The sequence below is a fragment of the Porphyromonas canoris genome, from assembly GCF_000769115.1.
In the GTDB taxonomy this organism is placed as follows: Bacteria; Bacteroidota; Bacteroidia; order Bacteroidales; family Porphyromonadaceae; genus Porphyromonas_A; species Porphyromonas_A canoris.
The window spans coordinates 403,701-461,371 of record NZ_JQZV01000013.1 but is presented as its reverse complement, the minus strand read 5'-3'; the positions used below and the strand labels follow the sequence as shown (position 1 = coordinate 461,371).

Genomic DNA, 57,671 nt, shown 5'->3' with positions numbered 1-57,671 from the left:
ATGGCATACTCACACGTTGCACACGACTGCGAGTTGGGCAACAACATCATTCTCGGCAATGCAACACAGGTTGCCGGAGAGGTAGAAGTGGCAGACCATGCCATCATAAGCGGCGGTGTACTCGTCCATCAGTTTGTCCGCATCGGATGTCATGTGATGATCCAGGGAGGAAGCCGAGTTACCAAAGACATCCCGCCATACTCACTCATCGGACGAGAGCCGATATGCTACTGCGGCATCAACATTGTGGGACTTCGCAGAAGAGGTTTCACCAACGATCAGATCTTCCTCATCAACGACATCTACCGTACCATTTACAGCAAAGGACTCAATACCACCGATGCTTTGGAGGCGATAGAAAAAGAGTATCCGGAGACACCGGAAAGAGATGCCATATACTACTTCATAAAGGAGTCCAAACGAGGAGTGGTGCGAGGCGCTATGGACTAATGTTTTATTCCCAAGAGATTTTTCAGAGTTATACACAATGATATACAGATTTGTAATAGTTTCCAACGAGGTACCCGGTTTCAGACGAGACATAAAGATTGAAGCCGGAGCAAAGTTCTCGGATCTCTGCAACATCATACAGGAAAGCATCGGCTACGCAAAAGACCAACTCTCCTGCTTCTACATCTGCGATGATGCGTGGCAGAAAGAAAAAGAGGTTCACATCATGGATTTGAGGATGAATCCGGAAGAAGATATCTACCTCATGGACAAGACCACACTGGACGATCTTCTCACTGAAGAGAAGCAAAAGCTGATGTACGTCTTCGACATGATGGGCAATAGGGCATTCTTTGTAGAGCTGAGAGAGATCATCTTCGAGAAAGAAAAAGGTCTGCCCAAGGTGGTACGTTCCGAAGGTGAACCTCCTCGACAAGGCGAAGATATAGAAGCGCTTCTTGCCGAAGAACCCACCAAGAAGGGAGCCAAAGCATCACGAGAAGATGAGTTTGGCTTTAATGATGAGTTCGACGACTTTGAAGGCACCGAGTTTGCATCACTTGACGAGCTGGACGAAGCCGGTTTCGGATTGGATGAAGACTCGCTCTACTGATAAACATTTGCCTGCTCTCATCGTCCTTTTAGGACCGACAGGAGTGGGCAAAACAGCTTTATCCATAGCCCTTGCCAAGTGGTTGGGGAGCGGTGTGGAGATATTCTCGTCCGACTCTCGCCAGATCTACAAAGAGATGGTAATAGGCACGGCAGCTCCCACACCCGAAGAGTTGGCAGCCGTACCGCATCACTTCATCGGGTTCAAGAGCGTAACGGACTATTTCAGTGCCTCTGCATTCGAGGCTTTGGCGATGGAGAAGCTCTCCTCTTATTTCAAGCAGACACCCGTGGCTATCCTTTGCGGAGGTTCCATGATGTACACGGATGCACTCTGTTTCGGGATAGACGAGATCCCCGATGTAGATCCGGACATCCGCCGAGAGCTGTATGAACAATACGACAACGAGGGTATCGGGTTTGCCTTAAAGCAACTCGAAAAAGCAGATCCGGAGTATCTGACCAAAGTGGATCGGAACAACTACAAACGCATCCTCCACGCCTTGGAAGTCTATCTCACCACAGGTCTCCCCTTCTCCTCGTTTCATCGCCGGAGTGCCAAGCAACGCCCTTTCCGAATCATCCGTATAGGGCTCAACCGGGACAGGGCAGAACTCTACGACAGAATCAACCGGAGGGTGGATGAAATGGTTCGGAACGGACTGGTAGACGAGGTCAAGGCTCTTTTGCCCTACCGCACACTCAATGCCCTGAACACGGTCGGGTATAAAGAGATATTCGAGTATCTCGATGGGATATGTACATTGGAAGAGGCTGTGGCAAAGATGAAGAAAAACACCCGAACCTATGCCCGAAAACAGCTGACATGGTACAGAAAAGCAGAAGATATAGTATGGTTTTCTCCGGAAGACTTGGAGGAGATAAAATGTTACCTCTCTTCCCGGCTCGAAATAGAAGTATAAAAGAAAACTGAAAGAGAATATGAAGATTTTGACAGCAGAATTTGTTAAGAGTTGCAGCGCTCCATCACAAACGCCCAACAGCGACGGCAGACCGGAGTATGCTTTCATCGGCAGATCCAATGTGGGAAAGTCCACACTGATCAATATGCTCACCGGTAGAAAAGGGCTTGCCAAGACTTCACAAAAGCCCGGAAAGACACAGCTTCTCAACTATTTCAACATCAACGACAGCTTCTACATCGTAGACCTTCCGGGCTACGGCTATGCCAAGACACCTAAAAACATCCGAGAGGGATTTCGTAAACTGATAGAAGGCTACATCTTAGGCTCGGAAAATCTGACCAATCTATTCATCCTCATAGACTGTCGTCACGAACCGCAGAGTATAGACATCGCTTTCATAGAGCAGATGGGCGAGCACGGTATACCATTCTCCATCGTCTTCACAAAGAGCGACAAACTCTCCGAGACCAAGCTCCGGCAAAACATAGAGAACTACAAAAACGAACTGCTGAAAAGCTGGGAAGACCTCCCTCCCATCTTCATCACATCCGGCGAAAAGCTAAGAGGAGCGGACGAACTTTTGGAGTATATCGAAGAGATCAATCAAAGCATAAAGCAGAGGTAAAAAAGGGCGCTTCGGAGCGCACTTTTATATAAAAACGGACTCCCTGAAAATGCCTCCGAAATCCTCTTCTCCGAACCGGTTTCAGCTCGGAAAAATTTCTCTATTCTCCTAAATCTTTACATCTCAACCGAATACGAGAAATCGCGAATTCGGAAAAAATTTTTTCTCAGTCCGTTTCATGGGCGTTTTTCGCGTTAATTGGTGTAAATTTTAGCACCCAAACCTGTAAACGTTTCCTAATAAAGAAATCTTCCTTTTCAGGTGCTTTTTAGGGTAAAAACAGGTAATCGGTTGACATTTAGCGTTTTGATGATTTCGACTAAACACTTTAATCGAATCCGGTAAACGTATTAAATGCAATCAGTAAACGTGTTCATTGAAAAATTAAACACGTTAAGCCGACAAAATATGCTCGTTTAGCGTTTTGGGTGAATATGTGTCAAAAATAATGTTAATAAAACGGAGTGATTTAACAAATTCGGCACCCCTCTGAAAACACCACCTTCAATCAAAATAGAGAGAGCATTTCGAGAGGGGAAGCGATCGGGATGGAATATATAAAAATGAGCAAGAGGAGGTTGAATGAAAAAGGAAGAAAAGGAGGGGAACAGGATCGTATGGCTAATTGAAAAAAAAGTCGTACATTTGCAAGCCGATTATTATCAACCGGGACCCTATGGGTCTCTTTGTATGAACCGTTAGACCGGAGCAGATTTGCACAATGAGTGTGTCCGCTCGATGGCAAGAGAGCAAAGGTCGAACATTTTATTTACCAACAAAAAAGTTTATAGAAAGTGGATACTTTAAGTTTCAAGACCATTTCTGCAAACAAGGCAACTGTGACAAAAGAGTGGGTCGTTGTAGATGCAACAGGCCAATCTCTCGGAAGACTATGCTCTAAGGTAGCAAAGCTACTGCGTGGCAAGTACAAGCCGAACTTCACTCCACACGTTGATTGTGGTGATAACGTTATCGTTATCAATGCAGACAAAGTAGTTCTGACCGGAAACAAATGGACAGGTAGAGAGTACCTATCACACACCGGATACCCGGGAGGACAGAGAGTAACGACTCCAAAACGCCTCATGGATAAGGGTGCGGACAGACTTTTCAGAAAAGTAGTAAAAGGTATGTTGCCTAAGAACCGTCTTGGCGACAAGATTATTAAGAACCTTTATGTGTATAGCGGAGAGGAGCATGCTCATCAAGCTCAACAACCTAAAAGCATAGACATCAACACTCTTAAGTAATTATGGAACAGATAAATGCTATAGGCCGTAGAAAAGCTGCAGTGGCACGTGTTTACGTAAAAGCAGGCAGTGGAAAGATTGTTATCAACAAGAAAGAGCTGGAACGCTATTTCCCTTCTTCTATACTACAATTCGTAGTAAAGCAGCCATTGGCTAAGTTGGAGGCTCTGGACAAGTACGACATCAAAATCAACCTTAAGGGTGGTGGTTTCAAAGGTCAAAGCGAAGCAGCCCGTCTGGCTATCGCAAGAGCTTTGGTGAAGATCAACCCGGAAGACAAACCAGCACTACGTGCAGAAGGATTCATGACTCGCGACCCACGTTCTGTAGAACGTAAAAAACCGGGACAACCTAAAGCTCGTAAGAAATTCCAGTTCAGCAAGCGTTAATATTACGGTACATTTTCCGAATATCAACCTTGGAGAACGAACTATTCAGTACAAAAATTATTTATTCAACCGTTTAGTATCTAAACTTGCAAGACATCGACCGAAAGGCAATCTACTTGCATGTTGAAAGTGTTAAACACAAAAAGAAAGTAAACGCAATGTCAAGAGTAACATTTGACCAACTATTAGAGGCAGGTTCGCACTTCGGACACCTCACAAGAAAGTGGAATCCTGCTATGGCGCCCTATATCTTTATGGAGCGCAACGGTATTCATATAATCGACCTACACAAAACAGTTGCCAAAATAGACGAGGCTGCTGAAGCCTTGAAAAAGATGGCTGCACAAGGCAAAACAATCCTTTTTGTAGCCACAAAGAAGCAAGCCAAAGAGACCGTAGCTCAATACGCTGAGTCTGTAGAGATGCCATACGTAGTAGAAAGATGGCCGGGCGGTATGCTTACCAACTTCCTTACTATCCGCAAGGCTGTAAAGAAGATGGACTCTATAGATAAGATGACAAAGGACGGTACCTTTGACAACCTTTCTAAGAGAGAAAAGCTCCAAGTGGAAAGACAACGCGCAAAGTTGGAACGCACTTTGGGTTCTATCTCAAACATGAGACGTCTTCCTTCCGCTCTATTTGTAATAGACGTTCTTAAAGAGCACATTGCCATACGTGAAGCTCAACGCTTGGGTATTCCTGTATTTGCAATCGTGGATACTAACTCCAACCCCGGAAACATCGACTACGTAATCCCTGCGAATGACGATGCTAAAGACTCTATCAGTGTTATCCTCAATGCAGTTTGCGAGGCTATCAAGGAAGGAAGTCTTGAGCGTAAGATCGAAAAGGCAGACGAGAAAAACGAAGAAGAAGCAACTCCGGTAAAAAGAGAAAGACGCACTCGTAGCGGAGCTCGTAGAGAGCGCACAAAACAAGAAGATAGCGAAGCACTTAACGCTCGCTTGGTAGATAAGTACGCTAAGAACAACGACGAAGAGTAATTTCAGACCCTTTCGCAGCAAAGCTGCAAGACTTAGACACTAAATAATCTTTATGATAGACGTACCTTTTCTACCGCCAACCGAGCAACAGAAAGGTACGTCTATCTTTTTCAAATAACGCTAAGAGCTTCCCCTATGCTCTTACGCAACAAAAACTTAAACGTATAACCCTTAATAATAAAGAGACAATGGCAGTTACAATGGCAGATATCGCCAAGCTCCGCAAAATGAGCGGTGCTGGTATGATGGACTGTAAGAAGGCACTCGAAGAAGCCAACAACGACTTCGACAAAGCGATGGAAATCATCAGAAAGAAAGGTCAGGCTGTGGCAGCAAAACGTTCGGACAGAGAAGCATCGGAAGGTTGCGTTCTTTCTAAAACAGAAAAAGGCTTTGCCGCTATCGTTGCTCTAAAGTGCGAAACAGACTTCGTGGCTAAGAACGAAGAGTTTATTAAACTGACAGAAGCAATACTCGACTGCGCTATGACCAATAAGCCAAAGACAATGGAAGAACTTGCTGCTCTTCCTATGACCGATGGTAGAAGCGTTGCAGAGCATATAACAGATAGAATCGGTGTTACAGGAGAGAAGATGGAGATCGGTTTCTACGAGTTTGTAGAAGCTACCGGCGTATCTTCTTACATCCACCCGGGTAACATGTTGGCTACCATCGTTGGTTTCAACGAAGAGGTAGAGTACCAGGTTGGACGCAACATCGCTATGCAGGTAGCTGCAATGAACCCTGTGGGTATCACTGCAGAAGATGTTCCTGCTAAGATTGTTGAGACAGAAAAAGAGATTGCTCGTGAAAAGGCAATAGAGTCCGGCAAGCCGGAAAACATCATCGACAAGATCGTTGAAGGTTCTCTGCAAAAGTATTTCAAGGAAAACACTCTTCTTTCTCAAGATAATATCAAGGACAACAAGCAGACTGTAGAGCAGTATCTTAAGTCTGAAAGCGCAACTCTTACGGTAACAAACTTCAAGCGCGTTACTTTGAACGTAGAGTAAGCACAGTCTGACATCATAACATCGGTGGCAATACTTCTTGCTCCGATCCTGAAACAAAAAAATCCTCTGCTCTTTCCGAGCGGAGGATTTTTTTGTTTACTATTCTATGCGAACAGCTTTAGAAGTTATGTTATACAGCTTTACTTCTTGTGTTAAACGTGTATAAAATTGGGAACCAAGATTTGATCCGGACAAATCAAGAGCCGACTGCCACAAATCAAGCCTTAAAGTTCAAGAATCAGACCTCGATTTATAGCAGTGAAAAGGTTTACCAAAACTTCTTACAGTGTATAAATCGTTTTCCAAACAGCTTCAATGAAACTTTCATTCCGGCTTACCTTATAACCATAGAGCAGAGAAAAGGTCTCGTAAACAGAAAACGGGTGTGGCAGAAACCATATCCGCCACACCCGCTAACGTTATTTGCAATCAATTTTACTACCTCACCACGGCAGTGATATGCTTTTCTCTTGCAGGAATATCACCATCTTTTCCATACTCCGGAGAGTATCGTCCGAAAGGCATATCGGCAAGGATAAACCGGTTTGCCTTTCTGGCAGCGACGATCTTATCCGTTACGGCTGTGGAGATAGCACCGGCAAGCAGATCCACCAATCCGTTACCGGAATTGACGCTAAGGTCTACCGTTACATTGGCACTCTTTTGGAAGATGATCTCATCCGTCTTGGCGGACTTCAAGAGATACTCCACCTCCACGTACATCTGAGATATAAGGCTCGCTTTCTCCCACTTTTTTATTCGGGTGAAGAGCACTGCATCCGTTCCGAAAAAGTCAAGAAACGGTTTCATGGAGCCTTCTACAAAAACCTCTGCATCGTTTGCGCTCTCCTGTTGGAGCAGTTCCATGGAGAGAAATGGAGAGAATACGTAATAGCCTCTCTCTGCCAAAGGCTGTGCAAGAGAGGTGAAGAAAAACTCCTTTGCTTCCACATGATTGGTCTCGTTGATAGGAGGCATGATAAGGATGGAAGCAGGTCGCTCTTCGTACATCTTCGGATAAGCGGTGCGTCTGGTAGTGGTGGTAACGCTGCAGGAGAGCATCAGCCAAGCCATCATGAGCAGTGCGGAGGCTCGGAGCATCCGCTTCGGAGAGAGGGTTATATGCTTTTTCATCTCTTCTTATACTGTTCTACGATTCTACTTATATACTTCTTGCTCTCCGGGTATAGCTCCATCTCTTTTTCAAACATCTCTATCCCCTCCTCCACTTTATTCTGCTTGATGAGTACAAGAGCATACTCGGCATATATTCCGGGCGGCACTGTCCGACGAGATCCAAGCTGTCTCTCTATGATCTTTTTGTAGGTTGCGATCAGAGCATTCGTATCTTCTTCGGAGCGTGTCTTCATTGCTCTGTAAGAGGCATCCTCATAAGAGTACCAGCTGTAAAGGGATCTCGATGCCTCGCAAGAGGATAGCAGAAGCACCGTTCCTGCCACGCCTGCCATGAGAGCCGGCATTTTCTTTATCTTCATTTCGTTCGGCGGAGATTAAGGAAGCAATACGGTCTTGGAGCTTTGGGCTGAAACAAAGATTTGAAGCTCTTTGATCACCCTGCCGGAAGAAAGCGTGCGCAACACCAACGTGTGTCTTCCGGGCTTGATGGCTATTCCGGCTTTTTTCTTGCCCACATGTTTCTCTTTGAGAACCTCGACATTGCCCACGTGAACGCCATCCACCTCTACGGCGACCGTCTCTCCCACATAGTTTTGAGCCGCAGCCACCACGACGTATGCCACATCGGCACGTCCGCCATGTATGGAAGAGGTAGAGCCGCAACCCGATAAACCCAATGCTGCCACTGCTACGAAAAGAGTGGCAAAAAGAAGTCTTATACTTTTCATCGTCTTTAATATTTACTCTTTATCCTGTTCCTGAACGTAATATTTGTCGAGAGAGTTGAAGTCGAACGCACCCTCCACGATGGTTACAATGGCAAACTCAGTCATCGGCGTATCTCCTGCCACCATCTCTACCTTTATAACGGCTGTCTTCTTGCCCGGAAGCTCAAACTCCACACCCGTTTGAGGGTTCTTGACTCTCTTGCCACGAGTATAGACATCAAACTTATCGTTCACCTTCAGACCCTGAGAAGCTCCGCCGGCAATAACGATGGCTTCGTTGTCCGCACTGATGAGATAGGTCTTCCAAGGCTTATCGGTACACTTGTTGATGATGTTCTCGACCAGCTGATCTATGGCTCCGGATATTGCTTTGTCGCTAAGAGTGGCATCGTATCCGGCTTTTCCTCCGAATCCGAGCGTGGTCTTGGCTGTGGTTTCTGCGTATCCCTTGCCCTCTTCGGAGTAGATCACCATTCCTGTGGAAACGTCCACAATCCTGATACTTACGCCTGCCTCCACGATCTGACTCTTTTCATTGGAAAACACACCATCTTTACCGGTTACTTTACGACCAAACTCCGTGATGGAACCAAGTATCAGATAGTCCGCCCCAATCTTATGAGAGATGTTTCCCTTCTCTATCTCCGCCTGTACTTTGTCTATATCGGAGCGTTCGAGTAAGATGAACTTCTCGGAAGCGGAGAGCTTTGTGCTGAGGATGTCGAGCGCTTGCTTCGCCATAGGATCGTTCTCACGATTGTAGAAGATGCCCTTGCCGTACTGCGTTTCGTTGGAAAAACGACCGATGGCAACCTTCCACTTGAGGCTTCTTTCCGGCTTTTCCATACTCTTTTCACGGGTTGTCTCCTGCACTTGTGCGGCAAGAGGCGTCATACTGCTCCCGAACATGGGGATCAACATCAGTGATGCTCCCAAAACTAATTTCTTCATGATATTATCGGTATAAAAGTTAAGCGGGAATACACAGCGGTCTGCATATTCCCTGCTTGGTAAAAAACTTAAACGTTTACTGTTTCAACATCAATAGATATGAGCGTCTTTGTCTTTCATCTCATCCTTTGTGATCTTGTGGAAGTCCAGCTGTCTCCATGCGTAGAAGATGTACGCAAAGACAAAAGGAACCGCTATGGAAACATAAGCCATCACTTTCAGAGTGAACTCCGATGACGAACTATTACCCAAATGAAGCGAGCTTTGAGGGTCCGCCAAAGAGGGATAATAGGCTGTATTGTTCCATCCGGCAAGCAAGAAAAGAACGAGCACCGTCAGCACCACACCCACTCCCTGATACCAGATACCCTTGTTGAAGCTCTTATCAAGTGCAGAACGACCGATGCCGTAAAGCACCAAGACCACTCCGATAAGGAGAACAACGATCAAGGCAGGTATGTCCAACAGGTTGTGAAGATACTTATACTCTTCGAGTTTAACAACTCCTGTCGTCGGATCCACCGCCCATCCTGTCGTTGTAAGAAGGAATGCAAGAAATGCAAGGAACGTGGCAAGGAAGATGACTGCATTGGGCAAGATGCTCTTGCGAGCACGAGCACGGAGAGCGTCGTCGTCGATATTGTTGATGAAATAAAGCAATCCCGTAACGCGTGAAAGGAACAGCACCGCAATACCAAGGATGATATTCCATGGGGTACTCCAGATCGCCTCTATTCCATGAAAGCTATTGGTCCAGTAGGAAATGGTCGAGTTACCTATATTAACGAGATTACCCTTTTCCACTATAAAGTTTGCTCCGGTAAAGAATGTACCCACAGCAGTACCGATAAGCAATGGACCCATAACGCCATTGATGAACAGGAAGATCTGGAAAGTCTTAGATCCCCAGACATTACCCCGCTTGTTCTGATACTCATACGATACCGCCTGAATCACAAAACAGAATAAGAGTGGGATCCAAACCCAGTACGCACTAAAACTTGTGGAATAGAACAGAGGGAAAGAAGCAAAAAACGCTCCTCCGAAAGTTACCAACGTAGTAAATGTAAACTCCCACTTGCGTCCGACAGAGTTAATCAGCATACGTCTGTTGATAGGTTCTTTGCCTATCGTGAATATGAACGACTGCCCACCTTGAACGAACATAAGGAAGACAAGAAGTGCTGCAAGAAGCGAGATTACAAGCCACCAATAGTGTTGAAGAAATATATAAGAATCCATATTAGTCCTTTTTTCTGAATGATACGATAGGGTTTACTTGTTCTCTTGCTTATCTTCCAAGTTTGGTCCTTGCTTTATCGCCTTGAACATGATACCGAGTTCGGCAATGAGCAAGATACTGAAAAGGACAAGGAAGAGCGTAAACGTAACCTGAACAGATGTGGTAGAGAGTTTGGATACAGCGGCTTTCACCGGCAAAATATCCTGTATCGCCCAAGGCTGTCTTCCCAGTTCGGCTACGATCCATCCCGCTTGAGAGCAGAGATAAACCAAAGGAACGGAGATGATGGCAGCGTATCCGTACCACTTCACATGCTGCAAACGATTCTTCCGAATCATCCACAAAGAGAATGCAAACAGCAACAGGAACACAAATCCGAGTGTTACCATCACACGGAAGCTGTAATACAACAATGGAACGTGAGGGATAAGCTCACTCGGAGAGTCGAAATAGCCATATCCGAAATGCTTGAAGTTCTCTTCCAAAACAGCTCTATGCTCTGCCGCAGCGGCATCATCACGCTTTGCTTTTGCCTCTTTGTAGTGAGCCAAAGCGGTGATAGCCATCTTGCCTCTCTCTATACGTTCTGCCGCGGACGGGATCACCTCTCCGATGTTGGAGGTATATCCTTCTATAATATCCTTAATGCCCGGAACATAGCCGGAAGCAGTATGTGTACCGAGAATGGAGAGTCCGTAAGGTATCTCTATATTAAAAAGGAACGGATCCACATTATCGTTATAAGCTTTCTTGTTCGGATTTACGATTCCAACGGCACTGAGAGGAGCTTCGGTACGACCTTCGTAGTAGTTTTCCATGGCTGCCAACTTCATCGGCTGGTATGTTCCGACCTGAACAGCGGATGTATGACCGGTGATAACGGTAAGAATCACAGCCAATGAACCGAACCACGAAGCGATGCGGATGCTCTCTATCGCAAAACGTTGCTGACGCTTGCGAAGAAGATACCAGCCCGAGATACCCACTACAACGATAGCACCCAATATCCAGGAAGATATAACGGTGTGCAAGAACTTGAACACTGCAACAGGCGAAAGTGCCACAGCCCAGAAGTCGAGCATCTCATTGCGGAAAGTATCGGGGTTGAAGTGCATCCCCACAGGGTATTGCATCCAGGCATTAGCCACCAAAATCCAGTAGGCGGAGAGCGTTGCTCCTATGATGGTAAGCCATGTGGAAGCGAGATGAAACCGCTTGGAGACCTTGTCCCAACCGAAGAACATAACGGCAATAAAGGTAGCTTCCATGAAGAAAGCAAAGATCCCTTCAATAGCCAAAGGCGCTCCGAAGATGTCTCCTACGAGCCAAGAATAGTTGCTCCAGTTTGTACCGAACTGAAATTCCAGGATAAGCCCGGTAGCGACCCCGATAGCGAAATTGATTCCAAAGATTTTTTGCCAAAACTTGGCGGTTTCTTTCCAAAAGTTGTCTCCGCTTCTGTAATACTTCGTCTCGGCAATAGCCATGACAACACCCATACCCAAAGTGAGCGGAACAAACAACCAGTGATAAATGGCAGTAAGAGCAAACTGAGCCCTTGACCAGTCTATCAATGATGTGTCTATCATTTCCATAAATTAAAATATATTAAGTTGATTACTATTAGTCCTTCTGATTCCGTGTCATCATCACCGTCTGTTGATAACCTCTTCGGTTACAAACTTGGCTTTTTCCTCAGGAGTCTCTGCTTTTCCGGATAGATAATTGGGGAAGAAAAACAGTTTAAGCACAAAAAACATGATGAACAGCTTGATTCCGATAATCATCCACAGGGTCTTGCCTAAGGTCATGTTTCGGAACCCATCCACATAAAACCGATACACGCGAGTGAAAATATTTCTTTGCTTTGCCTCTCTCTCTTTTTTCATTCTTTGTTTAAGCTATTGTTAGAACACAAGTGCTAATTTATAAATACTCCACCATTCCTCCAAATATTAGTGCCCTGATATTCTGCTTTTTCGCTATTATTTGACCTTCCATCCCTGCCATCGGATGCTTTAGTTGTTGCCACTCTCTATTTCAGCCCCAATGGTTAAAGGCAAAAATGCTTTTTTCGGCACACCCAGACCACCATATTTTCTCTCCGAATCTACTCCTTTTTCCGGCAAAAAGGATGGGAGTAGGGATGGGATGTTTTATATAAAAATGGAGTCCGGGAAAGTTGCCGGATGATGCCGCTAGTCAAATCCGTTTTCAAGCCATCCCGACAAGAGAAAAGAGCAACACACTAACAATCAGCAGGATATAAAAATATCGTTTTCGGGCACAACTCTCCTCTCGATCGGTTTCAGAGCCGTTTTTCGAGTTAATATAGCTGAAAATATCGCCCCTCTCATGCAAACAATTCTTAACGACAAAATCCCCCTCAAACAGCCCCGAAAAGGGGCAAAAAAGCTAAACCATTTACAAACAACGGATTAGCTAAAAATCCTAAACACTTTAATTGAATCCGGTAAACGTATTCAATGAAATCGGTAAATACGTTTACCGATTTCGTTGAATACTTTAAGCCGACAAAATATACTGCTTTATCGTTTTGAGTAAACCTGCATCGAAAATGGTGTTAATAAAACAGCCCGAATTTAACAGTTCGGTCGCGCTCTGAAAACACCCCTTCCGAGCAAAATAGAGAGCGAGAAAAAAGTGAGCATTTTTCGGGATGGAATATATAAAAATAAGATCCCCGAAAAGGAGAAATCACACTCACTTTTCGGGGATCCGTATTGCCTTAAATCTTTCGGCTCGTAGGGTTACTCCTGTGCATATTCTGCCATTCCCTGCTCGTAGCTGTTGTTGCCACGAGAGTCTATTGCCACTATCACGGGAAGCTCTTCCACGTAAAGTTCTCTAATGGCTTCCGGTCCTAGATCTTCAAAGGCAATCACTTTGGCACTCTTTACACTCTTTCCCATCAGTGCTGCCGCACCGCCTATTGCAGCGAAATAGACACCGGTATGCTTCTTCATGGCATCCACCACGGAGTGATGACGAGATCCTTTGCCTATCATCACCTTGAGACCTTTGGAGATCAGGAGTGGAGAGTAAGCATCCATACGTCCGCCGGTGGTAGGGCCTACCGAACCGATCGGCTGCCCCGGTTTGGCAGGACATGGACCTGCATAGTAGACGGCTTGCCCGTTAAAGTCGAACGGCATATCTTCTCCCCGCTCTATCATCTCGCATAAACGCTGATGAGCAGCATCGCGTGCCGTGTAAATAGTCCCTGTAATGTAGTACATCTCTCCTGCTTTCAGGGATGCCAGAAGAGCGTCCGTAAACGGAGGTTCTATAATCTTCTTCATCGCTTTGATATATTGCCGGGTGCGTCGTACACCCTTTGGTTTCCATATATAACCCATTGCGCCCCGGAGCTATCTCACGATATCTCGCAGCCAATGTCTTATCGCAGGAACAAAGGTACAATTTATCCCTCAGAGGATAACCGTAGGAGGAGACACTTTTTTTTCCTACTTTTGTGGTTGCATCTTTATACGGCAGCACAAGGTTACCCATGAACAAAGGCACACCATATATCATCTTGGTAGGTTGTATAGTCCTCGCTCTTACGCTTCTCTCCATTCCGGCAAGAGGAGCAAAGGGAAAAGAGGGCAGGTCTTATACGTCCTATCGCAGGGGAGATAGTGTAAAGCAAGAGGACACAATGGCAAAGATCACGGCTCGCAAAGCGGACTCTCTGCCCGTCAAAGCCATAGAAGGCGACTCCTCTGCACGGCAGACCGCTCCGAAAGACAGCCTTCTGAAAGAAACCGTGGCGAAAGACAGCACGGGATCATCGGCGAAAGAGAAAAAAGATAGCGTTGCAGCCGGGAAAGCTGTCTCTACCCGAAAGAAGCGAGGACCTCGTCCGCAGAGTGCGCCATCCGATACTACCGAGCAGTCCGAAGAGACATTCACGGCTCCGATAGAGTTTGAAGCATCGGACTCCACGATAGTATTTCCTAAAAAGAACATGGCTCGTCTGTACGGTAACGCGCAGGTGAAATACACCGAACAGGAGCTAACCGGAGACTATATCCGTATGCTCATGGACAGTGCCTCGGTCTACGCCACGTACAGAGACGTTCCCGACTCCGTGAAAACCAATACGGAGATCAACTATCCTAAGTTCAAAGACGGCGAACAGAACTATGAAGCCAAGACGATGAACTACAACTTCCGTAGCAAAAAAGGATATACCACAGACATCGTAACCCAACAAGGAGAAGGCTTTATCATCGCAAAGAAAACCAAGAAACGAGAAGACGGCAGTATGTTCATGCAGGGAGCAGAGTACACCACCTGCGACAATCATGACCATCCTCACTTCTACGTCTCCATCACAAACTCTAAAGTGAGACCTCAGAAGAACCTCATCTCCGGACCGTTGTACCTTGTCATCGCAGACGTTCCGCTTCCGCTGTTTCTTCCGTTCGGGTTCTTCCCGTTCTCCAAATCGTATGCAAGCGGTATCATCATGCCCTCTCCGGGAGAAGACTCAGAGCTTGGATTCTATATGCGAAACGGGGGATACTATTGGGCTATCAACGATTACGTGGATCTCCAAGTAACGGGAGACATCTACTCGTTAGGCTCTTGGGCGGTGAATGCACAGTCCAACTACGCCAAGCGATACAGATACTCCGGCAGCTTCGACGCCAGCTATCTCAACACCGTACGTGGAGACAAGCTCTCCGGAGACTATAACAAGATCAACAACTTCCGTATATCTTGGCAGCACAGACAGGATGCCAAAGCGAATCCATACCGTACACTGAGTGCAAACGTCAACTTCTCGACCTCCACCTATAACCATAACAATCTGGATGCGCTGTATAATCAGGCAAGAATGGGAGAGAATACGAAAAGCTCCAGTATCAGTTTCACGCAACGTTTTCCCAATAGTCCCATCACCATAAGCGGGTCTATGGATATTGCTCAACGCTCGCAGGACAGTACCATATCTCTTACACTGCCCAACATATCCATAAGTATGAGCCGCATCTATCCGTTCAAGCGCAAAAAGCCGATAGGGAAGGAACGTTGGTACGAAAAGATTCAGCTCTCTTACGATGGTCGCATACGCAACTCGATCACCACGAAGGAGAATAAGCTGTTCCAGTCCAGCCTGGTGAAGGATTGGAACAATAGCTTCGAGCATTCCATTCCGATAAGTGCATCATTCGACTTGTTCGATTACATTAAGATCAGTCCCTCTTTCAGCTATAAGGAGCGTTGGTTTACAAGAAGGATAGAAAAAGCATTCGATCCGGCTAAACAACGTGTCGTGGTATCCGATACAACGTATGGTTTCAATCGTGTTTACGACTTCAACACTTCGATATCCGCCTCCACAACGATATACGGATTTTGGAAGCCTCTTCCGTTCTTGGGCAAAAAGCTGGATATGATACGGCACAGGCTCGAACCCTCTATCTCTTTCTCCTGGCACCCGGATTTCGGAGATCCGTTCTTTGGATTTTGGAAACCTATACGCTATCAGACTCCGGATGGTAAGCAGATGGAGGAGTTTTATTCGCCATTTGAAGGACAGGGTGTTCCCAATAGAGGAAAGTTCGGAGGCATAAGTTTCAATCTCTCTCAAAATATTGAAGCGAAACTGCGAGACAGCAAAGACTCCACCTCTTTCTATAAACGAAGCATCATAGATAACCTGTCTACCGGAATAAGTTATAATATGGCAGCGGATTCGCTAAACTGGAGCGATATCAATGCCTCAATAGCTTTAAGGTTTACAAATACCATAGCTCTCCGTCTCGGTGGTAGCTTTGAGACTTATCTCTACGACTATGAAAAGAATGGAGATAATATCCGTCCGTACAAGACGAATAAGCTACGTATCCTCAATGGTAAAGGCTTTGGGCGTTTCAGGGGAACCAGTACTTCGTTCTCTTACAACCTGAATCAGGATACGTTCAAAAGTATTGCCGACTTCTTCTCCGGCAAGAAAAAGGACAAAGATGACGGAGATAAAAAGGGAGAGAGCGGCAGTTCGAGCTCCCGTGAAAGCGGTATGGACAGTATGGGATCGGGTATGGGTCGAGGTCAGGAACAGGATGGTTCTCTCAAGCGATCACGCTCCAATGATCTGGGTGAATACGATTCCAACGGCTATCTGAAGAGTGATATGAAGTGGAATCTCGGCTTCAACTACTCCATCAGCCTCGGTTACAGCAACGAGTTCGACACTCGGATCAAAGAGTATAGGTATCAACTCCGGCACGATCTCTCGCTTAACGGACAGTTTAACCCGACCAAGAACTGGAACTTCAACTTCTCGGCAAACTACAATTTCGAGTTGAAGAAGATCACCAACATGTCTTGCAACATCACGAGAGACCTTCACTGTTGGTCGCTTACAGCAAGTTTCATTCCGATAGGGCCGTATAAATCGTACAACTTTACCATTCAAGTAAAATCAAGTCTATTACAAGATCTAAAATATAAACAGAGTGACACCCCAAAATTCAACACCGCAGAATCCTGGTATTAACCCGGATGAACAACTTCCTATTCAGCAAGAAGAACATCTTTATACCATTTATCCTCCCACTCCTTACCCGAAAAACAAAAACCTTGCACCCGTATGGGTGGCATTGGTTACACTTGTAGGAGTTTATCTGATACTTACTTTCCTCGCTGCTCCACTCATAGTCGGGCTGGATTTTATACTCATGGCGAGTATAACCTCAACCCTGTTGGACAATATCATTGTAGCTATCGGTTCTTTCCTTTTGCCCGCAATTGCCCTGAACTATCTTCACCTTAAAGGCTATGGCAATAAGATATTCACCGCCAAGCATGAACAGAAAAAGGGGATGCTTGGGATAGTAATCGCCGCCATAGCCTTAACCATTATTATATCCACTCTTCTGGCTCAAACGATAGGGAAAATCCCTATTCCCGAATCGCTTAAAGCCATACAAGAGTTTTTATCGGAGCCGAATAAGCTGATCTCCGAAATGGCATCAGCGGCCAAGAAGAGCCCTTTTGCCGTGGATCATATTATGTTTTTTGTACTCATTGTAGTACTGGCAGCAGTGGGAGAAGAGTTCTTCTTCAGAGGGATATTGCAGGGTTACTTATATAAAAAGAGCGGAAGAGTACACATGGCTGTCTGGGTTACGGCTGTCATTTTCAGCATCGGGCATCTCGAATATGTAGGTTTCCTCTCTCGTATATTACTCGGAGCCGTTGCGGGCTATACGGCTGTGTACGGTTCTCTGCTCCTTGCCATTCTGGTGCATGCCATCAATAACTTTATCGCATGGATGGCTCTCTATACTTTACCGGAAGATTTCGACTTCTCACCTCTACCGGAACAGCCTCTCCTCTACTACTCTCTACTGGTCGTGGCGGCTATAATATTGATGTTCCCTCTATACCGAGTGATCAAGCGAATGCAAAGAATATCGCATGATTCTTGCATTTCCGGGAAAGAAAAAGTAATTTTGTAGTACAAAGAGGTCATAGATAAACCCTTAGGGGTAAAATATAAGCTGCGTCGGGCGATCGGGAAACTCATCAATTATTACAAATTCCGAGATAAGCAGTATATCGTAATGGCGGGCCGCACCTTCGGGCATTGCTTGCAATGATAACAGCGGATTACAAAGCGTTTACTGCCCTCAAATCCTATCTTTCGGAGTTTTTACGTTATCCTCCGGCGTGGCTTTTTTATATACCAAAGGGGTGTACCGAGTCTCGGACTTGGTACACCCCTTTGTTGTATTGCGTGCGAAGGTTCGCCCACCTACTATATGTGATCTCCGTACATTCGTCGGATATAGTTCTGATACTCTCCGGATGTTATGTTGCGTAGCCATTCGGTCTGCTCCAGATACCACTCCACCGTATAGGCGATGGCTTCCTCGAAAGAGACGGAAGCACTCCACCCCAGCTCTCTTTGCAGCTTTGAGGAGTCTATTGCATATCTGGTATCGTGCCCCAACCTGTCGGGGACGTGAGTAATCAAGCCGAGCGACTCACCCTCTGCTCTTCCGAGCTTACGATCGACCAGAGCAACAAGAAGCCGAACCAGCTCTATGTTGGTCTTTTCATTCCCTCCGCCGATGTTGTATGTACTTCCGGGTTTTGCGCTGTGCAGTATCAAGTCCAACGCCTTGACATGATCCACCACAAAGAGCCAATCCCTTATCTGCTGTCCGTCACCATAGACAGGGATCTTCTTCTGCTCGACAATGTTATTGATCACAAGGGGGATAAGCTTTTCCGGAAACTGGTATGGTCCGTAGTTGTTACTGCAATTGGATATTGCCACAGGCAGACCATAAGTGTCTGCATAAGCACGGACGAAATGGTCGGAAGAGGCTTTGCTGGCAGAGTAAGGAGAGTGAGGCTCATACCTGTTCTCCTCCGAAAAAGCAGGATCCGACGGCAACAACGAGCCGTAAACCTCATCCGTGGAGACGTGCAGAAAGAGACGGGAAGCATCCTTAATATCTTTCCACGCTTTGCGAGCGGCGTTCAGAAGCGTTACCGTTCCCAGAACATTTGTCCGGACGAATGCCAACGGGTCATGAATACTTCTGTCTACATGGCTTTCGGCAGCCATATTCACCACATGAGTGATGCCGTACCGGTCAAACAAGCTGTCAAGCAGCGAAGCATCCTCTATACTTCCATGTACGAAAGTGAGATTGGGCTGCTGCAACAGCGGCTCTATGTTCTGTAAATTTCCTGCATAGGTGAGAAGATCCAAACATACAAAATGATACTCCGGATATTTGGGTATCATGTAGTGCAGAAAATTGGATCCGATAAATCCGGCTCCACCCGTAAGGAGAATAGTCTTCTTGTCCATATTCCAAAGTTAAGCATTATCTTTGCATCCGCATATAGAACGAGCTATTTGGCAAAGCCCTTTTGCCGTGATGCTTTTCCGGCTCCGATGATCAGAGCCGTCTGTTCTACAGTTATTCCTAACATTGCAAGAGAGGATGTCTGGTCCGAGCAAGCTAAAAGAGAAAGATCTCACAACCGGAGACAATATCGCTTCACAAATCGTACGTTTGGCTCTACCCATACTGGGTACATCTTTCGTACAGATGCTCTACAACTTTACGGACATGGCTTGGCTGGGGCGTCTCAGCAGCGAAGCCGTATCTGCTGTCGGGGCTGTGGCTCTCTATGGTTGGCTGGCAGGCTCTTTGGGACTGCTGACAAAGGTCGGAAGCGAAATCACGATAGCTTACTTCCTTGGCAAAAAGGAGTTCAAAACCGCCTCTCACTACGCCTCTACGAACAGCACCATAGCTTTCTTGTCGGGAGCGTTGGTAACGATTCTCTTCCTTCTCTTCACTCCCACCCTTCTATCCATATACACTCTCGGAGACAGCATAGCCCGGACGGCTGCCGAGTACATGAGGATATACTCTCTCGGATTTCCGTTTTTCTTCATGACGTATGCCTTTACCGGTGCTTACAACGCTTGCGGACACAGCAAACGTCCGTTCATGATCAACTCCATAGGGCTTATAGCGAACATCATTTTAGACCCGATATTCATCTTTGTACTCGATCTCAAGACCGATGGAGCGGCTTATGCCACCATCATTTCCGAGATCTTGGTTTGGGTTCTCTTCTACTACTTCCTCCGCGAGCGGGATCACTTGCTCGGACGCTTCCCTTTCGTCACCAAGCTGAAGTGGGAAACCTGCCGGCGCATCATTAAGATAGGAGCTCCTCCATCGGCTCAGAGTGCGCTGTTTGCCTTCATCAACATGTATATGGGTCGCATTGCCTCTCTTACGGCAGGGCATATAGGGGTTCTCTCCATCACTTCCGGCGGACAGATCGAGGGTATCACTTGGAACACGGCACAAGGCTTCTCTACCGCTTTGGGGGCATTTATCTCCCAAAATTATGCGGCTCAGGCGATGGATAGAGTGAAAAAAGCGTTCCGCTCCACACTGATCATAACCTCCCTGTTCGGGGTGTTCACCACCATTCTGTACGTCTTCTTCGGAGAAGAGATCTTTGCGATAATAGTCCCCGACCCTGTTGCGTACATTGCCGGAGGGGTCTATCTGAGGATCAACGGCTTCTCGCAGCTCTTCATGATGCTGGAAATCACAACGCAGGGATTCTTTCACGGCATCGGGCGAAGCACTATACCTGCCGCCGTGAGTATCTTTGGCAATCTTGTCCGTATCCCGTTGGCATATACCATTCTCTACTTCTATCCGAGCATAGAGGGCTTATGGTACGCCATAGCGATCTCCACTACACTCAAAGGGCTAACCCTCTTCTACATCCATCTCAGAGTGCAACGCTCTCTTGTTGCACCCGAATAAACGCTCCTTTTCCCTGCTTCCCGGAGGGACTCTAACGCCATGACATCTGACGTGTTGTGTGGAAAGAAATGCGTCCGAATGCTTTTACAACATCTCCTGAACGGGATAAAAAGCTTCTCTGATGCTTTATGAAATGAGAAATCGAGGCTTGATTGGTGTGGTTCAAGATTTGATTTGTACGGTTCAGGGCTTGATTTATAAAAATCAAGAGTCGGTTTTCACCAATCGCGCTTTGAATGAAAGTTGTCGATAGGTTTAGCGGAACTATTTAACAGGTATAGCCACTCTTTTATACCGCTTTATCCTCTGTTCCAAACAGCCTTTCGAGATCCGGACTATATATAAAAACCCCATCTTACGCTTCTCTGTCGGATGTACACAAGGTACAAGAAGTATAAGATGGGGCTTTTTGTATCGAGCTTCTAAAAGCTCATCGGAAAGCAGCATTAGGTTCTCTCCGATAAGCTCTACAAAGCCTTGTATCAGTCTTCAAGAGGTCTGAAGTCGCTCTTTTCGGCTCCACAGATAGGACATACCCAATCATCGGGAATATCTTCAAAAGGAGTGCCTGGAGCGATACCTCCATCAGGATCACCTATCTCCGGATCATAAACCCAGTCGCAAGGCTCGCAAACATACTTTTTCATTTTCATTTTTGTTATAAAAGATTCAACATAGATGCACCGATGGTGCACTTTAGTAATACAATCAACTTTCGGCAAAGATATAGAAAATCTATTGCTTGTACAATATACAAAGAGAGACGACACTGTCGCCTCTCTCTGTAAAAATCTTTACCAAACCAATACCCTCTTCTCAGGGGCAAGATACATGGCGTCGCCCTCTTTGATTCCGAAGGCTTCGTAGAATGCCGGAATGTTTTTGAGTGTTTGGTTCACTCTCCATTTACCAAGGCTGTGAACATCGAGCTTGGTGAGCCTCAAGATCTCTTCCTTTCTGATGTTTTGTCCCCACAGACGAGCGTAAGCAATGAAGAAGCGTTGATCCGCGGTTTGTCCTTCTATGAGAGGATCTTTTTCGGGCATATTGTTCTTCATTGCCATGTGTGCCACCAAAAGTCCTCCCTGATCCGCGATGTTTTCTCCGAGGGTCAGCTGACCATTTGCACGCACATCGTCCGCAACGACAATCTCATCAAACTGCTTCACAAGCTCTACGGATGCTTCCTTGAACTTCGCTTCATCTTCCGGCTGCCACCAGTTGGAAACATTTCCATCCTTATCGAAGTTGCGTCCCTGATCGTCAAATCCGTGAGTCATTTCATGGCCGATCACAACGCCTATTGCACCATAATTCACCGCATCATCCGCTTCAAGACTGAAGAATGGAGGTTGAAGAATACCTGCCGGGAAGCATATCTCGTTCGTTGCGGGGTTGTAATAAGCGTTCACTTCATGCGGATTCATCAACCAGCGCTCCTTATCTACAGGAGTACCGAAGTCTTGATCGTTCTTTCCCTTTTCAAACATAGCTATATTCTTGATATAGCCATAAAGAGAGCCGGTATCTTCTTTTATCCCCTCATAAGTGTCCCACTTTTCGGGATAGCCTATCTTCACACGGAAGGTGCTTAGCTTTTCCAAACCCTTTTGCTTGGTCTCTTCGGTCATCCATTCGAGGTTTTGGATGCGTTGTGCAAGCGATTCTTTCAAGTCTTCCACGAGGTTAAGCATACGCTCTTTTGCCTTCGGAGGGAAGTAGGTCTTGGTGTACTCTTGAGCCACAACATGTCCGAATGAAGAGTTTACCAGCTGAACAGCACTCTTCCAACGAGGCTGCATCTCTGTACGTCCCCCCAAGATGCGTCCGTGAAACTCAAAAGAGGCTTTGCGGAAATCGTTGCTCAAGAACGAAGCAGCGTCATCCAAAAGAATCCCTTTGAGGTAAGTGATCGCTCTATCCAAAGAAAGCTCTTGGAACCACTTGTCGAAGCTGTTGAAGTAACCCTCTTGAGCAACATTGATGGTCTCGAATCCGGCAACGGCTTCACGAGGAGCAAAGTAACGCTCGAAAGGGAATTGGAAAGAAGAGATGAGCTTCTTTCTGGTGTACTTGTTGTAGTTCTTGTGAGTGTCTCTAAGCTCTATGCTGCTGTAATGCATACGTGCAAGCTCTGTCTCTACCTCCAATACCGTTTTGGCTTTCTCCTTTGCAGCTTCCGGCTCTATGCCTTCTGCCAACACGAAAAGAGAAGAGAGATAGTCTATATAAGAGTTTTGAAATTTATCCAAACTCTCTTGTTCGAGGTAGTAGTCCCTATCCCCCATTATGAGTCCGCCTTGAGTAAGATGCAGGATATTGGTGTTGCTGTCTTCATTATCCGCATAGACATAGTCCGAGAAGAACGGATTGTCGCCATGAAGATTGGCTTCTGCAAGATATTCAACAAGATCCTCCTTGGAAGAGAGAGCATTGATCTTTTCAAGATCCTGCTGTATGGGAGCGGCACCATCGGCATTGAGCTTTGCGCTATCCATAGCCATATTGTAAAGGAGTGCCGCTTTATAAGCGTCCGTTCCGGGCTGAATATCTCCACTGCTCATACTTGTGATGATGCGGCGGACAATATTTTGCGCACTGTCTCTGAGTACATCAAACGTGCCGTAGCGACCATATTCGGGTTTAAGCGGATTTGCCTCCATCCACTCCGTATTCACGAAGGCATAAAAGTCCTCTTGAGGTTCCGGCGTGACTTTCTTCTTGGTGCATCCTGTGAGGATAAAAGATGCAACCACTCCTGTAAAAAGAATCTGTTTAAGGTTCATGATTTTTCTGTTTAAGTTATCTGAATGTAGAAAATATATTTGTGCTCTTTTCAATATAAGCAATTTACGTTTCAAAAGTACAAAAAATAGTCGCAGGCTATAACTGGTATCTTTAAGAATAACAACCCTTTTTCAGTAATAAAATGCCATTTAAGAGAACATTTATATTTAATTACGATATTCTTTGTTAATCAAATATCTTTTTGTATATTAGGGGCATCACCAAGAGTTATCTGCTATGAAAGTGCATGAGACATCGTATAGAGAAGAGTTTCTATTGAATCATGTTTCTGTAAAAAGCTTATGGAATCAAATCTCTACATCTAAAGGATTAGCAGATTGGTTTGCGTACAATGTGGAGAGGAATGCGGATCAGTTTATATTCTTTTGGGATAAGAAGAACATGTCAACAGCATTGCTCATAGTCTCCGATCCCGAAAGATTTATCTCCTTTCAGTGGGAAGACGAAGCTCCGAACAGTCAAGAAGCGCGTTATCTGTCCTTTGAGATCATTAAGGCAGAAATATCCGGAGCGGTCTCTCTACTCGTAAGAGATGATGCTCTTTCCACAGAAGATCCAAGTGCCGATGCTATCTGGAGCAAGCACATATCACAGTTGAAGAAAAGCCTTGGCTTGATGTGATTACTCTTCGAAAGTATCTCTACCGGAGATAAAAAAGAAACAAACAAACGGCTGATAAGAGCCAAAACAGACCGCCGAGACTTTTACGAAAAAACAATGATCTTATGCAAAAAAACCGATACAGATGCAACCACATCCGTATCGGTTTTCCTATTATTCTCCGAGAAGCTTTCGCTTCCGGTCCGAATTACTTGCGAACTACTCTCTTGTAGCCATACTGAGCAAGTTCACCAAGCTCTTCTTCTATGCGAAGAAGCTGGTTGTACTTAGCCATACGGTCCGAACGGCTGAGAGATCCGGTCTTAATCTGTCCGGAGTTTGTAGCCACTGCGATGTCTGCAATGGTTGAGTCTTCAGTTTCGCCCGAACGGTGAGAAGTAACGGTAGTATAGCCGTGACGGTGTGCAAGCTCTATGGTATCCAATGTTTCGGATAGCGTTCCGATCTGGTTCACCTTAACAAGAACAGAGTTAGCGCATCCCAACTCGATACCCTTGCGTAGGAACTCTACGTTGGTAACGAACAAGTCATCACCCACAAGCTGTACCTTATCACCTATTTCGGCTGTAAGCTTAGCCCATCCGCTCCAGTCGCCTTCGTCCATACCGTCTTCGATAGAGTCGATAGGATACTTAGCCACAAGCTCTTTAAGGTATGCCACTTGTTCGTCAGAGTTACGCTTGGCGCCTTGAGGGCCTTCAAACTTAGAATAGTCATATACACCATCTTTGTAAAACTCTGAAGCCGCACAGTCCAAAGCGATACGAACATCTTCCCCCGGCTTGTAACCTGCCTTGCGGATAGCTTCCATGATAGACTCGAGAGCATCTTCCGTACCGGAAAGAGCAGGAGCAAAACCACCCTCATCACCTACTGCGGTAGAGAGGTTACGGTCATGAAGCACTTTCTTAAGGGCATGAAAGATCTCGGCACCCATACGCAAACCTTCACGGAAAGAAGGTGCGCCCACAGGGCGAATCATAAACTCTTGGAATGCGATAGGCGCATCGGAGTGAGAGCCACCATTGATGATGTTCATCATAGGTACAGGCAATACATAAGTGTTAGTACCACCGATGTAGCGGTACAACGGCATACCGAGATACTCTGCTGCTGCTCTGGCCACTGCAAGAGACACACCAAGCATGGCGTTTGCTCCGAGTTTAGACTTGGTCTTAGTGCCATCGAGCTCCAGCATTACGCGGTCTATCTTTCTTTGTTCAAGTACAGAGTAGCCTATAATTTCCGGTGCAATCACAGTATTGATATTCTCTACTGCCTTAAGTACACCCTTTCCGAGATAGCGGTTCTTGTCTCCGTCTCTAAGCTCAAGAGCTTCATTCTCACCTGTGGATGCTCCCGATGGAACAGCTGCACGTCCCATTACGCCGCATGCCAAGTGTACATCTACCTCTACTGTTGGGTTACCTCGCGAGTCTAACACTTCGCGTCCGATTACTTTGATTATTTCCATAAAAATGTTTTTAGTTTGAACTACGACATTTATCTCTTTTATATCTGTTCAAAGATAGTAATATTTGTCGAGACTCTCCCTATTATTTACTTTATTACACCCATCTCTTTGCCCACTTTGATGAAAGCGGCGATGGCTCTGTCCAGTTGCTCTTGAGTATGAGCAGCAGAAAGTTGCACACGGATACGTGCTTCGCCTTTCGGCACTACCGGATAGTAGAATCCTGTTACGTAGATACCCTCCTCCAACAGACGGGCTGCGTAGTCTTGCGAAAGCTTGGCATCGTACAGCATGATGGCGCATATCGCACTCTGTGTAGGCTTGATGTCGAAGCCGGCATCCACCATTCTTGTGCGGAAATACTCTACATTGGACATCAGAGTGGTGTGTAGCTCATCGCTTTCGTTCAGCATCTTGAACACTTCCAAAGATGCTCCCACCACTGCGGGAGGTATAGAGTTGGAGAAGAGATAAGGACGGCTTCTCTGGCGAAGCATGTCTATGATCTCTTTAGGACCGGTTGTAAACCCTCCGATAGCACCTCCGAATGCCTTTCCGAGCGTACCGGTGTGGATGTCTATACGTCCGTAGCAGTCGTACTTCTCTGCCACACCTCTACCGGTGGCACCTACCACTCCGGCGGAATGACACTCATCCACCATCACAAGAGCATCGTACTTCTCTGCAAGATCGCATATCTTGTCCATAGGGGCTACGTTTCCATCCATCGAGAAGACACCGTCCGTAACGATGATGCGATGGCGTTGGGCTTGAGCCTGTTTGAGACACTCTTCCAGCTCTTCCATGTTTGCATTGGCAAAGCGATACCTTTTGGCTTTACACAAGCGCACTCCGTCGATGATGGAAGCGTGGTTGAGAGAGTCGGATATGATGGCATCCTCTTCTCCGAAAAGCGGTTCAAAGACACCGCCGTTGGCATCGAAGCAGGCAGCATAAAGGATTGTGTCTTCTGTCTTGAAGTAGCGAGCGATCTCCTGTTCCAGCTCTTTGTGAAGATCTTGCGTACCGCAAATAAAACGTACGGAGCTCATACCGTAACCGTGGCTTTGGATAGCCTTGATGGCTGCATCCTCTACTCTTTTGTTGTTACTGAGTCCGAGATAGTTGTTTGCACAGAAGTTGAGTACGCTCTTTTCTGTTCCGTCCGCGCCTTGAACCTTAATTTCAGAATACTGAGGAGTGGTGATGATTCTTTCATTCTTGTACAGACCTGCAGCTTTAATCTCTGAAAGCTCACCTTGCAAGTGCTGTTTCATTTTTCCAAACATAAATCTTAGGTTATTTTAGGTAAATATTATTTTGCATCAAACTTATTTCCCGCCTCCTGCACCTCTGCATAAGAGGGAATGGAGCGCAGCATCTCAAACGGATCTTCCGGCGTAAGACGGCGAAAGCAGGCTATCCTCTTCCCATTGGTAATGATGATGTAGAGTACGCCCAACGTGGCATTGTACCGCAATGCCTGCTCCAAAACCTCCGGCGTAAGGGCTACGCTCTCCGCCTTATACTCTATCAAAAGAAGCGGACGAAGGGAGTTATGATACACCACCGTATCTGCCCGGCGAGAGAGTTTTCCCACCTGCAACGACACCTCATTCGCCATGAGAGCGGGCATATAGCCATAGGAGGAGATGAGCAGATGCACAAACCTCTGCCGGACATACTCTTCCGGGGTGAGAGCAACGTATCTGCCACGAAGGCGGTCAAAGATCTCTCTTTTTCCATCCCCGACCGGCCGGATTCTCGGCATTGTCTCTTCACTTCGGCTCATCTTCTTATTCTACGCTCCGCAGTTGGTAAAAAATACTCCGTTACGAGTACGAAGTTAGGAAAAAACATTGTAACAGACTTGCTTTGAAGGCGCAGATTCTTCTCTCTTGAAAGGAAAGAAAAAGAGCCGAACCCGAATACTCCGAAATGGAGCAAAATAAGACCGATCAGGGTCGGGATGTTTTATATAAAAACAGAGCTTCGGAACGGAGCCGGAAACCTCTTCTCTTTTTCCGCTCTGGAGGCTCATCTGTTCTGACAAAATACATAACAACCTATCAATGAAAGAAATAGAGAAAATCTCAAATTCGGAAAAAATTTTTTCTCAGTCCATTTCATGGGGCTTTTTCGCGTTAATAGCTGTGAATTTTAACACCCCTACCTGTAAAGAAAATCTAATAAAGAAATTTGCATTTTCAGGTGCTTTTTAAGGCAAAAACAGGTAAATGACTGATTATTAGCGTTTTGATGTTTTTGGCTAAACACGTTAATCGAATCCGGTAAACGTGTTAAGTGAAATCAGTAAACGTGTTCGTTGAAAAATTAAACACGTTAAGCCGACAAAATATGCTCGTTTACTGTTTTTGACGAACAGGTATCGAAATTTGTGTTAATAAAAAAGCCCAAATTTAACAGTTCGGTTGTGCTCTGAAAACGACCCCTCCGATCAAAATAGAGAGCGAGAAAAAAGTGAGCATTTTTCGGGATGGAATATATAAAAAACAGCCCTCCGAAAAGAGAGCCGAAAGAGGATACTTTTCCCCGTAAAAGGAGAAAGGGATAAAGCACAAAAGGGTAAAACGAATACGAGGTAAAGAATTTTCATCCTCTACCTCGTATCGGGGGAGCGGGGGGATTACTCCCTCCCTCTCCAAGTTTTAACTTTAATCTTGATGCAAAGATAGAAATATTTTTTTACAAACACAAAATCCACAACAAAATGAATGCGCAAGATATAGACCTTTCGCACAGAGAGAAGCGGAGGTTTTCACTATATTTGTTGGGGAATAAAAGATTTATCTCAAACCTCAAGAGATATGCCATATATTGAAGATTACGAAAAAGTGATGGCTCTTATCTCCCCCGAAAAGAGTCCGAACCTCTACATACTCGGAGGAGAAGAGGTCTATCTGACATCGAGAATAGAGAAAGCGATCCTGAACAATCTGCTGGACGAAGCGGAGAAGGACTTCAATCTCTCTATCCTTTATGGTGCAGACACTTCGCCGGGCGAGATTCTGAGCCATGCCCTTCGCTATCCGATGATGGCGAAACATCAGCTCGTGGTGGTGAAAGATGCCGGTAAAATGCACAGCCTTGATGGTATGGAGAGCGTGATAGAGCGACTCCCTGCAACCACGATACTGGCAATGAATTTCGAGGGAAAGAATCTGGACAGACGAAAGGCTTGGATAAAGGTGGCGGAGAAGAGCGAAAAGAGCGTGGTGTTCAACTCTCCGAAGCTGACACCATACAAGATTCGAAAACCGCTGGAGTGGCTTATGAAAGAGGCAGGAGTGCTCCTCAGCGAGCCGGGAAAAGAGTTGCTGCTGGAGAATAGCGGTACAGACCTCACTCGCCTGTACCAAGAGCTGCAGAAGCTATCCCTGACATCGTATGCGAAAGAGGGCGTGGTGATTCCGCCCACTGCGGTAATGGAGTACATCGGTCTCTCCAGAGAGTTTACCATATTCGAGTTCCAAAAAGCTCTTGCCTCTAAAGATGCCGCAAAAGCACTTAAAATAGCCAGAGCGTATGCAGCTGATCCGAAAAATCATCCCGTACAGATGATTCTCTCAATGCTGTTCAACTTCTTTTCCAACCTGCTCATCGCTTTCGATGCGCCCTCCAAAAGGGAGGAAGACCTGGCTAAGTTTTTGGGACTCAACTCCGCTTTTCAGTCGAAAGACTACCAGTACGCCCTGCATCATTTCCGAAGACCCAAGGTGATGAACATCATCTCCCTCATCAGAAGATGCGATGCACGCAGCAAAGGGCTCTATACAAACGATACGGATCCGGCGCCGATACTTACGGATCTGGTATTCTATATTACCTCTTGAGATCTTGAGAAGCATTATGACACACGTTTTGTCTCACTTCCGGTTCTGTCCTCACTGTGGCAGCGACCGGTTTTTCCCAAATAACATCAAGAGCAAACGCTGCGATCATTGCGGATTTGTCTACTACCTGAACCCCTCTGCGGCTTGCGCTGCAATCATACGGGAGAAAGGGTCGGGGCGTATCTTGGTGGCAATAAGAGCGAACGAGCCGGCAAAAGGTATGTATGACCTGCCGGGCGGATTCTCTGACCTGAATGAGTGTTCGGAGGAGAGCATCCTGCGTGAAGTGGCAGAAGAGATCTCCCCTAAGCTGGTAGAGGATGCAGCCGACACGCTTCGCTTTCTCTTTTCACGCCCTAACCTCTACCTCTATTCCGGCATGACCATCCCGACAATGGACATGATCTATCTTCTTGAAGTGGAAGATCTCTCTCCTTATGTCGGAGAAGGAAGAGACGATGTGGAGTCCCTCATCGCTCTGCATCCCGATGAGATAGATCCGAACAAGTTTGGCTTCGACTCCATACGCCGGGCATTCGTCAAGTATCGGGATATGGAGAGACATTCATAGCAGAATGATCTCCAGGCAAAAGACTCTTACAGTAGTATAAAAGGTTCGTCAAAAGGGAAATCCTTTGACGAACCTTTTTTTCGTAGCAGAGAAGCTTCAATTAAGAGCATAAAAAGTCGCAGGACAAACCCGACTAATGTCCGAGCTGTCCTGCGAAAAATATATGCCTGACTATTCTCTATAAATATTTTACAGAATATTAGTCATTGGTTTCCGAGTAGGTTATAGTTACCGGTGGGTGTCCACTTTCAAGGTCTATTCTATAAGTTCCGTCAGAATTTCTTCTGATTATACCCACTCCGTAGTCTCCTTGACGTGACCAATGTCTTGTCCTTGAGGTAATTCTACTTCCCAAATAAACTGTATTCATGAAGAAGCCCGGTGTTGATGGTCCGGAAGGATTCAAGTCACTCCGAGAAATAACCTCTCCGATACCCGGTATATTGATAGTTGCCATTGCAAAGCCATAAGTAATCTTCAAGGCTTCTTCTTTTGAATAAAGCTTCGGATAGACATACTCTAACTGCTTTCCGCCATGACCAACAAGAGTTCCCACCAGCATGACTTCTTCCGGCATACGTGTAAAGTCCATCTTAGAATAATCCCATTCACCTTTCACACCTAAGAACAGATCCGGGATGTTAGGATTTGAATTTTTCTGAACTTTGATCAGTTTGAGACTCTTTAATGTAGGTCCGATTTGGAAAGGTTCCATAAATGCAACGCCTTCCCAAGTTACCTTTGCACCATAATAAGAAGTATGCTGTGTCACAGTGAAATAGTCTTTCTGACCCGGTTGCCAATTTGTAGCATATCCAGCTTTTCTCCCAGTATGGTGGGGCATGATATATCTATTGGCACGAATCTCGAAGATTCTATCCGTACGGAAGCCCTGAGTGCTATTCCCCATGTCTATGGCTTTATTGATAGTTCCCACAGGATCCAAATGGTCGGTTACCGGATAGGGAATAAACTTTATCTCTGTTACCTTAGGCAGATAGTTCGGCAGGTCTTCCCATTGTTTACCCGGATCTACTTGTCTAAGTATTCTAAAGAACAGCCTAACATGATCATAGATTAGAGGTCTGTGAGGTGCCACACTCTCTGCCAATACGAGCTTCATCTGCATCTGATTAGGAACGTATGTATTGGTAGCAGACTGCTTTGTCATTCCACCTATAGTAACCTCTTTAACATATCCCCAACGCTTTTCAACTTCAGGAATTAGAGGAAGGTCTTCACGAGGGATCATGAATTCTCCCTTATCATTTGCTTGGAAGGTCTTGTCCGCAGGAAGACCCGGCATACCTTTCACAGTAGCAAAAGGAGCCAGGTTTCCATTATCATCATAAACCTTATAAAGCACTCCTCCATCTTCTGTACGTACATATTCACCGAAATCTTTTTGAGAATACTGTGCAATAACGTTTGGAATACCTTTGATGATCTTAACAATCGCTCCCGGTTGTCCCGGTTCTCCCGGTTTACCATCGGACCCATCATCACCATCACGTCCACGCAAGTATTCAAAGAAGTGATCTATGGTATCGTCCCCTTCGGGCCACTCTTCGCCTGTTCTATGGTTGCGCAAAGGATCTGCCGTACCGGCACGAGCCTTAAGTTCATCGTACCAAAGCTTATAGGCAGAGATACCAGACTTTCCATTTGGACCTGTGAGGTATCTGAAGAAGTCATGTTCACTCACTTCACTGGCAGGCCAATTTTCTCCAGGTTTATTAGGATTTTTGATCTTACCATCAAGCACGTCTCTCTTCCAAATCTCATAAGCAGAAAGACCATCTTTGCCATCGTCTCCCTGATCTCCTTTCTTTCCCTTAGCTCCACGAAGATATCTCCAGAAGTCTGCAATAGTATCTTCATTCTCAGGCCATGGATTACCAGTCTTATGATCTATGATCTTTCCCGCTTTAAGATCATCAAACCAAAGCTCGTATGCAGATTTTGCATCGCTTCCGTCCGCTCCCTTCTTACCACGTGCAGGAATGCTGGTATCAACATCTCCAATCCACCAATTGCCATTCTCTCCAATGCGTGGAGAAAGCCCATCTTTGCCATTTTTACCATCCTGTCCTCTGGCTGGCACTCCGGTATCTTTATCGCCAAACCACCAGTTGCCATTCTCGCCAATGCGTGGAGAACGGCCATCAATACCGTCCTTGCCATCTTGACCTGCCGCAGGAACACCGGTGTCTTTACCGTCAAACCACCAGTTACCATTCTCTCCTATTTCCGGAGAGATACCATCTTTACCATCGGCTCCATCTTTACCATCCTGACCTTTGGCCGGTATGCCGGTGTCTTTATCACCAATCCACCAATTGCCATTCTCGCCAATGTGTGGGGTAGTACCGGCAACACCGTCCTTACCATCTTGACCTCTGGCAGGTATTCCCGTATCTTTATCACCAAACCACCAGTTGCCATTCTCACCAATATGCGGAGTGACTCCGTCTCTACCATCTTTACCATCTTTACCTTTGAGGTATTGGAAGTAGTCGACCAGTTCCACTTTATCTTTTGGCCAATCTATGGTTCCGTCAAGGACTTCTTTCTTCCATATTTCATAAGCAGAGACACCGTTCTTACCGTCTTTACCTATCGTACCATAAGCATATACTCCAGTGTCCTTGCTACCGATCCACCAATTGCCATTCTCGCCAATATGTGGAGTCTTACCATCTCGACCGATAATAAAATCCCAAAAGTCTGCTTCTGTATTTCTTTCTGCAGGCCACATCTCTTTTGGATTGTGAGGATTAGGAGTCTTACCATCCGCTATCATCTCTTTCCAAAGCTCATAGGAAGACTTACCATTTTCTCCCTTATCTCCTTTCTGACCCTTGATGTAAACAAGAAAATCTGTTACATCAATTTTATCTTTAGGCCAGTTGATTTCTCCGGCATTCACTTGTTCGACCCAGACTTCATATGCAGATCTACCGGTAGGACCTTGAGGTCCGTCGGGAAGACCAAAGTTCATATTCCCGCAAGATGATACCGATAAAGTGAACAAGAATACCCAGAAACCGAATATTGCTTTCTTGGTCATAAGCATCATTGTTATTGTTGTTTCTTTAATTATACACCAAGCACTCTCGAAGTAAACTCTTCCGAAAGAGTGCTAATACCTGTGTTTGAGATTCCAAACCTCAAAGTAAAGACCGGAGCACTTGAGAGAAGCACTCCAAGTGCTCCGTATCTTGTAATATGTCTGTTATCTCAAAACATCACTTTGTTTTCAGAGGATAGTATTACTTAAGGTAGTTCCAATAGTCCATATTGATAACTCTCTCGATAGTAACCTTACGATCACCTCTACGAGTGTTATCCGGAGCACTTTCCTTAACGTAAGCAACCTTCTTACCCACTCCTCTGAACTTAAGCATCTCACGAGGAATATTTCTCTGAATAAGAGCATCTACAACAGCTTTAGCGCGACGCTCAGATAGACCGAGATTATAGTTTGAAGAACCAACAGCATCTGTATAACCAATAATAAGATACTTGCGGTTAAGATCTCCTCTCAATATATCTGCAATTCTATCTATAACTTCCTGAGAGTCTTGTGTAATAGTAGCCTTATCAAACTCAAAGAATACATAGTTAAAGAGTTCGCAAAGAGTTTCGTCACGCTCGATTACCGGAGTAGGAACAATCTTCTCTATAATGGTAGGTTTTTCTACAATGCGCTCAATAACTCTTTCGGTATGTCTGATTTCAGGAGCAGGTTTCTTAGACTTGCCTCCGATACGCCACATCAGTCTTGCAGTTCCCTGCCAAACATTTGCAACATTTTTATGAGGCATGTAGAGATAGTCAGCCTGCAAACCTATACCAAATCCATTGGAAAGCCACATATTGATACCGGTACCAAAAGATACAGGAAAGAGTTGCTTTTGGTCTGCACCACTCTTGTTGTGGTCAAGATCAAAACCCCAATTCATTTGGGATCCGTCGTAGTTCTCAACACCATTGTACAACTGAGTAAATGTCTTATACATATAATTGGCTCCCACACGGAAGAAAGGATCAATGTATTTGGATTCAAAATATTCACCCAAGCGCCATTGAAGTCCAAGGCCTCCCATATACAAGAAACGATCTTCTGTTTTACCTTTTCCGATCGGATCCTTTGCGTATCCTACCGTCCCTTGCAAATCCAAATAGAAGTAAGGATTAAGTTCTCGGGCAATGTAAAGATTTCCTCCAAAAAGAAGATCTCTTTTATTTACCTTGATCTCATGACCTACGGGAGCCTTTTGGAAATCCAAAACGCTCATGCGAGTCATGTGCATACCTGTCCCGCCAATTCCTATTTCCCATGCTCTCTTATGCTTCTTCTCTTGTTCGGGGCGAACTTCAGACTCCGTGTATGTTTGAGCCACTACTTGAGGAGCCAAAAGCACAAACGACAACCCAAGAATATATTTAGAAAATTTATGTATCATAATTTTATTCATATCTGATTGATTCAAACAAGAAATTAGTTTTCGTAAGTGACAGTCACTTTAGGCAAACTAGCCTTTGCATTCTGTACATGGTATCCGGCAGAACCCTTCAACAAGACTCCCAACTTTGTCTCAGTTGGATGCAAATGCAAAAAGTCTTTGTCAATATCCTTGGAGTTACGAAGAGTCTTCACAAATATTGTAGAGCCTAAATATACTGTACTAGAAGTATACGATGTTTGATTTGGACCCGCAGGATTCTTGTCACTACTACTTGTTTGTTTTCCCGGTATAGCCTCATAGTAGAAATATGCAAAAGACGGGGTTAGTGCCTGAGCTTCAGCTTTTGGCATTTTGTCCGGAGTAACATAATCCACACCACCAACTGCATTGTACAAAAGATTTCTTCTGTAGAAGCTATCCAACTTAATATCGTCATAATTAAATTGTCCACGTACACTTGAGAAGAATACCTCATTGTGAAGATTCTTATTTTCGGTCTTCAATGTCAAACACTTAATTGTAGGAGGAGCTTGGTATGGAGCCATTTCACAAACACCATTCCACTGAGGATTCTCTCCGTAGTAGGATGTCTTTTGCTTTACCGAGAAGTACTTCTTTGTTCCATCCCAATAATCCGAGTAGTTATTCTTAAACTCATACTTGTTGGTCATCACATAACGCTTTGTTGGAAGCAACACAACATCTGTAGCACGAGCAATAGAAGCCAATTCTTGATTTGTAATGGTATTCGGATCATTTCCATTTGTTAAATAAGATGCAATGACGATATTAGTCAAATCAGGCAAATAACTTGGAAGATCCACCCAAGCTCCATTAGGATCGACTTTTCTTTGAATACGGAATCCTAAAATATGGCTATCCGACAAGATTGGTTTATTAGCCTCAGAGGCAACATTCGGATTTTCAAATATTATTCTTGTTCTAATTCTGTTAGGAACATAAGTATTAGGAGCAGATTCTGCTGCCGGTTGTCCTTGTATTGTAACGGACTTAACTTTACCCCAACGTGCTTGGACATCTTGGATCTCCGGAAGATCTTCTTTTTCTACGGTAAAGTAACCTTCATGATCGGCTGTATAGCTCTTGGTCTCAGCCATACCAGGAAGACCTGTAACGACAGCCCCTGGAGCTGGTTTCCCTTCCTTATCATATACTCTATACTGAACACTGCCATCCTTAACACTGACATATTCACTATAATTGATCTGAGTGTATTGAGCAATAACGTTAGGAGCTCCTGCCAAAATAGTTATTTCAGCACCTGGTTTACCCGGCTCACCCGGCTTACCATCTTTACCGTCTTTACCATCTTTACCACGTAGATAGTCAAAGAAGTCATCCATGCTGTTCTTTTCTTTTGGCCATTTTTCTCCTGTTCTGTAGTTCATCAATGGCTTAGGACCATCAAATCTTTCTTCCAATTCTTTCTTCCAAAGAGCGTATGCAGAAAGACCATCCACTCCGTTCTTACCTGTAAGGAATTCCCAGAAGTGATTTTCGTCCACCTTTGTCTTTGGCCAATTTTGAGTAGGATTATTAGGATCTTTTATCTGATCCTTAAGAACCATTTGCTTCCAGATTTCATAAGCAGACAATCCATCTTTTCCATCATTACCTTTCTCTCCCTTGTCTCCCTTAGCACCGCGAAGGTATTTCCAGAAGTCCGTAAGAGTAATTTTATCAACCGGCCATGGATTCCCTGTTTCAGGATCTGTTATTTTACCTGCCTTAACATCTTTAACCCACAACTGATATGCACTTAGACCATCGGCTCCATCTTTACCCTTTTCTCCTTGGGCAGGCACTCCGGTGTCTTTGTCTCCAATCCACCAATTACCGTTATGACCAATATGTGGAGACGTTCCATCTTTTCCATCCTTTCCATCTTTACCCTTGGCAGGTACGCCGGTATCTTTGTCGCCAATCCACCAGTTACCATTCTCGCCAATGTGTGGAGTAACCCCGTCTTGACCATCTTGACCATCTTTACCCTTGGCAGGTACACCGGTATCTTTGTCGCCAATCCACCAGTTACCATTTTCTCCAATATGTGGAGTAACACCATCTTGACCATCTTGGCCATCTTTACCATCTTTACCCTTGGCAGGTACACCGGTATCTTTATCACCAATCCACCAGTTACCATTCTCTCCAATATGTGGAGTAACGCCGGCAACTCCGTCTTTACCATCTTTACCCTTAGCAGGTACACCGGTATCTTCGTCTCCAAACCACCAGTTACCATTAGGACCGATATGTGGAGTAACGCCATCCTTTCCATCTTTACCATCTTTACCTTTCAGGTATTGGAAAAAATGGGAGATTTCTACTTTATCTTTTGGCCAATCTATTCTTCCTGCCAAGACCTCTTGTTTCCAAAGTTCATAAGCAGAGAGACCATTCTTGCCATCGATTCCATCCTTACCTCTTGCAAGCACTCCCGTATCTTTACCGCCGATCCACCAGTTGCCATTTTCGCCAACATACGGTGTATTACCGTCTCTACCGGTGATAAAGTCCCAAAAGTCTGCCTCTGTATTCCTTTCTACAGGCCACATTTCAGAAGGATTGTGTGGATTTGGGGTATTTCCTTTTGCTATAAGCTCTTTCCAAAGCTCGTATGCAGATTTTCCATTTTCCCCTTTATCTCCCTTTTCTCCTTTTATATAGATAAGGAAGTCAGCCATAGAAACTCTGTCCTTTGGCCACTTAACTTTTCCAAGTTCAACTTGTTCTTTCCAGATTTCATAAACAGACTTACCATCTCCTCCCTTAGGACCCGGAGGCAGATGGAAGTTCAGGTCGCTACAAGAATACACAGTCAGTGTAAGCAGCAACGCAAAGAAACCAAATAATGTTTTTCTTACCATAAATGTTTGTAAATTAAGTCGTAAAAGCTACGAGGTGTCTTGCGGAACAACCCTTTCCGCAAGATGACAGAAAAATACCTCGAAAACTCTCTACATTGAATTTATACTCTAAAATCTTATATACCCTCGAAACTATTTATAATCTTATTCTAAATCTCTACTGACGAGTGAAATAAAATAAACAATCCGGTTGCACAAAGATACGACCTTTTATAATAAACATAACAAGAAAGGGTGCTTTTAACTACCATTAAAAATAAATATACAAATCAAACAAAATACACACAAAAGAGATAAGATGCCGGAGTTATTTGAACAGCCGATTATCAGAATAATATTACCTAAACTCAGAAACAAAATAAGAAATTGATTTTATGAAAAATAAATCTCAACCATCAGACTAAAGATTCTGCTTTGATGACCTTACCATCTATTGTTTATTCTTTTTCACTTCCAATGTGGGAAGATCCCTAAAACTTATCATAAAGAAAACACTTTTAGAAAGTAAAGAACTTCTAAAGTTTGAAAACAACAATCTTTTCTAAGTAATATCAGCCCGTAGGGCATTTTCATTTTCAAGGTAAAATAAAGGAAGAAAACCTTTTCAGGGGTGCTTGATTTTACCAATACAATCAGAAGAGAGATATCCTCGAAAAGATTGCAAAAAAAGAAAGTAAAAGCCCTATCCCCGGAATAAACTTTCTGTTTACACTCTCTAAAAGTGTGCAGAATACTTTTACTTCTCCTTCTTGATATGGTTAAAACCGGAAACAAGGAGATAATTCCCTAAAAGCAAATGTTGGTTTGCAAAAAACAAAACGTGAATCCCTAAAAGCAAATCTTGGCTTACAAAAACAAAAACATGAACTCCGAAAAGCAAACCTCGATTTCAAACATTCTTAGGTATCAGCTTACTTTCGCAACAGGTTAAAAGGACTTTTTCAACAGGTTCTTTCTAAAAAATGTCTTCCTTCCGGTCGTATGTTTCAATATCACAGCTTTGTCTTATCTCCGAAAGAAAAAAGACTCCTCCCGAATAGTTCCGCAAGGGCTACCGGGAGGAGTCTCAAGTTAAACACTAACACTTATCGCTTATTTCTTTTCTTGCTGTGCCGATTTTATCTTGGCAGTAAGGATAGGTACGACCTTATGAAGATCTCCTACAACGCCTAAGTCTGCCACTTGGAATATCGGAGCATATTTGTCTTTGTTTATGGCTATGATGTATTCGCTCTCTTCCATTCCGGCCAAGTGCTGTATAGCTCCGGAAACACCTATTGCCATGTAGACATCGGGGCGAACAGTCTTTCCGGTCTGCCCTACTTGTCTTTCGTGTCCGACAAGACCGGCATCTACCATAGCGCGTGAAGAAGCGATCTCTCCATTGATAGTCTTAGCAAGTTCCGAGAGCTTGGAGAAGCCATCGTGAGTTCCCACTCCACGACCACCACAGACGATAAAGTGCGCCTCGGTAATGTCTATCATGTTCTTCTCCTCTTTTTCTCTCTTAAGTAAACGCACACGGAATTTGGATGTATCGAATGGTACGGAGATTTTTTCCACCTCCCCTGTACGATCATACTCCATGGCTTTGCGTCTCATCACTCCCGGACGAACGGTGGACATCTGTGGGCGATGATTCTTGCTGATAATCGTTGCCATGAGATTTCCTCCAAAAGCAGGACGAGTCATCAAAAGATTACGATCATCCCCTATTTCGAGAGAGGTACAGTCTGCTGTAAGTCCGGTCAAAAGGCGAGCAGAAAGACGAGGACCAAGGTCTCGCCCGATAGTTGTGGCACCAAGTAGCACAATCTCAGGCATTTTGCTGTTGATAACGTGTGTTACGGCTTGTGCATAAGGCTCTGTCACGTAGTGTTCCAGATGCTTATCATCTACAACGAGAACAGTGTCTGCACCTGCTGCTATCAACCCCTTTGCTTGGTCTGCAACATTATAACCACACAAAAGTGCTGTGACTTTTTCTCCTAAAGCCTCTGCTAATTCACGAGCCTTACCTATCAACTCGTAAGCAACATTCTGAATGACTCCTTCGCGTTGCTCTGCGAAGACCATTACTCCTTTATATTGTTCTTTATTCATTGTCTTTAGTATGAGGGGTTAGGAATCAGATGATAAATTTCTCTCTCAACTTATTAAATATGATATCTGCAGCTTCTTCCGCTGTAATATCCTCGTGCATGGCTCCCATCGCTTTTGCACCTTTGGTGAACGAACGCTTCACGTTGGTCGGAGATCCTGCCAAACCGATACGGGTAGGATCTACTTCTATCTCGTTTGTACCCCAAACTTCGATAGGCTTATCGTAAGCTTCCATAATACCTCTTACACGCATGTAGCGGGGTTTGTATGCAGAGACAAGGAATGTAAGCATACAGGGCAGATCTACTTCGAGTATCTCGTGTCCTTCTTCTGTTCCTCTACGAACGGTCAAAGTCTTGCTGCCGTCATAGTCCACACTTTCTACATAAGTAATCTGAGGAAGATCCAGCTGTTCGGCTATCTGTGGTCCTACCTGTGCAGTATCACCGTCTATCGCTTGGCGACCGGCGAAGATCACATCACACTCGATCTTTGCCAAAGCTCTTGAAAGAGTATAGCTGGTAGCCAAAGTATCGGCTCCTCCAAACTTCTTATCGCTTACAAGAATAGCCCTATCTGCTCCCATGGCATACGCTTCCCTCAAAATGGCTTCCGCTTGAGGAGGTCCCATGGTTACTACCGTTACATGTGCATTATACTTGTCCTTGAACAAAAGCGCCTGTTCCAATGCGCCCTTATCATCAGGATTCATTATACTTACCACTCCATCACGGATCAGTGTTCCTTTTACAGGATCCAGCTTTATCTCCGTAGTATTTGGCACTTGCTTTATACAAACAACTATTTTCATGATCGGCGATTATTTTAGTAGGTTAGCAGCAATAACCATGCGTTGCACTTCGCTGGTTCCTTCATATATCTCGGTAATCTTGGCATCACGCATCATGCGCTCTACTGGATATTCACGGGTGTAACCATATCCTCCATGGAATTGTACAGCCTTTACTGTCATATCCATAGCCGTTTCTGCAGCATAAAGTTTTGCTTCTGCGGATTCCATGCTGTACGGCATGCCCATATCTTTCTTCCAGCTTGCCAAGCGCACAAGAAGACGTGCGGCATCTATGCGACATTGCAGATCTGCCAACTGGAATTGTGTATTTTGGAACTTGGCGAGACTCTTCCCGAACTGCTTACGCTCTTTAGTGTACTTCACAGTCTCATCCATGGCACCTTGTGCTATACCCAATGCTTGAGAAGCTATTCCGACACGACCTCCATCAAGTGTCTTCATAGCCACTTTGAATCCTCCTCCGACACGTCCCAAGAGGTTTTCTTTAGGAACGATACAGTTTTCAAATATAAGCTCGCATGTTGCAGATCCACGGATACCCAACTTCAACTCTTTCTTTCCGATAGAAAAACCGGGGGTTCCTTTCTCTACGATAAAGGCAGTGATACCTTTTGTCCCTTGCGACTTGTCTGTCATAGCAAATACGATATAGACATGTGCATACTCCGCATTTGTAATGAAGATCTTGTTACCATTAAGGACATAGTGATCACCTCTATCTTCCGCAGTAGTCTGTTGAGCTGCAGCATCTGTTCCGGCATTAGGTTCTGTAAGGCCAAATGCTCCTATCCATTCTCCGGAGCATAGCTTGGGAAGATACTTGTTCTTCTGTTCTTCTGTTCCATGTTCATATATAGGAGCCACACAAAGAGAAGTGTGCGCAGAAAGGACTACACCGGTGGTAGCACATACGCGAGATAGTTCTTCTACTGCCATAGAATACATCTGATTGGTAGCTCCCGCTCCTCCGTATTCTACCGGAATGGGGATACCCATCAGCCCTATCTCTCCCATCTTTTTTACCGTTTCGATGGGGAAACGTTCTTGTTCGTCAATCTCAGCAGCCAGAGGGAGCACTTCCTTCTGAGCAAACTCTCGGATCATCTCAAGGAACATTTGTTCTTGTTTGGTTTGAGAAAAGTCCATAAATCTCTGTTTGTATTAGTTTATTTAACATTATGTCTTTCCAACATCGCCTCTATACCCTTCTTTATTAACAGAATGTATTTGGAGGCTATCGGAGTGGCGTATTGCAAGAAAAAAATCTAAGACAATGGTTCTTCGGAACAAATGTAACTCTTTTTCTCCATCTGCAAAGCCTTATTGGGGAACAAAGCTACCCGGGGCTACCATGCAGAGACAGCCCCGGAACTTTACAGTATAAATTATAAAACGACTATTCTATTTATGTTATGCCCAAATCTCTTCATCTGTTGGAACTTGAATCCTCGCAGAGATAGGAGCTACTCTTGTGATATTGAGCATATGTTTATAGGTAAAGTTCTCTGAAATAGAGTTATTTCCCCAAGTACCACACCCCAAAGTGTTGGTTACAGCCAAACCATTTTGAATAGAACCTCCCGCTGTCGTAGCACAAGAAGCATTAACAATAACTCTGGAAACAGAGATTTCTGAACCAGCCTTGATGATGTTTGCCTGATTATTGGAGTGAACACCCGCTGTGTGTCCGCTACCTTCCATGAAGAGGTTGGCTTTCATCATCTCAATACCTTCCTCAAAATGAGTATAGCCATAGCATCCAAGTACCGGACACATTTTTTCTTTACAGATTTCATCTTCGTGGGCTATACCATGTGCTTGAACTATAAGTACACGAGCATCCGCAGGCACCTTTATTCCTGCCTTCTTTGCAATAAACTCTACACTTTGACCTACAATATCTCTCTCAAGTTTTCCATCTTTGAAGATAGCTCCAACAACAGCATCTCGATCTTCTTCAGGAACAATATATCCTCCATGACGTTGGAATGCTGCGAGCACTTCTTCCTTATCTTTCTTCGGATACACAAAGAACTGCTCACCCGAACATATAATGCCATTATCAAATGCTCTACCTGTTACGACCTTTTCAGCAGCATCGTCATAGTCGATATGACTATCCAAAATCACCTGAACATTACCGGCACCCACGCCAAAAGAAGGCTTTCCTGAAGAATAAGCACTATGTACCATAGGCATACCTCCGGTGGCAACAACCACGTCTGTTGAAGCCATCAACTCTTGTGTCTTCTCAATAGATGGTTCTTCTATCATTTGAATCAGATCTTCAGGAACACCAAGTGGTTTTACAGCCTCCTTGATTAGCTTTACAGCCATGCCTGAACACTCTTTACTTTTTGGGTGAGGAGCAATGATAATAGCATTCTTGGTCTTAAGAGCAAACGCAATCTTAGACATCGGAGTTACGATAGGATTGGTCATCGGAGTGATACCGGCAATAACACCAATAGGTTTAGCTATCTCGATAAGACCGGTACGCTGATCTATACCAATAATACCCATAGATTTCTTGTCATGAAGGTTGTACCAAACACCCTTAGACTTGTTACGATTCTTCGCAACCTTATGTTCGTAAACACCCATTCCTGTTTCATCCACAGCCAAACGAGCCAACATTTCTGCATTATCGTAAATTGTTTTTGTTGCAGCTTTTACTGCCATGTCTGCAGCTTCTTGATTAAAGGTTTGCTCATACTGCACTTGTGCAACACGAGCGCGCTGCACCATTGTTTTAATGTCCATGTTCTTTGTTTAATACGTTATTGTTGTGATTTTCCTATATTTCAATTCAAGATCTTACGATCAAAAAGCCAAGATCAGATTAGTAAAGCTTTCTATATATCTCTTCTATTTCATCCACAGATAGCTCTACATAATTATTAGCCAAGAGACGCTGCTGTGTCTTTATGACAGCTTCTGCAAAGCCCCTTACCTCTTCATCTTTCATTCCATATTCTCGGAGCGGCTTCTTATCTATAAGACAGCCCAAAAGTTGGTCCAGACAAGGATAAACTTCCTCCGGCTGACATCCAAGAATGCGAGAGAGTTTCCAGTTGACTTCCACTATTGCACCAAAAGGATTTTTCTTCTGATAAGCCTTGAAGACCTCTGTAAAGAATTGATAGTTCGCTTCTCCATGTGGTACGTGATAGTTTCCTCCGAGAGGATAAGAGAGCGCGTGAACAGCACCCACTCCGGCATTACCGAAAGCAATTCCTGCAAAATTACTTGCCATGATCATCTCTCCCATCTTTTCAAAGCGATAGTCCGGACCATGCTCTCTTATTTTCTTGAATACATCCAAAATAATATTCCAAGCCTCTTCACTAAAGATCCGAGTAAACGGTGTAGCCTTAGGCGAAACATACGCCTCTATTGCATGAATAAGAGCATCTATTGCGCTGCAGGCATAAAACTTAAATGGCAAGCCACGCAAAAACTCAGGAATGATAACAGCATCATCTGCAAGAATTGCATCATCTGCCAATCCCATCTTTGTATGTCTGCTCTTGATCTCTGCGATAGATATATTGGTAACCTCACTACCTGTACCACAAGTAGTAGGAATAATAACCAGCTTTTTCTCTTTTATCAAAGGGATAGAGCGATCAAATGCTTGCAAGACATCCGTCATATCCTTCAATACAAACAGTTTAGAGATATCTATCACAGTACCTCCACCTATTGCGATAACCCGGTCATAATCCACTCCACGAAGATCAGACAGGATGTTATTCATCATTTCATCCGAAGGTTCCCCGAGTCCATACTTCTCTTGCATCACAAAATGGCAAGGAATATCAGCCTCTTTCATGAATGGTTCATATAAGAACTCATTAGTGATGACCAAGTCTTTAGCTCCAAGATCGAATGCTTGAGCAAACTCCTTAAAGGAGTCAAAGCTATGAATAGTAGTCTTCAGTTTAAAAAGTTGCATAATAGAATATAAATAAGAAATGTTAGTATCATCCAAAACGTTTACTGTAATAGCTCAAAAGTTCCTCACGGAAGTCGGGATGAGCAATGCTGATCAAAGCCTCCGCTCTTTCTCTTAACGACTTCCCTTTCAGACGTGCTATACCATACTCCGTTACAATATAATCCACATCATTTCTGAGGGTCGTCACGGCAGCACCATCTGCTACCTTAGGAACAATTCTTGAAGCCGTACCCTTGCTGGCTGTAGAAGGCATAGCCATAATGCTCTTACCATTCTTAGACCAAGTAGCACCACGAACATAGTCCACTTGTCCTCCGGTTCCGCTAAACTGCTTAGGTCCTATACACTCCGAGACCACCTGTCCCATGAGATCCACCTCTATACAGCTGTTGATGCTTATCATGTTGTCATTTTGTGCAATAACTCTCGGATCATTCACATAGTCCACAGAATAGAGCTCAACATCGGGATTGTTGTTGACAAAGTCGTATACATCCTGAGTTCCCATCAAGAATGTGGCAACCATCTTACCCGGATGTAAACTTTTTTTTGCTCCTGTAATCACACCTCTTCTTACCAACTCAAGGACTCCATCCGCAAACATCTCTGTGTGGATGCCCAAGTCCTTTTTATCCTTCAAGAACTGAAGCACAGCATCCGGAATGGCTCCGATGCCCAGTTGAAGAGTGTCGCCGTCTTTTACAAGTTCGGCACAGTTTTTTCCTATCGCCTCTTCCACTTCTCCGATCTTAGGTTGAGGTATCGTGTAAAGAGGATAATCTGCCTCTACGATAAAGTCTATATCAGAAAGATGTATAGTATTGTCTCCTCCTACAAAAGGCATTTGAGCATTTATCTCCCCGATAACAATTTTAGCCTCTTCTGCTGCCGGCTTGGTATAGTCGCAAGAAATACCAAAGCTGCAATACCCTTCTTCATTGGGAGCAGAAAGCTGTACTATCGCGACATTCACAGGAAGGAGCCCTTGTCTCATCATACTCGGAACTTCATAGAAAAATCCCGGAATGAAATCGGCACGATTTTCAGCCACAGCTGCACGCGAGTTAGCTCCCACAAAGTTGGTTACATGTCTGAAATGAGAAGCCATTTCAGGAGCCATGTACTTACCTTCACCAAGGCAAAGCATGTGATAGATCTTCACATTTTTGAATTTCTCTGCATTTCTTACCAATGCATCTACACACAGCTTTGGTACTGCAGCTGCATGAGAAAGAACGACTAAATCTCCGTTCTGGATATGCTTAACGGCCTCATCCGCTGTTACGACTTTAGACTTAAAAGGCGTTAGGGCATCTCTGTTCATAACTTGCTGTTTTTTCTTAATATTCTCTTAGCTTCGTTCAGAAGGTCTTCACTTACTCCACTTTCCAGACAGAGATACACGTCTTCTGTTTCCAGATGCTCTCTTAATGCAGCTTGTACCACTTTCTCAAGGGTCTCATTTGCTGCCGGACAGAATCTACATGCTCCCGTAAAACGGACATGTATCGTGCGATCATCTATCTTTACAAGCTGCAAATCGCCCCCATGACTACGCAACAACGGACTTACCTTGTCGCGTAGTATGGGTTCAATCTCTTCTGCCAAAAGTGTCTCTACCATTTATAAATATAAAGGATATCGCTTACTTGTCTTTAGAGACATCCACTTTGGCTATAGCACGAGCCAACTCTTTCTTGGCCTCCAAGTCTCCTTGTCTTGCAATCATGATGCGTTGAGCTTGAGGAGATCCGGCTCCGTGCATAGACTCTGTACGATATCCTACTGCTGCAGTACCAAGAGTGATATTCTCTATAAGGCGTAGTATTCTCATGCGATTCTCTGTATCCTTACCTGTTGCTCCCACAAGATACTTCTTAACGATAGGACCAAGTTCCGGATGACGGAGATCCTGTTCAGAAGGCATCGTAACCATAAGACCTCCTGCAATATCTTCGGCAAGACGCGCTATTTCGTATGGTAATCTTGTGATATTTTGTTTACATACATTTGCAAGAAGAAGATCTATCATATAGTTGCCTGCATCCATTTGAGTTCCTTCGGATGAGCAAGCTATACCACAAGAATATAGAGTTTCATTCAAGTGAATCATCTCTATCAGTTTGTCTTTGATGTGTGTTGCTTTAGGCACGCCATTATAGTCCGCAGCGAGAGCAGCAGCACCGATGAGGACATCCCCTACTCCTACCTTACAACCACCATAAGACTGTCTGTGGTAACCGGCAAATCTTTCTACCATCATACCAGCATACTTGTACTCCTTACACATGAATACGCGTTCGTTCGGTACAAATACATCATCAAAGACAACAAGAGCTTCGTGTCCGCCGAACTCAGAGTTTCCTAGATCAATCTCTGCTCCCGGCTCCATTTTTCTTGTATCACAAGATTGACGTCCGTATATCATTATCACACCTTCGGCATCACTTGGCACAGCAAAAGAGACTGCGTAATCCGAATCTTCTGCTTTCATTGCGATAGTAGGCATAATCAAGTGTTCGTGAGAGTTCACGGCCCCTGTTTGGTGAGCCTTAGCACCTCTTACCACAATACCATCCGGACGCACTTCTGTAATGTGTACATAGAGATCCGGATCGGGTTGCTGAGAAGGAGACAGACTTCTATCACCCTTAGGGTCAGTCATAGCACCATCCACCACAAGGTCATTCTCTTGCACAAACTCCATGTACTTCACAAAACGCTTGTGGTACTCTGTTCCCAGCTCTCTATCCATTTCAAACGTTGTAGAATAGATTGCATTGAATGCATCCATACCCACACAACGTTGGAAGCAAGAAGCTGTCTTCTGTCCCAAGAGGCGTTGCATTTTCACCTTATTCTTAAGGTCTTCTGTACTTTGGTGAAGGTGGCAAAATCTATTTATTCGCTTGCCTGTAAGATTACTTGTGGCAGTCATGAGATCCTTGTACTCCTCCATTTCTGCCAGTTTGTAAGTCATTGCTACTGAGTTCATCGAAGGTCTTATCATTGGGTGATCCACAGGATTATCGATCTTTTCTCCCATAAAATAGACCTGAAGATTCATTTTTCTCAGACTTTCTACATACTGTTCGCTGGTCATCATAAGCTGTATTGAGTTTTATAAGTGATAAAACATTAGTTTTCGTAGCAGAGAAAGAAAGCTCCTTTATCTTGTTTAGTAAGTATGACTATAGGCAGTAGTCCCATAAAAGATATCTTCCATGTGTTTTTTGCTTTGCCATACATATATCCTGCTAAAAAGTATTTCAATTCGTCTCACCTCATGTATTCAACAAAAATCATAGAGGCTTTTTACTTTGGCAGGAACTTGACAAGTGTCAAAAACTCTCTTTCTGAATCTATTTTTATAATGTTAGTAATATAGTTTTCTGTTCCGGATATGGCTCTCAAAAGATTGCACGAAAAAACCACTTAAAGTCGTAACTCTAAGTGTCAATTTGTGCCAATCTGACATGGAATCTTTAGTGCTATAAGCACCGATACTCTCTTGCATATTCCTTGAGAGTGCATATCACATGTAGTTTTTTGTTGTAGTGTTTGAAAATGTTATTCTATTTCGCTACAAAAATATGTAATTTGTTTGAACCTACCAATAGATGCCTATAAAATCGTCTTTAGAACTTGTTTTTAAACTAAATCAGCCTCTCCTCTTTATCACAAAACGAAGTATCATGATGCAAGAAAATATCAACGAGAAATTATATTTACACTCACACTCAAAATAAAAAATCTCAACTATTTTGATAAATAATTTGGTTTCCAAACCATTTATTGCTAAAATTGTGGGTTGAAAAGAAATATTTAAGAGCCTGTTACTATGAGATGTATATCTTTTAGTTACCGATACGACTCGTTAAAGATAGAATAACAGTAAGCGATTTTTATCATAAATAGAAAATACAAACACACAAAAATGAATCATTTGATTTACAACTATGAGTAAAAACCGTTTTCTCTTCAAGGGATTATTTCTTTTGTTGCTGCTAATTGTAGGATTAACAGCATGTGAAAAAGTAGACTTTATACTTCCCGAAGGACCTCAAGGAGAAAGAGGGCCTCAAGGAGAGGCAGGGTTATCAGCTTACGAAATATGGAAGCGACAGGTAGAAAAAAAGATTATTATATGGAATGGAGGTACAAATATTCCCGACTTCTTTCTCTACCTAAAAGGCAAAGACGGGAAAGATGGTAAAGATGGAGTCTCTCCACACATCGGCACAAATGGTAACTGGTGGATTGGTAGCAAAGATACGGGCATTCCTGCCAGAGGTAAAGATGGTAAAGACGGTAACAATGGCAAAGATGGAGAAAACGGACAAGATGGTGTCTCTCCACACATAGGCTCGAACGGCAATTGGTGGATAGGAGACAAGGACACCGGTGTCCCTGCCAAAGGTGAAGACGGTAAGGATGGTAAGGATGGCAAAGATGGAGAGAATGGACAAGATGGTATCTCTCCGCACATTGGCAAAAACGGAAACTGGTGGATAGGAGACAAGGACACCGGTGTCCCAGCCAAAGGTAAAGACGGTAAGGATGGAGAGAATGGAGAGAATGGACAAAACGGTATCTCTCCACACATTGGCGAAAACGGGAACTGGTGGATAGGAGACAAAGACACAGGTATTCCTGCTAAAGGAAAGGATGGTAAAGATGGCAAGGATGGTGCAAAAGGTAATAACGGAGACTCTGCTTATGAAGTCTGGAAGAAGTTCATCTCTTCCGGCAATGTACCGCATCCACATAAACCGGGAGAAAAATGGCCACCTGAAGCCAATTCAGAGGCAGACTTTTGGGCTTTCCTAATGGGAGCTAAAGGAGAAAATGGATCCAATGGTAAGGATGGGAATGATGGAAAAGACGGGGAGAATGGACAAAATGGAAACAATGGTCTTTCTACCTATGAGCTTTGGAAAGAAGATCTTGCGAAAAGATGTGGAACGACAAATCCTATCAGAAACAGAAACACAAACGAGCCGTGGGATTGCGAAAAGAACTCTCTTGACGACTTTTACGAGTTCATAAGTGCTTCTTGTGAGTGTGGCAATACCGACTTCGTACCTCCTGTACCAGGAACTCCCGGAGCAGAGACTCCCATTATAGACAATATGTTCAACGTTATTGCACAATTTTCTCTTGCAAACTTCAGTGAATACAGTCATCCCGATGGGGTTCTTTATAAGGTCTATGATAAAAATGGAGAGTTGGCTCCGGGAAGTATTGTCACGGGAATGCCCGGATTAGATCCGGCTTTAGCTTTTGTGGCAGATACCAACGGAGAGTTTCGCATACCTCTGAACCTGTTGCCATTCAAAGACATGGCATCATTTGGGGCTCCATTTGTTAAATATAAAGGTAAAACAAGAAGAGCTGCTAGAAACACTTTTGTTCCAAACAGAATTCATGCAAGGGTTAGGCTTCGTTCCATTTTTTATGTTATGGGACATAATATTCTTCAAATCAATTCTGCTATAGAAATCCATCGCAAGCCTGGCTCTCCTTGGGAACCCGTTCCGGCTCATCTCATAGACGATAGTCGACCACGATTTGGCAACTATGCTACCGGATACAGAATATCGAATCCTGAAGATCCGACTTCATTTATTTTAGATGGTGGTGGACATAAGATTTCGGTACCATTTACCATAGATCAGATGTTTGGCAACTTTACCATTAAGAAGAAAATAGTAGACTCGGATCTTATCCTCGACAAGAGTAACCTTTGGGGAGGAGAGAGAGAGTATTACACCGTAGACTTTGACTTAGGTAAGTATTTGGGAGTTTTGGAGGGAATAATTATCGTTGAAGTGCCGCCGGTACAAAATCTTCCTCAGATAAAAAAACTTGTATTGCATAAAAAGATCGTACAAGATGATGATACCGTATTGTTTGAAAGAGTAACAGGAGAGCTTGATACGAGTACCATAAATCTTGATGCTATATTCCCTCAAAGCAAGAGAAAGGTAGCCATTAAACCGGAAAGAATGACCGTACTTTATCCGCCATTCACACAAGAAGAAGCAAAAGCACAAACAGTACTCTTCGTCAAAGCCAATTATGGAGGGGAAGATTATGCAGACACATCCGAAAAACATCCGACTCTTGGTGCACCAACATTTGAGCTAAAGAATGTCCGGTTAGGATCCAGAATATATGTCTCATACAACTGGTCTGTTTCTTCCGGCAAAAGTGGAAACATAGCTTGGAATGGCTTGGACAACATACACAGAGAGCTTATTGAAGATCCAGCTCACCCGGGTCAATACAAACTAAAGATTAACCCTCTATATGAGGGGAAAGTGGCTCCGATCGAAGTAACTTATAGCGAAGAATAATCATGAAGACAATACTACGGATACTTCTTTTTACCCTTATCGTGAGTGGAGGTTACGCACAGCAATCCGTAAAGAAAGCATGGGAAATCTCCCTTGGGGGTAATGCTCTCGGACTTTCCAGAATAGATATTGCAGAAGCTTCCAAAAAAGCTCATCACTACTTTATCTCTATGGATAAGAGGAGCGTGCTCTTCGGAGGACATATAGGCATCGGAAAAGAGCTTGGGCGCCATTGGGCTGTGGATCTTACCCAGTCGGTAAGTTATGACAAAGAGTTTGCATTCCTGACCAATTTGGGAATACGCTATAGGCTCGGAGAATATTTTCGTTCGAATCCACTATTTGATCCTTATCTGACAATAGGGACAGGATACTTCTACAATGGTTTTTCTAAGGGAAACCCAAAGATTCAAATTGATGGAAAAAGTGTTGAATACAAGACTCCTCATCAGATACAAAGAAAACATCTTATACCCATACACGGAGGTGTGGGTATCAATCTTTGGTTTAACGATCATTGGGGGCTAAATATGGAAGGCGGTTATCAGGCATTTGAACACATGGACAGATCCGGACTTTGGTATGCTCGTGTAGGTATAAAGATGCGTATCGGTGGAGAGCCTAAGATAATGCAGCCCAAAACGGAGATAAGATACGTGGAAAAAGTGATAGAGAAAATCGTCGAAAAAGAAGTAAAAGTTGCTCCGGCATCTCTCCCTTCAACCTCTATCCCTATGCTTCTGGAAGGAATCTTCTTTGCATTTAACAGCAGTGTTATAGACGATACTTCTAAGCAGTCTTTGGATCAAACGGCGGCTTTCATGCTCCAGAATAACAATAAACGATTCCTTATATCCGGGTTCACCGATAATGTGGGTAGCGATGAGTACAACGATAAACTTTCCAATGAAAGAGCGAAAGCTGTTGTCAATGCCCTTATCTCCAGAGGTGTTCCTCAAGATAAACTGAAGTACAGAGGGCTTGGTAAGAGAGTGGCATTGGCTCCGAAGGAGAAGCCGGACAGCACTCGTAAGCAGGATAGAAAAATCATGATCGAAATTATAGAGTCCGACGACTATTGGAGCTCTCTATAATTGTTCGTCCCTGATGTGTTATAACTCAAAACGGAGGTGTGTTTGCGCAACACATCTCCGTTTTCATTAGTTCTCCTTTCATGAGCGAAGGCAGGAGTGAAAACACAATTTCGAGCGGAAATGGTATCTTTGTGAGAACTCTAATGACCATTTGATAACAAATGACACAGAAAAAGAGCGTCAAGACTCTACTCTTGCAGCCGCAGAGCATCTTCTTCTTCGGATTACTGCTTACCTTGATTTTCTCCACTACCGAGCTGGTCTCCCTAAAGGCAAACAACTTTCAGATATTTGCCTATGGGTCTAAAGATTTCTGGGCAGGCATCAATCCCTATTCCGGTTGGGATCATACCGGGGTTGCCGGAAACGGGCTCGACAGATACTTGTACGGTCCGCTCTTCTCGATGCTTTTCACTCCGTTTGCCTTCCTTCCTTGGTGGCTGGGAGCTTCTCTCTGGAATCTCACAAGCTATTCGGCATTCTTCTACTCCTTGTATAGCTGTAAAGTTTGGAATAGTAAGCGACTTGCCGTAGTCTTCTTCCTGCTTGTGGGAATTATGGTTTCATCCATCATGTCGTTCCAGTTCAACCTTCTCACCACTGCTATGTTTCTCTTTATTTACAAATGGATGGAAGAGAGACGATACCTTCCGGCGGTACTTCTGTTAGTCATAGGGGCTTTCACAAAAGTGTATATCGGCTTTGCCGGAGTACTACTCTTTTTCTATCCTCGTTTTTGGAAAAACATCGGACACGCAATAGTATTTTCGGTGATAGCGTTACTTCTTCCTGCTCTAAAGGTTGGAGTGGACGGACTTCTGCCTTACTACCGCTCATGGTTTGAGGCAATCTCCATACGGGAAGCTCCCGAACGTTTTGAAGTAGCCTACCGCTTCATTGCTAAAGCCGGACTACCGGAGATCTACGAATATACACTACCGATACTCATTGTTGCTACACTCTTACCGACAGTCTGTATAGCTCTCTGTCTGATGCAGACAAAAGAGAGGGAGAGAAGAGACAGCCTGCGCCCGATGCTGGGAGCAATGCTGCTCGGAACGGTAATGATGACGCTGATGGTGTGGGGGAACTCCACCGAAAGACACACCTATATAATAGGTATGACGGGGTATCTTCTTTGGGTGTATGCCAAAGGATACATGTCCAAAACGGATAAGATATTCACAGCTCTCTTTTTCTTCTTCTATGTCATCTGCCCCATAGATGTGATATGTCCCGTAAAAATCCGAAGAATAATACTTGACCACAATAATCTTGGAGTTATCTTTGCCCTCATCCTATGGGCAAGAATGACCCTTGAGCCACTTTTGATATGCAAAAACAGACGTTAGACATCATTCTCCCGGCATATAAACCGAAAGGAGAGTGGGTGAAAGCAGTGCACACGCAACTCTCTTCTATCTCCGAGCAATACTCGGACAGGTTGGAGATCTCTCTTATTATATCTCCGGATGGATCGTTTTCTTATTACAGCGAAGAGGTGAAACAACAGATTGCCGATCTGCCTTGGGCCGTGCGGTATGTCTCTTACGAGGTCAACAGGGGTAAAGGTTTTGCTCTCCGTTCAGGTGTAGAAATGTCGGACTCAGACCTGATCCTGTACACAGATTATGACTTCCCTTTCGAGTCGTTTTCTTATACCAATGTTATCGAAAGCCTTCTTTCGGGAGCTGATGCGGTGATTGCCATCAGGCGGAAAAGCTATCAGCATCGTCTGCCTGCCTTGAGAAAACTGCTCTCATACGGTTCTCATCTGGTCAATAGAGTACTGCTCGGTCTTCCATATACAGACACACAAGGCGGTCTGAAAGGATTCAACCGGAAAGGGAAAGAGGCTTTTCTGGAAACGAATATAGACTCTTTCCTCTTCGATACACAGTTCATCTCGATAGCTGTGAAAAAACGCCTGAAAGTGGAAGGCGTTCCGGCAAAGGTAAGAGATGAAGTAGTTTTATCCCGAATGGGCATGAAAGTCCTTCTTAAGGAGCTTCGTGTCCTTCCTAAAGTATTCCAATCAAGATGGTTTTCTTAAGTTTCGATATAGAGGAGTTCGATGCTCCCGTAGAGTTTGGTCATCCGATACCATTTGAAAAGCAGATAGAAATATCGGCTCGCGGTACTGAAGCTATCCTTTCTCTACTAAAAGAGAAGGATGTAAAAGCAACATTCTTTTGTACGGCAACGTTTGCAATGGAACGTCCGAATCTGGTTCAACGCATCACGGAAGAAGGACACGAGCTAGCTTCACACGGCTATTATCACTCCTCTTTCCATGTAGATGATCTTCTCTCGTCCCGCTTAAAGCTGCAAGAGATTACCGGATACGATGTGGTAGGATTCCGTATGCCTCGTATGCAGAATGTATCGGGGTATGCGCTCAAAAATGCAGGTTATAAGTACGATTCCTCTCTGAATCCGACGTGGATGCCGGGACGGTACAACAACTTAGGTAAACCGACACGTCCGTTTATCTCACCCGAACAGCTGTTGGTTCTGCCTGCATCCGTTACACCAATAGTACGTTTTCCTCTCTTTTGGCTCTGTTTTCACAATCTCCCGATGGATATATTCAACGATCTCTGCATCTACACGTACAGAGACAAACAGTACTTCAATATCTATTTCCATCCTTGGGAATTTGTACACCTGCCATCGGATCCTCTGATTAAGCTACCATTTTATATGAGACAAAATACCGGAGAAGAGGCATTGTTCAGGCTATCTGCTCTGATAGATCGTCTGAAAAGACAGAATGCACAGTTTGGCAGATGTAGAGAGATGCTCGAAAAGGTCTTTTAGAATACGCTGCAACACATTGCCATAAATAAAAAATCCCCGATTTGGATTCAAATCGGGGATTTTCTTTATTTCTTCAGATGCCTCGTAGCAAAGTTTAAGGCAAAAAATCCGACAAGAGCGGAAACTATGGTACCGGAAAATACTCCGATCTTTGCTTGGTTTAGAAGATTTACACCTTCTGCTGTTTCGGGAGAGTAAGAAAGAGAGGCTATAAAGAGCGAAACCGTAAAGCCGATGCCTCCAAAAATAGATATAGCGATAAGATTTCGTGTCGTCATTCCCTCAGGATATTTCAATATCCCAATCTTGTTCGGTATATAAGTAAAGAGAGAGATACCCAACATCTTTCCGATAAAAAGCCCGCAGAATATTGCAATAGGCAGTCCCAAAAGATCCGACATCGTAACTCCTCCAAATGTTACACCGGCATTGACAAAAGCAAATAAAGGTAAAATAATATAGCTTACCACCGGACTTAAATCGTGCTCAATGAACTGAAGCGGAGAGATAGAACGCTCCACTTTTTTTTCCAAAAGACGCAAACGAACCAGCTGACGGTGAGAAAGTTTCTGTGCTTTATCTGCTTCAATCTCGTACTTACCATTGAAATCTCCGATAAAGTCCGATAGACTCTCCTTGAGTTGAGGCAGGCGAACTGTACACTTAGAAGGTATGGTAAGCGCCAACAATACTCCGGAAATGGTGGTGTGAATACCGCTGTGCAGGAAGAATGTCCAGACAATAAAACCGATGAAATAGTAGATGTACGCCTTGTCCATCCCTTTACGTCCCAAGATGTAAGTTACCACCAAGAGACCAAGCCCTATCAACAGAGAGGTTAGATGTATCTGTCCGCTGTAAAAAAGAGCGATAATGATGATACCGCCAATATCATCCACAACAGCCAAAGACATCAAAAAGACTTTCAGACAAGGAGGGACATGCTTGCCGACTGCCGCTAAAACAGCCAAAGCAAAAGCTATATCCGTTGCCATAGGTATGGCTGCACCTCTCATTGCCATACCTCCATCGTGAACAAATGCGTAGAAAACAAGTACCGGTATTATCATTCCTCCTATGGCCGCAACCACCGGAAGCATCGCTTTTCTAACGCTTGAGAGCTGTCCTATAAGAAGCTCCATCTTAATCTCCAGGCCTATTACGAAGAAGAATATAGCCATAAGAGCATCGTTCACGAACTCTTGCAGCGTCATCGGTCTCCCGTGATGTTCAAAGAGTCCGTAATCTCCGATATTTACTTTGATCGGATTATTGAGAAAGTTGAAATACTGTGCTTGCCAGGGAGAGTTGGCAAAAATGATAGCAGCCAAAGCCGCCAAAAAGAGAAGCAAGGAGGGATTGATACTCTGCACCACCTTACTTATCCGGAATTGTGCTTGTTCTTGTTGCATTGCGATAAGTATTTGTGTTTGTGTTATTACTTGCGCGTCACTTCAACTTTCTTCGTTGGAGGGAGAGTCGTGTTACGTTCCTCTACGCTCTTGATTACCTTGGCAGCCAATTCGCGGAACGCCTGTCCGACAATGCTATCGGGATTGGCAGCGATGGGTACACCGCTGTCCCCCCCCTCACGAATGCTTTGAACGAGAGGTATCTGTCCAAGAAGATGGGTTCCGACCTCTTCTGCCAAGCGTTTACCTCCCTCTTTACCGAAGATGTAATACTTATTCTCCGGCAGCTCTTCGGGTGTAAACCATGCCATGTTCTCTACCAAACCCAAGAGCGGAACATTGACTTTTTCATCCAAAAACATATTCACCCCTTTTCGTGCATCCGCAAGAGCCACATCCTGAGGCGTGGTAACCACTATTGCGCCCGTGATGCCGAGAGTCTGTATAAGTGTCAAATGAATATCGCTGGTACCGGGAGGAAGGTCGATGAGAAAGTAATCCAACTCTCCCCAATGCGCTTCTGTTATAAGTTGATTCAGGGCATTACATGCCATGCTTCCGCGCCAAAGTACCGGAGCATCTTTATTAACAAAAAATCCTATCGAGAGCAGTTTGACGCCATGACTCTCTTCGGGGATGATAAGATCCTTACCATTGATATTCTCCAAGCAGGGTCTTGCCTCTTCGCAGCAAAACATCTTAGGCATGCTTGGACCGAATATATCTGCATCCAACACGCCCACCTTATAGCCCGAAGCGGCAAGGGCAACAGCCAGATTGGCTGTAACCGTACTTTTCCCCACTCCTCCCTTACCGGAAGATATGGCAACGATATTCTTCACACCGGGAAGAAGTTGAGGTTTCTCCTCTTTCACCACTTTAGGGAAAACGGCTGTTACATTTCCTTTTACCTCTACATCCGGAGAGATATAAGTATTGACGGCTGTTTCTGCTGCCCGAACAAGAGACTTTGCAAAAGGGTCATTCTCTTTCGGGAAATGTATTTCAAACGAAACCTTATTGCCAGCTATGTGTATGCTGTCAGCCTGTACCATTCCTGCGCTGACAATATCTTCGCTCTTGCCCGGATAGCGGACATTCCGCAAGGCATCCAATATTAGATTGGGGTATAATTTAAGTGTCATATATTCGATTTTAAGTTAAGAGAGCCTCTTCTTTCCCGGTTAAAGCTACGGTAACTATCCGGCTCTATTTCTATGTCAGGGTCTTCGGAGTGATCGGTGAGCAGTGCCGGAGAGAGTACGATATACTTTATCGTCAATCCTCGTTCTCTCCATTGGCTTTCGTAGTAGGTACGAATCTTTCTCAACGGATCTTCTTCGTCCACCTCTTTGTCTATGTCTTCTATGGAACGGATCACTTCCAAGCCGTTGTGCCGAGCCATTGCGGATGTGAATGTATAGAGAAACGGGCTGTCCGTCTTCAGGTGTACCACTCCGTTGGAAGCAAGGATTCTCTTGTACATCTGCATAAACCGGACAGAGGTAAGTCTTTTCCGCACCTTTTTCATCTGCGGATCAGGGAACGTGATCCATATCTCATCCACCTCTCCGGGAGCAAAAAATGTCTCGATAAACTCTATCTCTGTCCGGAGGAAAGCCACATTGGAAAGCTCCTCTCTATGGGCTGTGGTTGCTCCCGTCCACATACGATTTCCCTTGATATCCACTCCGATAAAGTTCTTATCCGGAAACATCCGTCCCATTTCCA

The 57,671-nt window shown here is 44.5% G+C and carries 47 protein-coding genes (2 of these 47 cut by a window edge); 19 read left to right on the top strand and 28 right to left on the bottom strand.

Going from position 1 to position 57,671, the window contains the following annotated elements; translation table 11 throughout:
• The 8 genes from lpxA to tsf all read left to right on the top strand — a co-directional run.
• Window positions 1-450: the 3' portion of an acyl-ACP--UDP-N-acetylglucosamine O-acyltransferase gene (lpxA, locus tag HQ43_RS07140; protein WP_036791595.1), read on the top strand. Its footprint begins 342 nt before the window's first position; 450 of the gene's 792 nt are visible here — the last part of the coding sequence; the start codon falls outside the window, past its left edge; its stop codon occupies window positions 448-450.
• A 37-nt stretch (window positions 451-487) separates the two neighbouring features.
• Entirely contained in the window at window positions 488-1,063 is a 576-nt protein-coding gene (locus HQ43_RS07135; RefSeq protein WP_036791592.1) for an IS1096 element passenger TnpR family protein, read from the top strand.
• Window positions 1,044-1,985 carry a tRNA (adenosine(37)-N6)-dimethylallyltransferase MiaA gene (miaA, locus tag HQ43_RS07130; RefSeq protein WP_235305956.1) on the top strand — a complete coding sequence of 314 codons (942 nt, stop codon included), beginning with the start codon at window positions 1,044-1,046 and terminating at the stop codon, window positions 1,983-1,985. The genes HQ43_RS07135 and miaA overlap by 20 nt, the downstream gene beginning before the upstream one ends.
• Before the next feature lie 19 nt (window positions 1,986-2,004).
• A complete protein-coding gene (gene yihA / locus HQ43_RS07125; protein ID WP_036791590.1) occupies window positions 2,005-2,613 on the top strand; it encodes a ribosome biogenesis GTP-binding protein YihA/YsxC in 609 nt (202 codons plus the stop codon).
• A gap of 794 nt (window positions 2,614-3,407) precedes the next feature.
• A complete protein-coding gene (gene rplM / locus HQ43_RS07120; protein ID WP_036791587.1) occupies window positions 3,408-3,863 on the top strand; it encodes a 50S ribosomal protein L13 in 456 nt (151 codons plus the stop codon).
• A 2-nt stretch (window positions 3,864-3,865) separates the two neighbouring features.
• Window positions 3,866-4,252, top strand: a complete 387-nt coding sequence (gene rpsI, locus HQ43_RS07115; protein WP_036791584.1) for a 30S ribosomal protein S9 — start codon at window positions 3,866-3,868, stop codon at window positions 4,250-4,252.
• 158 nt (window positions 4,253-4,410) lie between these two features.
• Window positions 4,411-5,259 (top strand): 30S ribosomal protein S2, encoded by an 849-nt coding sequence (gene rpsB / locus HQ43_RS07110; RefSeq protein WP_036792721.1) that lies wholly within the window; start codon window positions 4,411-4,413, stop codon window positions 5,257-5,259.
• Window positions 5,260-5,447: 188 nt separating this feature from the next.
• Window positions 5,448-6,272: a translation elongation factor Ts gene (tsf, locus tag HQ43_RS07105; protein WP_036791581.1), complete on the top strand. Its 825-nt coding sequence runs from the start codon at window positions 5,448-5,450 to the stop codon at window positions 6,270-6,272.
• A 438-nt stretch (window positions 6,273-6,710) separates the two neighbouring features.
• Here tsf and HQ43_RS07100 read toward each other — a convergent pair whose 3' ends face one another.
• From HQ43_RS07100 to HQ43_RS07065, 8 genes are all read right to left on the bottom strand, one after another.
• Entirely contained in the window at window positions 6,711-7,406 is a 696-nt protein-coding gene (locus HQ43_RS07100; protein ID WP_052103131.1) for a GNA1162 family protein, read from the bottom strand.
• Complete coding sequence (locus tag HQ43_RS07095) at window positions 7,403-7,768, bottom strand: DUF4810 domain-containing protein (RefSeq protein ID WP_235305955.1); 366 nt, start codon at window positions 7,766-7,768, stop codon at window positions 7,403-7,405. The genes HQ43_RS07100 and HQ43_RS07095 overlap by 4 nt, the downstream gene beginning before the upstream one ends.
• Before the next feature lie 15 nt (window positions 7,769-7,783).
• Window positions 7,784-8,137 (bottom strand): hypothetical protein, encoded by a 354-nt coding sequence (locus tag HQ43_RS07090; RefSeq protein WP_036791579.1) that lies wholly within the window; start codon window positions 8,135-8,137, stop codon window positions 7,784-7,786.
• 12 nt (window positions 8,138-8,149) lie between these two features.
• Window positions 8,150-9,088 (bottom strand): CsgG/HfaB family protein, encoded by a 939-nt coding sequence (locus tag HQ43_RS07085; protein ID WP_036791576.1) that lies wholly within the window; start codon window positions 9,086-9,088, stop codon window positions 8,150-8,152.
• A 90-nt stretch (window positions 9,089-9,178) separates the two neighbouring features.
• Window positions 9,179-10,330: a cytochrome d ubiquinol oxidase subunit II gene (locus HQ43_RS07080; RefSeq protein WP_036791572.1), complete on the bottom strand. Its 1,152-nt coding sequence runs from the start codon at window positions 10,328-10,330 to the stop codon at window positions 9,179-9,181.
• A 33-nt stretch (window positions 10,331-10,363) separates the two neighbouring features.
• Complete coding sequence (locus tag HQ43_RS07075) at window positions 10,364-11,926, bottom strand: cytochrome ubiquinol oxidase subunit I (RefSeq protein ID WP_036791568.1); 1,563 nt, start codon at window positions 11,924-11,926, stop codon at window positions 10,364-10,366.
• 54 nt (window positions 11,927-11,980) lie between these two features.
• Window positions 11,981-12,220, bottom strand: coding sequence for a DUF4492 domain-containing protein (locus HQ43_RS07070; RefSeq protein WP_036791565.1), 240 nt, complete (start codon window positions 12,218-12,220; stop codon window positions 11,981-11,983).
• A gap of 882 nt (window positions 12,221-13,102) precedes the next feature.
• On the bottom strand, window positions 13,103-13,654 hold the full coding sequence (locus HQ43_RS07065) for a Fe-S-containing hydro-lyase (RefSeq protein ID WP_036791563.1): 552 nt from the start codon (window positions 13,652-13,654) through the stop codon (window positions 13,103-13,105).
• 209 nt (window positions 13,655-13,863) lie between these two features.
• On the opposite strand from HQ43_RS07065, the gene HQ43_RS07060 reads away from it, so the two are divergent.
• Both HQ43_RS07060 and HQ43_RS07055 read left to right on the top strand, forming a co-directional pair.
• Window positions 13,864-16,863, top strand: coding sequence for a putative LPS assembly protein LptD (locus HQ43_RS07060; RefSeq protein ID WP_036791560.1), 3,000 nt, complete (start codon window positions 13,864-13,866; stop codon window positions 16,861-16,863).
• The gene (locus HQ43_RS07055; RefSeq protein ID WP_036791557.1) at window positions 16,823-17,827 is read left to right on the top strand and encodes a CPBP family intramembrane glutamic endopeptidase; all 1,005 of its coding nucleotides are present in this window, start codon (window positions 16,823-16,825) and stop codon (window positions 17,825-17,827) included. Before HQ43_RS07060 ends, HQ43_RS07055 begins: the two co-directional genes overlap by 41 nt.
• Before the next feature lie 299 nt (window positions 17,828-18,126).
• Here the strand turns inward: HQ43_RS07055 and rfbB are convergent, their stop codons facing one another.
• Window positions 18,127-19,194 (bottom strand): dTDP-glucose 4,6-dehydratase, encoded by a 1,068-nt coding sequence (gene rfbB / locus HQ43_RS07050; protein WP_036791554.1) that lies wholly within the window; start codon window positions 19,192-19,194, stop codon window positions 18,127-18,129.
• Window positions 19,195-19,330: 136 nt separating this feature from the next.
• On the opposite strand from rfbB, the gene HQ43_RS07045 reads away from it, so the two are divergent.
• Window positions 19,331-20,686 (top strand): MATE family efflux transporter, encoded by a 1,356-nt coding sequence (locus HQ43_RS07045; protein ID WP_036791551.1) that lies wholly within the window; start codon window positions 19,331-19,333, stop codon window positions 20,684-20,686.
• Window positions 20,687-21,168: 482 nt separating this feature from the next.
• Here HQ43_RS07045 and rd read toward each other — a convergent pair whose 3' ends face one another.
• Both rd and HQ43_RS07035 read right to left on the bottom strand, forming a co-directional pair.
• The gene (rd, locus tag HQ43_RS09695; protein WP_081964567.1) at window positions 21,169-21,333 is read right to left on the bottom strand and encodes a rubredoxin; all 165 of its coding nucleotides are present in this window, start codon (window positions 21,331-21,333) and stop codon (window positions 21,169-21,171) included.
• 147 nt (window positions 21,334-21,480) lie between these two features.
• Window positions 21,481-23,472, bottom strand: coding sequence for a M13 family metallopeptidase (locus HQ43_RS07035; RefSeq protein ID WP_036791546.1), 1,992 nt, complete (start codon window positions 23,470-23,472; stop codon window positions 21,481-21,483).
• Between the two features lie 238 nt (window positions 23,473-23,710).
• Here HQ43_RS07035 and HQ43_RS07030 point away from each other — a divergent pair, with 238 nt between their 5' ends.
• Window positions 23,711-24,115 carry an START-like domain-containing protein gene (locus HQ43_RS07030; RefSeq protein WP_052079433.1) on the top strand — a complete coding sequence of 135 codons (405 nt, stop codon included), beginning with the start codon at window positions 23,711-23,713 and terminating at the stop codon, window positions 24,113-24,115.
• Between the two features lie 187 nt (window positions 24,116-24,302).
• Here HQ43_RS07030 and eno read toward each other — a convergent pair whose 3' ends face one another.
• The 3 genes from eno to HQ43_RS07015 all read right to left on the bottom strand — a co-directional run bounded on the left by eno (window position 24,303) and on the right by HQ43_RS07015 (window position 27,360).
• Entirely contained in the window at window positions 24,303-25,589 is a 1,287-nt protein-coding gene (gene eno, locus HQ43_RS07025) for a phosphopyruvate hydratase (RefSeq protein WP_036791543.1), read from the bottom strand.
• An 86-nt stretch (window positions 25,590-25,675) separates the two neighbouring features.
• The gene (kbl, locus tag HQ43_RS07020; RefSeq protein WP_036791540.1) at window positions 25,676-26,878 is read right to left on the bottom strand and encodes a glycine C-acetyltransferase; all 1,203 of its coding nucleotides are present in this window, start codon (window positions 26,876-26,878) and stop codon (window positions 25,676-25,678) included.
• A gap of 26 nt (window positions 26,879-26,904) precedes the next feature.
• Window positions 26,905-27,360: a type I restriction enzyme HsdR N-terminal domain-containing protein gene (locus tag HQ43_RS07015; RefSeq protein ID WP_036792710.1), complete on the bottom strand. Its 456-nt coding sequence runs from the start codon at window positions 27,358-27,360 to the stop codon at window positions 26,905-26,907.
• Between the two features lie 1,057 nt (window positions 27,361-28,417).
• On the opposite strand from HQ43_RS07015, the gene holA reads away from it, so the two are divergent.
• Together holA and HQ43_RS07000 are read left to right on the top strand one after the other, a co-directional pair.
• On the top strand, window positions 28,418-29,443 hold the full coding sequence (gene holA, locus HQ43_RS07005; RefSeq protein WP_036791536.1) for a DNA polymerase III subunit delta: 1,026 nt from the start codon (window positions 28,418-28,420) through the stop codon (window positions 29,441-29,443).
• A gap of 16 nt (window positions 29,444-29,459) precedes the next feature.
• Window positions 29,460-30,014, top strand: coding sequence for an NUDIX domain-containing protein (locus HQ43_RS07000; protein ID WP_036791534.1), 555 nt, complete (start codon window positions 29,460-29,462; stop codon window positions 30,012-30,014).
• 199 nt (window positions 30,015-30,213) lie between these two features.
• Here the strand turns inward: HQ43_RS07000 and HQ43_RS06995 are convergent, their stop codons facing one another.
• The 11 genes from HQ43_RS06995 to HQ43_RS06945 form a co-directional block, all read right to left on the bottom strand.
• Window positions 30,214-33,084, bottom strand: coding sequence for a collagen-like domain-containing protein (locus HQ43_RS06995; protein ID WP_152567498.1), 2,871 nt, complete (start codon window positions 33,082-33,084; stop codon window positions 30,214-30,216).
• A 202-nt stretch (window positions 33,085-33,286) separates the two neighbouring features.
• Entirely contained in the window at window positions 33,287-34,483 is a 1,197-nt protein-coding gene (locus HQ43_RS06990) for an OmpA family protein (protein WP_036791532.1), read from the bottom strand.
• Window positions 34,484-34,518: 35 nt separating this feature from the next.
• Complete coding sequence (locus tag HQ43_RS06985; RefSeq protein ID WP_036791530.1) at window positions 34,519-37,377, bottom strand: hypothetical protein; 2,859 nt, start codon at window positions 37,375-37,377, stop codon at window positions 34,519-34,521.
• 1,092 nt (window positions 37,378-38,469) lie between these two features.
• Window positions 38,470-39,480, bottom strand: coding sequence for an electron transfer flavoprotein subunit alpha/FixB family protein (locus HQ43_RS06980; RefSeq protein WP_036791527.1), 1,011 nt, complete (start codon window positions 39,478-39,480; stop codon window positions 38,470-38,472).
• Between the two features lie 25 nt (window positions 39,481-39,505).
• Complete coding sequence (locus HQ43_RS06975) at window positions 39,506-40,291, bottom strand: electron transfer flavoprotein subunit beta/FixA family protein (protein WP_036791523.1); 786 nt, start codon at window positions 40,289-40,291, stop codon at window positions 39,506-39,508.
• Between the two features lie 9 nt (window positions 40,292-40,300).
• Window positions 40,301-41,440 carry an acyl-CoA dehydrogenase gene (locus HQ43_RS06970; RefSeq protein WP_036791519.1) on the bottom strand — a complete coding sequence of 380 codons (1,140 nt, stop codon included), beginning with the start codon at window positions 41,438-41,440 and terminating at the stop codon, window positions 40,301-40,303.
• 264 nt (window positions 41,441-41,704) lie between these two features.
• Window positions 41,705-43,057, bottom strand: a complete 1,353-nt coding sequence (locus HQ43_RS06965) for an aldehyde dehydrogenase family protein (protein WP_036791517.1) — start codon at window positions 43,055-43,057, stop codon at window positions 41,705-41,707.
• Between the two features lie 79 nt (window positions 43,058-43,136).
• Window positions 43,137-44,252: a 4-hydroxybutyrate dehydrogenase gene (locus tag HQ43_RS06960; protein ID WP_036791514.1), complete on the bottom strand. Its 1,116-nt coding sequence runs from the start codon at window positions 44,250-44,252 to the stop codon at window positions 43,137-43,139.
• A 28-nt stretch (window positions 44,253-44,280) separates the two neighbouring features.
• Window positions 44,281-45,579 (bottom strand): acetyl-CoA hydrolase/transferase family protein, encoded by a 1,299-nt coding sequence (locus HQ43_RS06955; RefSeq protein WP_036791511.1) that lies wholly within the window; start codon window positions 45,577-45,579, stop codon window positions 44,281-44,283.
• Window positions 45,576-45,878, bottom strand: a complete 303-nt coding sequence (locus HQ43_RS06950; protein ID WP_036791508.1) for a NifU family protein — start codon at window positions 45,876-45,878, stop codon at window positions 45,576-45,578. Before HQ43_RS06950 ends, HQ43_RS06955 begins: the two co-directional genes overlap by 4 nt.
• Window positions 45,879-45,900: 22 nt before the next feature.
• The gene (locus HQ43_RS06945; protein WP_036791505.1) at window positions 45,901-47,361 is read right to left on the bottom strand and encodes a 4-hydroxyphenylacetate 3-hydroxylase family protein; all 1,461 of its coding nucleotides are present in this window, start codon (window positions 47,359-47,361) and stop codon (window positions 45,901-45,903) included.
• A gap of 853 nt (window positions 47,362-48,214) precedes the next feature.
• Between HQ43_RS06945 and HQ43_RS10045 the strand changes: the two genes are divergently transcribed.
• The 5 genes from HQ43_RS10045 to HQ43_RS06920 all read left to right on the top strand — a co-directional run bounded on the left by HQ43_RS10045 (window position 48,215) and on the right by HQ43_RS06920 (window position 54,528).
• Window positions 48,215-50,614: a collagen-like domain-containing protein gene (locus HQ43_RS10045; RefSeq protein ID WP_036791502.1), complete on the top strand. Its 2,400-nt coding sequence runs from the start codon at window positions 48,215-48,217 to the stop codon at window positions 50,612-50,614.
• A 2-nt stretch (window positions 50,615-50,616) separates the two neighbouring features.
• Window positions 50,617-51,708, top strand: a complete 1,092-nt coding sequence (locus HQ43_RS06935) for an OmpA family protein (protein ID WP_036791500.1) — start codon at window positions 50,617-50,619, stop codon at window positions 51,706-51,708.
• Window positions 51,709-51,869: 161 nt separating this feature from the next.
• Window positions 51,870-53,060: a glycosyltransferase family 87 protein gene (locus HQ43_RS06930; protein WP_036791496.1), complete on the top strand. Its 1,191-nt coding sequence runs from the start codon at window positions 51,870-51,872 to the stop codon at window positions 53,058-53,060.
• Window positions 53,042-53,761: a glycosyltransferase gene (locus tag HQ43_RS06925; RefSeq protein ID WP_036791493.1), complete on the top strand. Its 720-nt coding sequence runs from the start codon at window positions 53,042-53,044 to the stop codon at window positions 53,759-53,761. The genes HQ43_RS06930 and HQ43_RS06925 overlap by 19 nt, the downstream gene beginning before the upstream one ends.
• Window positions 53,749-54,528, top strand: coding sequence for a polysaccharide deacetylase family protein (locus tag HQ43_RS06920; RefSeq protein ID WP_036791490.1), 780 nt, complete (start codon window positions 53,749-53,751; stop codon window positions 54,526-54,528). The genes HQ43_RS06925 and HQ43_RS06920 overlap by 13 nt, the downstream gene beginning before the upstream one ends.
• Before the next feature lie 65 nt (window positions 54,529-54,593).
• On the opposite strand, the gene nhaA is transcribed toward HQ43_RS06920, so the two are convergent.
• The 3 genes in view from nhaA to trmB are tightly spaced (at most 26 nt apart) and all read right to left on the bottom strand, a layout consistent with a single transcriptional unit that may run on beyond the window.
• On the bottom strand, window positions 54,594-55,940 hold the full coding sequence (gene nhaA, locus HQ43_RS06915) for a Na+/H+ antiporter NhaA (RefSeq protein WP_036791487.1): 1,347 nt from the start codon (window positions 55,938-55,940) through the stop codon (window positions 54,594-54,596).
• A 26-nt stretch (window positions 55,941-55,966) separates the two neighbouring features.
• Window positions 55,967-57,085 carry an Mrp/NBP35 family ATP-binding protein gene (locus HQ43_RS06910; protein WP_036791484.1) on the bottom strand — a complete coding sequence of 373 codons (1,119 nt, stop codon included), beginning with the start codon at window positions 57,083-57,085 and terminating at the stop codon, window positions 55,967-55,969.
• A protein-coding gene (trmB, locus tag HQ43_RS06905) for a tRNA (guanosine(46)-N7)-methyltransferase TrmB (RefSeq protein ID WP_036791481.1) crosses the window boundary here: on the bottom strand, window positions 57,082-57,671 show its 3' portion. 184 nt of this gene lie beyond the right edge of the window; 590 of the gene's 774 nt are visible here — the last part of the coding sequence; its start codon lies off the right edge, out of view — the gene reads right to left on this strand; the stop codon is at window positions 57,082-57,084. The genes HQ43_RS06910 and trmB overlap by 4 nt, the downstream gene beginning before the upstream one ends.

What these genes read in the sequence shown, in the direction of transcription:
- HQ43_RS06930 (WP_036791496.1), top strand. Translation starts at nt 51,870, where the DNA reads ATGACACAGAAAAAGAGCGTCAAGACTCTACTCTTGCAGCCGCAGAGC.
- HQ43_RS06995 (WP_152567498.1), bottom strand. Translation starts at nt 33,084, where the DNA reads ATGACCAAGAAAGCAATATTCGGTTTCTGGGTATTCTTGTTCACTTTA.
- HQ43_RS07030 (WP_052079433.1), top strand. Translation starts at nt 23,711, where the DNA reads ATGAAAGTGCATGAGACATCGTATAGAGAAGAGTTTCTATTGAATCAT.
- HQ43_RS07065 (WP_036791563.1), bottom strand. Translation starts at nt 13,654, where the DNA reads ATGAAGAAGATTATAGAACCTCCGTTTACGGACGCTCTTCTGGCATCC.
- HQ43_RS06975 (WP_036791523.1), bottom strand. Translation starts at nt 40,291, where the DNA reads ATGAAAATAGTTGTTTGTATAAAGCAAGTGCCAAATACTACGGAGATA.
- HQ43_RS06965 (WP_036791517.1), bottom strand. Translation starts at nt 43,057, where the DNA reads ATGGACATTAAAACAATGGTGCAGCGCGCTCGTGTTGCACAAGTGCAG.
- HQ43_RS06960 (WP_036791514.1), bottom strand. Translation starts at nt 44,252, where the DNA reads ATGCAACTTTTTAAACTGAAGACTACTATTCATAGCTTTGACTCCTTT.
- HQ43_RS07095 (WP_235305955.1), bottom strand. Translation starts at nt 7,768, where the DNA reads ATGAAGATAAAGAAAATGCCGGCTCTCATGGCAGGCGTGGCAGGAACG.
- yihA (WP_036791590.1), top strand. Translation starts at nt 2,005, where the DNA reads ATGAAGATTTTGACAGCAGAATTTGTTAAGAGTTGCAGCGCTCCATCA.
- HQ43_RS07035 (WP_036791546.1), bottom strand. Translation starts at nt 23,472, where the DNA reads ATGAACCTTAAACAGATTCTTTTTACAGGAGTGGTTGCATCTTTTATC.
- HQ43_RS06935 (WP_036791500.1), top strand. Translation starts at nt 50,617, where the DNA reads ATGAAGACAATACTACGGATACTTCTTTTTACCCTTATCGTGAGTGGA.
- HQ43_RS07135 (WP_036791592.1), top strand. Translation starts at nt 488, where the DNA reads ATGATATACAGATTTGTAATAGTTTCCAACGAGGTACCCGGTTTCAGA.
- miaA (WP_235305956.1), top strand. Translation starts at nt 1,044, where the DNA reads ATGAAGACTCGCTCTACTGATAAACATTTGCCTGCTCTCATCGTCCTT.
- HQ43_RS06950 (WP_036791508.1), bottom strand. Translation starts at nt 45,878, where the DNA reads ATGGTAGAGACACTTTTGGCAGAAGAGATTGAACCCATACTACGCGAC.
- HQ43_RS07060 (WP_036791560.1), top strand. Translation starts at nt 13,864, where the DNA reads ATGAACAAAGGCACACCATATATCATCTTGGTAGGTTGTATAGTCCTC.
- eno (WP_036791543.1), bottom strand. Translation starts at nt 25,589, where the DNA reads ATGGAAATAATCAAAGTAATCGGACGCGAAGTGTTAGACTCGCGAGGT.
- HQ43_RS07070 (WP_036791565.1), bottom strand. Translation starts at nt 12,220, where the DNA reads ATGAAAAAAGAGAGAGAGGCAAAGCAAAGAAATATTTTCACTCGCGTG.
- HQ43_RS06925 (WP_036791493.1), top strand. Translation starts at nt 53,042, where the DNA reads ATGCAAAAACAGACGTTAGACATCATTCTCCCGGCATATAAACCGAAA.
- HQ43_RS06970 (WP_036791519.1), bottom strand. Translation starts at nt 41,440, where the DNA reads ATGGACTTTTCTCAAACCAAACAAGAACAAATGTTCCTTGAGATGATC.
- kbl (WP_036791540.1), bottom strand. Translation starts at nt 26,878, where the DNA reads ATGTTTGGAAAAATGAAACAGCACTTGCAAGGTGAGCTTTCAGAGATT.
- HQ43_RS06985 (WP_036791530.1), bottom strand. Translation starts at nt 37,377, where the DNA reads ATGGTAAGAAAAACATTATTTGGTTTCTTTGCGTTGCTGCTTACACTG.
- tsf (WP_036791581.1), top strand. Translation starts at nt 5,448, where the DNA reads ATGGCAGTTACAATGGCAGATATCGCCAAGCTCCGCAAAATGAGCGGT.
- HQ43_RS07080 (WP_036791572.1), bottom strand. Translation starts at nt 10,330, where the DNA reads ATGGATTCTTATATATTTCTTCAACACTATTGGTGGCTTGTAATCTCG.
- HQ43_RS07075 (WP_036791568.1), bottom strand. Translation starts at nt 11,926, where the DNA reads ATGGAAATGATAGACACATCATTGATAGACTGGTCAAGGGCTCAGTTT.
- HQ43_RS06990 (WP_036791532.1), bottom strand. Translation starts at nt 34,483, where the DNA reads ATGATACATAAATTTTCTAAATATATTCTTGGGTTGTCGTTTGTGCTT.
- HQ43_RS07100 (WP_052103131.1), bottom strand. Translation starts at nt 7,406, where the DNA reads ATGAAAAAGCATATAACCCTCTCTCCGAAGCGGATGCTCCGAGCCTCC.
- HQ43_RS07000 (WP_036791534.1), top strand. Translation starts at nt 29,460, where the DNA reads ATGACACACGTTTTGTCTCACTTCCGGTTCTGTCCTCACTGTGGCAGC.
- rpsB (WP_036792721.1), top strand. Translation starts at nt 4,411, where the DNA reads ATGTCAAGAGTAACATTTGACCAACTATTAGAGGCAGGTTCGCACTTC.
- HQ43_RS07015 (WP_036792710.1), bottom strand. Translation starts at nt 27,360, where the DNA reads ATGCCGAGAATCCGGCCGGTCGGGGATGGAAAAAGAGAGATCTTTGAC.
- HQ43_RS07090 (WP_036791579.1), bottom strand. Translation starts at nt 8,137, where the DNA reads ATGAAAAGTATAAGACTTCTTTTTGCCACTCTTTTCGTAGCAGTGGCA.
- HQ43_RS06910 (WP_036791484.1), bottom strand. Translation starts at nt 57,085, where the DNA reads ATGACACTTAAATTATACCCCAATCTAATATTGGATGCCTTGCGGAAT.
- HQ43_RS07045 (WP_036791551.1), top strand. Translation starts at nt 19,331, where the DNA reads ATGTCTGGTCCGAGCAAGCTAAAAGAGAAAGATCTCACAACCGGAGAC.
- rfbB (WP_036791554.1), bottom strand. Translation starts at nt 19,194, where the DNA reads ATGGACAAGAAGACTATTCTCCTTACGGGTGGAGCCGGATTTATCGGA.
- HQ43_RS07085 (WP_036791576.1), bottom strand. Translation starts at nt 9,088, where the DNA reads ATGAAGAAATTAGTTTTGGGAGCATCACTGATGTTGATCCCCATGTTC.
- holA (WP_036791536.1), top strand. Translation starts at nt 28,418, where the DNA reads ATGCCATATATTGAAGATTACGAAAAAGTGATGGCTCTTATCTCCCCC.
- HQ43_RS06980 (WP_036791527.1), bottom strand. Translation starts at nt 39,480, where the DNA reads ATGAATAAAGAACAATATAAAGGAGTAATGGTCTTCGCAGAGCAACGC.
- nhaA (WP_036791487.1), bottom strand. Translation starts at nt 55,940, where the DNA reads ATGCAACAAGAACAAGCACAATTCCGGATAAGTAAGGTGGTGCAGAGT.
- HQ43_RS06955 (WP_036791511.1), bottom strand. Translation starts at nt 45,579, where the DNA reads ATGAACAGAGATGCCCTAACGCCTTTTAAGTCTAAAGTCGTAACAGCG.
- HQ43_RS06945 (WP_036791505.1), bottom strand. Translation starts at nt 47,361, where the DNA reads ATGATGACCAGCGAACAGTATGTAGAAAGTCTGAGAAAAATGAATCTT.
- HQ43_RS10045 (WP_036791502.1), top strand. Translation starts at nt 48,215, where the DNA reads ATGAGTAAAAACCGTTTTCTCTTCAAGGGATTATTTCTTTTGTTGCTG.
- rd (WP_081964567.1), bottom strand. Translation starts at nt 21,333, where the DNA reads ATGAAAAAGTATGTTTGCGAGCCTTGCGACTGGGTTTATGATCCGGAG.
- HQ43_RS06920 (WP_036791490.1), top strand. Translation starts at nt 53,749, where the DNA reads ATGGTTTTCTTAAGTTTCGATATAGAGGAGTTCGATGCTCCCGTAGAG.
- rpsI (WP_036791584.1), top strand. Translation starts at nt 3,866, where the DNA reads ATGGAACAGATAAATGCTATAGGCCGTAGAAAAGCTGCAGTGGCACGT.